This window comes from Photobacterium arenosum (genome assembly GCF_014841115.1).
GTDB classification, from domain to species: Bacteria; Pseudomonadota; Gammaproteobacteria; order Enterobacterales; family Vibrionaceae; genus Photobacterium; species Photobacterium arenosum.
The window spans coordinates 229,013-283,958 of the sequence record NZ_JACYTP010000005.1 but is presented as its reverse complement, the minus strand read 5'-3'; the positions used below and the strand labels follow the sequence as shown (position 1 = coordinate 283,958).

Here is a 54,946-nt window from a genome sequence, read left to right as displayed (position 1 = left end):
CCTGGCGACCATAGCGTTGCGGACCCACCTGATCCCATGCCGAACTCAGACGTGAAACGCAGCAGCGCCGATGGTAGTGTGGGGTCTCCCCATGTGAGAGTAGGTCATCGCCAGGCTTTAATTACTAATTTGTCTACGGTAGCTTGCCGCTTTTGAGTGCTGCGATGCTCATGTACTGAATGTACACTGCGCTTCTCGCATCAAAATCGTCATCGCACAGCGACAAATTAACCAAACAAAGCAGTGAAGCGTAAGACTTTGTTTAGATAAGAATTTGCTGGTATAGCTCAGTTGGTAGAGCGCACCCTTGGTAAGGGTGAGGCCCCCAGTTCAAATCTGGGTACTAGCACCAGAATTTGCTTAGTGACAATAGCGCTGTGGAACCACCTGATCCCATGCCGAACTCAGACGTGAAACGCAGCAGCGCCGATGGTAGTGTGGGGCCTCCCCATGTGAGAGTAGGACATTACTAAGCACCTCCTTCAAAACCCAGCCTTCGGCTGGGTTTTTTCATTTCTGTTATCTGCTATTTTCAGCGTCTCTTTCGCTAGCCTGCTGCTTTCATTAGAATTATTCATTATGTTCTTAACTATCTATAATTCTTTTAATGCGGTAAAGCTTGCAGTGTGAGTAGAAATTCTATAATTTTTGGGTATCTGGACGTCTGTACATCTTAGGGAGAGCAACACATGCCCATTAAAATTCCTGATCAGTTACCGGCAACTGATATTCTTCGTAGTGAGAATATCTTCGTCATGTCTGCAAAACGCGCTGCCAGTCAGGAAATTCGCCCGCTGAAGGTATTGTTGCTTAATCTGATGCCGAAAAAAATTGAAACTGAAACTCAGTTTCTTCGTCTGTTATCAAACAGTCCTCTGCAGGTTGATGTTGAGTTACTGCGGATTGATAACCGCCCGACGAAAAATACGCCAACGGAGCATTTGGATACGTTCTACCGGCAATTCGAAATGGTGAAGCACAGAAATTTCGATGGCTTGATTGTGACAGGTGCTCCGCTGGGCTTAGTGCAGTTTGAAGATGTGCTGTACTGGGAAGAAATCCAGGCCATTCTGACCTGGGCGAAAGGGCACGTGACTTCGACCATGTATGTGTGCTGGGCCGCTCAGGCTGGGCTTAAGCTGATGTACGATTTACCTAAGCGTACCCGCAAAGAGAAATTATCAGGTATCTACACCCATAGGGTCCACAATCCCCATCATCCTCTTCTGAGAGGTTTTGACGATACCTTTTGGGCTCCCCACTCGCGCTATGCCGACTTCTCGCCTGAGTTTTTATCGGAGCACACTGATCTGGACATTCTGGCCACCTCAGATCAGGCAGGAGTGTATTTAGCCGCCACCAAAGATAAGCGTAATGTCTTCGTGACAGGACATCCTGAATACGATGCCCATACATTACATAATGAATATATGCGTGATCTGGGAGAGGGGATGGAGCCCAAAATCCCAGTAAATTACTATCAGGATAATGATCCGGATAAACCGCCTGTTGCGAGTTGGCGCAGTCATGGCCATTTGTTATTTGCTAACTGGCTGAACTATTGCGTCTATCAGCAAACGCCTTATGATTTGGATCACTTCTCGGAAGATCAATTCACCAAGGACGACTGATTGACGTTGCCCTCACAAATAAAAAGACCTGCCAAAGCAGGTCTTTTTCATCGTCAGTATTCGGGTATTCAGGATTTGGGATCGGTTTCCGGTTGTTGGTGAGCATGAGCGGTTTGTTTGTTCTCTTTCGCTTTTTTCGCTTCCCAGGCTTTGGCTTTTTCGATCATAGGTGTGATGGTAGAGCCCTGGATCAGGATAGAGAACACCACGACTGAATAGGTCATCACCAGAATTATCTCTTTCACATCAATATTTTTCTCCGGAATAACGATAACACCGGCAGGGATCGCCATCGCCATCGCCAGAGCAAGACCACCGCGCAAGCCACCCCAAGTGAGGATCTTCACCGACTCGGGATTGTATTGGCGGAAACGTTTAAAGCCAAGGTACGACAGCTTCACACTCAGGTAGCGCGCCAGTAGCACCAGCGGCACAGCTATCACCATCAGTGTCCAGTCTTCCTCATGGAAGCTGAAAGACAGCATGCTCATACCAATCAGCAGGAAGAGTACACCGTTCAGGAATTCATCAACCAACTCCCAGAAGTGATCCAGATGGTCTTCACTCTCTTTAGAAAAGCCGATATAACGGGTCCAGTTGCCTATCATGATACCGGAGACCACCATAGCTAGCGGCCCGGACACATGAATAACATCGGCAAAAGCATAACCAGCCGTTGGGATTCCCAGAGTCAGCAGAAGTTCCATGGAGTGATCGTCTGTCGAACTGATCAGATAATGGAACAGCAGGCCGAGAACAAAACCATAGGTTATGCCACCAATGGCTTCCTGCAGGAAAAGATGGCCAACACCCAGCACAGTAGGTGCTTCATCACCAAAGGCGATGGTAAACAAAGTGACGAAGATGACCAGGCCAAATCCATCGTTAAACAGCGACTCACCTTCAATTTGTGTGGAGATGCGGCGCGGCGCGTGCAGTTTTTTTACTATCGCCAGCACGGCTATTGGGTCCGTCGGTGAAATTAATGCGCCGAACAGCAGGCAGTAAATCAGGTCTAACTGGATTCCCAGCATCTGGCATATCCACCAAAGGCTGCCACCGATGAAGAATGTGGAAAACAGTGTGGCCCCCAGTGCCAGAATGGTGATTTCCCATTTTTGATCTTCGAGATGTGGCAGCTTGATCCCTAAACCGCCAGCAAAAAGTAAGAAGCCTAAAATGCCTTTTAGCAGAAAGCTTTCGAAATCGATCTGACCCAGCTGTTCCGCAGCAATTTCTTCGAGGTGAAACCAGCCGTTGTGGCCTGCGATCACAATTCCGAGCGATAAAATAATAGCACCGGCTGTGATGGCGATAGTGGTTTGCATCTTGCCTATTTTGTGGTTAATAAAGGCAATAACCATCGCAGCGGCGGCGAGAAAACAGAGGGTACTGTATACCGACATCCTTGATCCTCATCTGTTGTTAAAGTGTTAAGCAAAAATTGTGACAAAATATAAATGCTCGGGCCTCTGATAGCCATAAAAACTTTAGGCTTACGCTTGGATAATAAGTTTCCGCAAACGATATATGGACGTCTAGATTTCCAATCAGGCTGTGATAGGATGTTAGCAGCTGATAGGTTTAAGTGTAAGGAAGTAAGCAGTGTCGAAGGATACGGATTTATTACAAAAGCGACTTAAGGAACAGATCCTCATCATAGATGGGGGCATGGGCACCATGATCCAGAGCTACAAGCTGGATGAAGAGGATTACCGTGGTGAACGTTTTTCTGATTGGCATTCGGATCTTAAAGGCAATAACGATCTGCTGGTACTCTCCCAGCCGCAACTGATCAAGGATATTCACTCCGCTTATCTTGAAGCCGGCGCTGATATTCTTGAGACCAACACTTTCAACTCAACGACTATTGCCATGGCTGACTATGACATGGAGAGTCTGAGTGCCGAGATTAATTTCGAAGCGGCAAAGCTGGCTCGTCAGGCGGCTGATGAGTGGACGGCGAAAACACCGGACAAACCACGATTTGTAGCTGGTGTTCTCGGTCCGACTAACCGTACCTGCTCAATATCACCGGATGTGAACGATCCCGGTTTCAGGAACGTGTCGTTTGATCTGCTGGTAGCAGCGTATTCCGAATCAACCCGCGCCCTGATAGCTGGCGGGTCCGATATCATCCTGATTGAAACTATTTTTGATACCCTGAATGCCAAAGCCTGTGCGTTTGCCGTGGATAAGGTCTTTGAAGAGCTGGGCGTGACTTTGCCTGTTATGATTTCAGGCACAATCACCGATGCCTCCGGCCGCACCTTATCAGGACAAACCACTGAAGCTTTTTACAATTCTCTGCGACACGTCAAACCTATTTCATTTGGCCTTAACTGTGCATTGGGTCCGGATGAGCTGCGTCAGTATGTGGAAGAATTATCACGTATTTCTGAGTGTGCGGTATCAGCGCACCCGAATGCCGGTCTGCCAAACGCATTCGGCGAGTATGACCTTGAAGCGACAGAAATGGCTGAGCATATCAAAGAATGGGCGGAGTCCGGCTTTCTGAACCTGGTGGGCGGTTGTTGTGGCACCACGCCAGAGCATATTCGTGAAATGGCCCGGGTGACGGAGAATGTAGCGCCACGTCCATTGCCTGAGATTCCTGTGGCCTGCCGTTTATCAGGGCTTGAGCCGCTAACCATTGAAAAAGACACTTTATTTGTCAATGTCGGTGAGCGGACCAATGTGACAGGTTCAGCCCGTTTCCGTAGGTTAATCAAAGAAGAGCTCTATGACGAAGCGCTGGAAGTGGCACGTCAGCAGGTGGAAGCCGGTGCTCAGATCATCGATATCAATATGGATGAAGGCATGCTGGATGCCGAAGCTGCCATGGTGCGCTTTCTGAACCTGTGTGCCTCTGAGCCTGAAATCTCCCGTGTCCCCATTATGATTGACTCATCCAAGTGGGAAATACTGGAAGCTGGCCTTAAGTGTGTGCAGGGTAAGCCAATTGTTAACTCAATATCTCTCAAAGAAGGTAAAGAGAAGTTTGTTGAACAGGCGAAACTGATTCGCCGCTATGGCGCAGCCGTGATTGTGATGGCGTTTGATGAAGTGGGTCAGGCCGATACTCGTGAGCGTAAGATAGAGATCTGTACCAATGCCTATCGCATTCTGGTTGATGAGGTGGGCTACCCGCCGGAAGATATCATTTTTGACCCGAACATTTTCGCAGTAGCTACCGGGATTGATGAGCACAATAACTACGCGGTTGATTTCATTGAAGCTGTAGGAGACATCAAGCGCACTCTGCCACATGCGATGGTGTCGGGTGGTGTTTCGAATGTGTCTTTCTCGTTCCGTGGTAATGATCCTGTGCGGGAAGCGATTCATGCCGTGTTCCTGTATCACTGTTTTAAAAATGGCATGGATATGGGCATTGTGAATGCCGGTCAGCTGGCCATTTACGATGACCTGGCAGACGAGTTACGCGAAGCCGTTGAAGACGTTGTATTGAATCGCCGGGATGACTCTACCGAGCGCTTGCTGGATCTTGCGGATAAGTACCGGGGCAGCGGCGAAGCGGTAGAAGATAAAACAGCCGCTGAATGGCGCGGCTGGCCGGTCGATAAACGCCTGTCCCATGCGCTGGTCAAAGGGATCACTGAGTTTATTGTTGAAGATACCGAAGAAGCCCGTCAGAACGCGGAAAAACCGTTAGAGGTGATTGAAGGGCCTTTGATGGCAGGTATGAACATAGTCGGTGATCTGTTCGGTGAAGGTAAAATGTTCTTGCCTCAGGTGGTGAAATCAGCTCGGGTGATGAAACAGGCCGTCGCTTATCTCGAACCTTACATCAATGCTGAGAAGCAAGTCGGACGCACTAATGGCAAAATACTGCTCGCCACGGTGAAAGGCGATGTGCACGATATCGGTAAAAATATTGTCGGAGTGGTGCTGCAGTGTAATAACTACGAGATCATCGATCTGGGCGTCATGGTGTCTTGCGACAAGATCCTGAAAGTGGCCAAAGAAGAGAAGGTCGATATTATCGGCCTCTCCGGGCTGATCACTCCTTCACTTGATGAAATGGTGCATGTCGCCAAAGAAATGGAGCGTCAGGGCTTTGATCTTCCTTTGCTGATTGGCGGGGCAACAACGTCCAAGGCCCACACGGCAGTCAAAATTGAGCAGAACTACCATGCCCCTGTCGTTTATGTCTCAAACGCCTCGCGTGCTGTAGGGGTATGTTCGGCACTCTTGTCGGATGCCCAGCGGCCAGCGTTTGTTGAGCGCCTTGACAAGGAATACGAGGTAGTGCGGGAGCAACACGCCCGTAAGCGTCCACGAAGTGCTCCTGTCAGCCTGGAAGCTGCCCGCGCCAATAAAGTGGCGATTGACTGGAATAGCTACACTCCTCCCGCGCCGCAAAAGCCGGGAATCCACGTCTTCAAGGATTTCGACATTGCGACACTGCGTCGTTATATCGACTGGACGCCCTTCTTTATGACCTGGTCGCTGAGTGGTAAATATCCCACCATTTTGCGCCACGAAGTAGTGGGTCAGGAAGCCCAGCGCCTATTTGATGATGCCAATCAGCTGCTGGATGAGATCGAAGCCAGCGGCATGATAAAGGCCAATGGTGTCTGTGGCATATTCCCGGCCAATAATATTGGTGATGATATCGAAGTCTACACCGATGAGACCCGAACCCAGGTACTGACAACCTTACGCGGACTGCGCCAGCAGACAGAGAAACCCAAAGGGCCGAATTACTGTCTGTCGGATTACATTGCCCCGAAAGAAAGCGGTAAAGCTGACTGGATTGGTGCCTTTGCGGTAACCGGCGGAATCGGTGAATATGAGATTGCCGATCAGTTCAAAGCCAAAGGCGATGATTACAACGCGATTATGATTCAAGCGGTGGCAGATCGTCTTGCTGAAGCCTTTGCGGAATTCATGCATGAGACTGTCCGTAAGGAGATCTGGGGCTATGCGCCGGACGAGAACCTGAGTAACGAAGATCTGATCCGTGAGAAATACCAGGGTATCCGGCCAGCACCAGGCTATCCGGCTTGTCCGGAACACACAGAGAAAGGCGAGATCTGGACATTGTTGGATGCAGAGGCTAATACCGGTATGATTCTGACAGAAAGCTACGCCATGTGGCCGGGAGCGGCCGTATCAGGCTGGTACTTCTCACATCCGGAATCGCGCTATTTTGCCGTTGCACAGATCCAGCGTGACCAGATGGAAAGCTACGCCGAGCGTAAAGGCTGGGATGAGATCGAAGCGGAGAAATGGCTGGGGCCTAATCTGTGATAGCTGTTCACTGAAGACAAAAAGGCGCTCAATGAGGGCCTTTTTTTATGGTTTAAGAAAGGTAACAAAATCATATGGTGTTGATTTTGAATGGTTTTTATGTAGTTTGTTGGTCATGTTAGTCTAAGAAAGGTAGTTAAAGTGGGCATAATGTGGACGCTCTATCTGCCATTTTACTCAGCGGATTGAACCTTACTGCATCTACCAGGTGATCAGGTGCGAGATGGGCGTATGCCATCGTTTGAGCAATGCTTGAATGACCAAGTATGTCTCGCAGTGTGAGGATGTTTCCTCCTGCCATGATAAAGTGACTGGCAAAGGTATGTCTCAATACATGCACCTTTTGCCCTTTAGGTAATCCAAAATCCAGTTTTTCCAAGATTTCATACAACTCCGCCTGAGGGTCAAATGAGAAAACATCGCTTCCTGATTGGGGATATATGCGGTGATACAGCTCCTCACTGATTGGAACTGTTCTTGGTTTGCCTGTTTTCGTGTTGGTAAACCGGATGCGGTATGGTGAGAGGTTGCTTGCTTTTAATGTGATTGTTTCTCTCCATCTTGAGCCTGTTGCTAAGCATATTTCAACGGCCATCATCAGTTCTTTATCATGCTTCACTGCATCCAATAACTGACTGATTTGGCTTTCGGTTAAAAATGTCATTTCTCTTCGGGTAATTTTGGGTAGCTTAAATCCTTTTATCGGATGAGTACCTGTGAAATCCCCTGTAGAGGTAAGCACTGTAAAAACATTACTTACAGTGCTTATCAAGCGGCTAATCGTTGCTGGCTTCTGTCCCTTCTCTTGTCTGTAGTGCACCCAATCAGAAAGCAATTTGTTATCAATCTTATTGACAGGCGGATCACCTAGCTCAGTACAGATCAATTCAAGTTTTTTCAGATAGTTACTCGCCGTCCTTTTAAATTGTCCTGACTTTTTCCACCATATTTCAATCAGTTCAGATAGTTTCCTGTTATCTACTGGAGGGCCTAACCACTCTTTGTTATGTGCCCTCGCAAGAATGTATTTTTCGTAAGCCAATGCTTCGGCTTTCTTGTCAAATTTCCGCCTAAAGCGTTTGCCATCCCTCCCGGCTGGCCTGATATCGACCAGCCATTTATCGCCATCTTTTTTTATGCTCATAGTGACCTCATCACCATTGCAGCACGACCGATTATTTTTAGACGCTTGAGATCTTCTCCTGCCATTTCAAAATCTTCATAGCTCGGATTATCTGAAACTACTCTGTAGGATTGATTTAAAATATTCCATTTCAATCGCTTAACATAAACCATTTCATCAATACGAATGACATAAACCCCATCTTTAACTGGCTCGGTCAGTTCTCTGGTATCGACAAGAATGCGATCACCGTCATCCATGGTCGGCAACATACTTTCACCTGAACAAAATACTATTGCTGAATATTCAGGGAGAAGGCCGAGGCTCCTTACCAGTGCAGTAGAGACTGTAAAAACGCTGGTTTGGTACTCAGTATTACTTAGGCAGCCAGCTCCTGCGGCTGCTTGTACATTAAATTCTGGAATGTCTATGGTATCCGCCTCATTCACAGGTAGTGCTTCAAAAATAGCTGAAGCATTGGGTTCCCTTGAATCAAACAGTAATGGCTTTGTGTATTCCAGGCTTCTGTACTTGTCGCCTGTTTTCTTTAGATTACTGATTGTTTCCATCATTTTACTTTTTTCATGCTCAGAGCCGTGTAAGGCTATTAAAGCCTTCTGTGCATTTTCATGAAAGTTTGATATGTGATATTCAACAGCGCTCCCCTTTCCCTGCGCCTTCCTCTTTAACCAATTGTTCCTATTGGCTTTTACGCTTACTCCCTGTCGACTGCTAGGCATTCCTTCTATCTCAACAAGCTCTGTTGACAAAAACCACTCACGCATAATTCACAATCCTTTTTTGTTGACTTCTGTTTTCCTTAAGAACTATTATGAATGGCAACTAAGGAAAACAAGGTGACTTTGTTAGCAATAAAGGTCAATGATAGGTGAAAAAATGAAAACAGAAAACAACATCCGTCAACATAACGCTCCATTTGTAACACCTCAGATGTATGCAGAGATAACGGGACAGACTCTTGATGCTGTTCGAGGCCAGATAAAACGGGGCATGTTGCCTGTGCTGAAACGTGAGCGAAACGAGCGAGGGTTGAATTTCATCAACATGAGGGCGCTTGAGCAATTGGCTATAGAACAGGCAGAACAGTATCAAGATTGGAAATCAGCGATTTAAGGGTGATGTATGGATCCGATTCACGCCCCTTGCCCGGACATGGCTGGCATGGTCAGCCCTGATCCCGAGAAACGCCAGCGCGCTGTGTTCCTGCTGGGCAAATTGCGGGAAAAGCACGGGATAAGAAAGCGCACCTACACACCCCGCCCGATGAACTACACATGCACGCCAACAGGCTGTTATGAGGTCAATGAGTAATGCGACACGGTACTATTTTTACTCGCCATTTCTTAAAACGTCTCCCGCAAGTCGTCCGTCAGGATATCCGCACCAAGATAGCCAGCCGCCAGCAGCGCGGCGCGGCTACCCGTGACAACCTTGACCGCTTCAGTGATGAGGCGGTCAAGTTCGGCTTAAAAGTCGCCCCCTTCATTGAAAACAAGTTTTCCTTTGTCGACAGCCGCAACAAGGTCAACGCCGAGCGTTTGAACCACAACATTCTGATGCGAGACGAGGCCGTGCGTAAGCTGGCCCGTCTGGTTGCTGATGAGAATATGCAGGCAATGAAAGACATTGACCCGCAAGTTTTTGACAGCTTTCTGGAGGCCATGAAGCATATCTATACCGTGTTGGCTGAGAATATCCGGGCTATTTCCATTAACCCGCCAGTCATGCCGGGCGACAAGATGGAAGAAGAACGGGCCGAGCAAGAACTCACGGCTTCAGTGCTGAAAATGCAGTCTGAAGAATGGATTGAGCGCCGCTTGTTACACCTTCGGGCGCAGTACATCGAGTACGCCCAGATTGCCCTTGAGCGCGTGGGCGACAAGGGGCACCAGTCGAAATACATTTCCTATCCGTCTTTCCAGAACTGGAAGAACAAGCAGCGTGAAGCGGAACGCTTTATTCAGGGCACAGTGGTTTACAACGAGGCCACCGGGGAGCACTTCGACCTTGCCGAAGTGATCAAACGCACCACGGCCAACCCGGAAAACCGCCGCATTGAAATGATGGTGCGTTCCCGCGGCTTTGAAGAGCTGGCGCAGGACTTGGGTTATACCGCGTTGTTTCTCACGTGGACACTGCCTAGTAAGTACCACCGCAATTCTAACAAGTGGAACGGGGCCACGGTCAAAGAAGGCCATAGCAATCTGATGCAGCAGTGGGCGCAGGCCCGTGCCCTGATTGCCAAAGAAGATATTCACTACTTCGGTTTTCGCGTGGCAGAGCCGCACAAAGACGGCACCAGCCATGGCCACTATTTTCTGTTCTGCGATCCGAAAGACAAAGACACTCTGATTAGAATCATATCCGGCGTGGCGACCAGTGAAGACAGAGCCGAGCTGGGAGACGACATTTCCCCGCGCTTTGACGTCAAGGAAGCTGACCCGGCCAAGGGCGGCGCTACGGCGTACATCGCGAAATACGTATCCAAAAACATCAACGGCAAACACATGCCGGACACCGAAGCCGAAGAAAGCGCCTTTCGCGTCCGTGCGTGGGCCTCGGTGCATCGTATCCGCCAGTTTCAGCAGTTCGGCGGTGAGCCTGTTTCCCTGTGGCGCCATCTGCGCCGGGCTACTGAAGAACAAACCCGTATTGATCCAAAACTCGAAGCGCTGCGACAGGCGGCGGATTCCTCTAAGTGGGCGCTGTTTTGCCAGCTCGCCGCTGATGCTCAGCTTGCCTATGAAGAAAAACAGAACCAGTACGGTGAGAGCGTGAAAAAAGCCATTGGCTTTCACTGGGTTTCTGAAGGGGTGAGCACCTTCATTTCGACATGCAACGAGACCTACCGATTAGTGAAAAAGTCTGAGTTGGGGGCGCTGTTAGAGTCGCGGAGCGGCTCCCCTTGGAGCACTGAAAATAACTGTAACCCCATGCTCGGAGAGCACTTAAAACAGGTGACCGGATGGAGCCATGCCGGGGTGCAGTGCTTGATTAAACCCATATTGGCCGGGGCTAAAGTGCCAATAGACAAAGATTGCCAGCTCAAACTGGTAAATAACCGCTTAATTGTGACCCGAGGATAATTTGATGATTGAAACCATGACCGCCGAGCAGCTACGCCACGCCGAGAAAGCCATTGATACGGCAGAAGCCTTATCTGTAGAGGTGAAAGCGGAGATTGAAAAGCTCAAAGCGCTGGATATGAAAGTGCTGGTGAAAAAGGTCTCTGCCGTGATGTTCAGCGGCGGCTCCCTGAGTCTGGAGGCTATCGGCCTGCCGGGTGATTTCTTTGACAAGCTGGAAATGCTCGACGGGATCAGCGCGAAAGCCCGCGCCGGTTACCGGGCTGAAGTACTGGCCCGCTTGGCAAAGCTGGAAGGGGGCGAGGATGAGTAAGAACCCGACCCGCGGCTATATACGCTGCACCGTGCCCGAGTGTGGCGAGGTCTGCACGGTGCACATGACCGGGGAGCACCGCCTGATGGAATCCGGCGAACCGCCAAAGAACCCCCGCAACATTGGCAAGCTCTACTACCGTTGCCCGCGTTGCGGCAACAGTACCAACAGCACGTCAATGCACGAACACATTGAAAAGCACAAGGTAGACACGGTTCAGGCGCTGGGTGACGCGCCTGTTCAAACCGTTAGCGAACCCGTTCGGGAACACGTTCAGGAAACGGTTCAAAGCGTTAGCCTGAGCGTTACCCAAACCAGTGAGGACGGGTTACCCGCGTTAACCGAACCTGAGCAAAAAACCCCGACAATCCACTGGAAAACCCTGTATCCGTGGTTAGTCGGGTTATTTGTGCTGGTAATGATTTTAATTGGTCTGTGTAAAGGAAAAAAAGATGACAGCAACAGCGGAAAACTTGCAGCAAATTGAGGCGTTTGATCTCGTCGAAGAACAACCCCAAGCGGATGACTGGGCGGATTGGGGCGCAGCGATTCAGCAACTTGAATCACAGGAAGTGCCTGAGCCGGATGAAGTGGCGCAGGACGCCGCCAACGATGAAGACGCGGCAGAAGCCGCGGTTGATTTACTCGATTTGGGCTTTGTCCTGTCAGAGCAGGCGATCACCTTCGCTATCGGTCTGGATTTTGAATACGACGAGAAAGCCAAGGCCAAGGTATTAAAAGCCGCCGGGCCACTGATGCAGAAACACGGCGCAACGTGGCTGAACTGGCTCGGCCAGTACAAAGAAGAAATTCTGTTCTTGGTGGCCGTCATTGGTTTGGGTGGCGTTACGGCCCGTCAGGTGAAAGGGCTTCGGGCGGAGAAGCGCGCCCAACTGGCCGAGGAGAAAGCACAGCAGGAGGTGGACAATGGCGAAAAAGCCAACCCTGAACCTGCCGCGGCCTAAGAACTCCAACACCCATTTAGACCCGTTGCACCGGGTGATTATCGGCGGCACGGGCAGCGGGAAAACCTCACTGGTCAAGCATGCAAAATTCATCACCGCCAAGGCACAGGCGGTGTTCTTTGACCCTTACGAAAACTACGCCGGGAAACCCTTTCAGGGCCAGCAGGTCAGAGGCTTCCACTCAAAGGCGGATTTCCTCAAAGCACTGGTCAAAGCCCGGCAGGGAAACAGCGCCTTTAAAATTGCTTATATCCCGTCTGACTTGGTGTTTGAGGAGCTGGAATTCTTCTCGGCGGCGGCATGGTCGGTACTCGATGGCCGCAAAGCCCCGCTGGAAATCTGCATTGAAGAGCTGGCGTCCTGCTCGCCCACGTCCGGCACCCTGAAAGGGAAAACCGGGGAGTTGCTGCGCGGTGCCCGCCAGTATGGCGGCATAGTGACGACCGTGTTCCAGCGCGGGCAGGAGGTGCCGAAAACCATCACCACCCAGTCCCCGACGTGGTATCTGTGTGCGGTCAATTCAATGAACGATGCCAAGTACCTGTCTGACGCGAAATCCGTTCCCGTGGCAGATATTGCCGCCTTGCGTTCGGCCAAGATGAACAAGCTGGAAATCAACAAGCCGATCGCGGATTTTATCCACGTCGAGGACGGCGTGGGGAACTATCAGAAAGGGGCGCTGAACTGCCAGACAGGCCGCAAAGTGGCCCTGAGCTACCGGAAAAACAGTAAAAAATCAGCGTGACGCCCGTCACGTTTAAACCTATAGGTTACCCGCCTAACCTATAGGTTTCTCCTCATTTCCAACCTGCCTAAAAGTCGTTTTCATAGCACCACCTCAACGGTTCAACCAACAACACAAAGGAACGCTATGAAGAAAGAGCACAAAGTCATGCTGATCACTGTGGTGGTCACTTTGCTGATCATTGCAGTGATTAACAATGTGTCTTCACTGAAGACGCTGAAAGAAACAATTTACGGCGACGGGTGGTTTTAATCATGAATGTAGTAGCAGTTACCCCAGAAGCGCAGGCGCAAGCCTTAGCCAATTACAAATACGAAGGCGTTAAGCAGCTCAAACTGTCGAGCTTTAGCGGTGTGACTTATAACGGTCGTTCAACGCTGACGATCCCGACAGGCCAGACGTTTGACTCGTTCATGTTTAACACCAACCTGCCGTTAGAGCGGCTGGAAATCACGTTCCGCCTGAACAGTAACGCGTTTATCAGCGGTATTCCGGCGACCTTCTTCCGTACGCTGGAGCAGTACAAACAGCTGGATGTACCCGCGGCGCTCGCCCCGCAGGGTGAACAGGTCTTTATCGTGTCCTTTGCCGATCTGTCCTTGAAGCTCAAAGACGGCCAGCAGCTGACTTCACTGGTCACCATGCTGGGCGAGTCACTGCAGATTCAAGTTGATATTGCGGCCAAGCAGGACGGCGACCCGGACAGCCCGACTCTTGAAGTCATTGCTGAGACCAACAAGCCGCAGGCGGTGCGTATGTATCTGCCGCGTCTGGAGCGTTTGCAGATTGATATGCCCGCACAGGGCACTAACACCTTCAACACCCTGCCGAACGACATGAAGCGCAGCATTCGCCGCATGCACTTTATGACGGATGCGATTGAAGAGCTGGAAATCAAGCGTGATGACAACGTGGCCTATGAAACCACCGCCTGGCGTGAACGTTACATGGCGAACCGTAACGATCTGATGTGGCAGGACGGCATGTTCCATCTGGACTTTCTGATGCGCGGTTTTATCCGCAATGAAATGTTCCCGACGGCCCGTGCCAAAGAGCTGCTGTTTACCTTCAAGACGAAAAAGCCCGCGGGCAGCGTCACCGTGATTACGGAATATCTGGACGTTGAGCGCACGGCGGCACAGGTCAAGGGCTAAGGGGGCAACATGCTGGATTGGCTTAATGATGCGGTGGACAAAGGCAGTGAAATGCTGGGCGGGGCGTGGGAAGACACGACGGAGTTTGCGGGCAGTTGGTGGAATGATTACCTCGACAGCAAGCCGACCCCGAACAGCACCCAAGACCCGAACGCCAACGAGACGGGCAACACGGCGACAGTCACCCAGCAGCACCCCCAGTCTTTTCATTATGGCTGGATCATCGGCGGGGCGGTTGTCCTGCTGTTGGTCATCGTTTTGATAATGCGGAGGTAATCAATGCCTTTAGTACCTCTATTAATCGGCGGTGGTGTGTTGTGGGGCAGCGGCGCACTTGTGGGCAGCTCCCTCGGCTATACCGCTGCAGATGGCACTAAGTACCTGAGTGCGGGCGTGGTGGCCGTGGGCGTCATCGTGCTGGTGCTGGCCTTTCTCTATTTTCGTAAAAAGGGGGCGCTGTGAGCGGATCATCTTCTGGCGGTTTAGCCAGTCTGGCCGGAACCGCCGCCGGGGCAAGCATGGGCTTTCCCGGCATGGATATGTCCGGGGCATTGGGTGCACTGGAGTCAGTGAGTGACAGCGGGCCGATGACCACCACCAACGGCCCGGTCGAGATGAACTTCGAGGCGGGCGGTGTGACCTTCGGGGCGAAAACCCCGAACTACACGCTAATCGTGGTGGCAATCGCGGCCATGGTGCTGCTGTTTTTCTACCTGAGGGGGCGCTGATATGGGCTTATTCAGTACGAAAAAGAGTGCGAACAGCAACATCAACAACAGCGTTAACACCTCCAACAGCATGGGCGTCAGCGGTGCGAACAACGGCATGATGTTCAGTGGCATTGATGGCAGCGTCACCATGACTGACCACGGTGCCATGGAAGCCGCGGGGGAAATGGCCAGTGATGCCATGACCCTTGGCTCGAATGCGTTAGCGTCAAATAACAACGCCTTGACGGATGCGTTTAGTTTTGGACTGGAAACCTTCAACGGGGCGCTGAGTTCCCTTGGTGGCATGGCCTCAAACCAGAGCAATCTGGCCTCGCAGTCCATGCAGTTGGCGAACAGCATTAATGCCAGCGCCAACACAGGCGGGGCCAGTGACATAGGACGACAGAACACACAGGTCATGATGGCCTTTGCGGCGGTCATCGGCTTGGTGCTGCTGGTTGTGGTGCTTAAGAGGTAGCGGAATGTATCAGACACAGAAAATCATTGAAGTACAGCTACAGGCCGGAGAAAAGATTATCTCGGCTGTCAGTCAGTACCTGTTAATCCGTGACTGCTCCCATACCGTCACCTTGCTGGCAAAAACCCAGAACCGGGAGCTGGGGACAGAGCTGAAGAAAAACGACGTGGTGCCTTTGAGTGGTTTCGCGACCATCGAGCTGTACAACCATCACAGCACGGCAGTCACCCTCAAATACCAGTTAACCGATATTCCGGTGAACACTCAGTCTGACGCGGTGGCTATCAGTGGCGCGGTGGAGGTGCACAGCATCCGTGAACCCGTGACCATTGATGCGATTCAGCAGACGGTGCCCGTGTCATTTTCGGCCCCGGTGTCCATTGATAACTGGCCTGCCGTCCAGCCTGTGAGCGGAAAGATCACCGTAGGCAATTTGCCCGAGGTGCAGGCAGTGCGCGGGGAAATGGCGATCACCAACCTGCCCGCGGTGCAGGCCGTTAACGGTCAGGTCACTGTCGGTAATTTGCCGCAGGTGCAGCAAGTCAGCGGTCAGGTTGCGGTGGCGCGCAGTGATGCGCTCGCCAGTGCGGTGATCCCATTAGAGCAGGCAATGACAACGCAACTGCTCGCCGCCGACAGTCAGCGCCAGTCTGTTCTGGTGCAGACAGATAAAGCCCTGTTTATCGGGGGTGAAGGCGTGGATAACCAGACGGGTATTTATATCGCGGCGGGGGAATCCATGACGCTGGATACTGCAGCGGCGGTGTATGGCTATGCGCTGGAAGGTGCCACGGTGCGGACACTGGCAGAGGTGCGCCATGGCTAGATTACACGGTAGCGGCGGCGGTAGCTGGAAAAGCGGCGATATCAAGATCCACAACGGCCCCCTTGAAACTATCCCGCTGGGCTGGGTGCTGTGTGACGGTCAGAACGGCACGCCGGACTTGTGCGACCGGGCAATCGTCGGCGCGGGCCGGGCATACAGTCCGAATCAGACATTCGGGACGGACAGCCGGGCGACAGGCAATCACACCCTGTCATCTAATCAGCTTCCCAGCTCGTCCATGACCTATCAGCGCACCAGTAACTTTCAAATCTCCAGCATTAGTAATGCCGGGGTGGCGAATCGCTCGGTGCCTAATAACGGATGGAGTGCGTACGCCGAAACGGGGCGCTCTTCACCGCGGACACTGGGTTTACGGCTGCATAACGCCAGCACCTATGTCAGCACGCCGGGCAGCGGGCAATCACACAACCATGGTCACGTCGATGTGCGTCAAAAGTCGGTGGCCGTCATTTGGATTATGAAGTTATGAGAATTACAGCAGTCACACAGGATCAGCTCATCGTCATTGATGGTGTGCCGGCCTTTTTGGGACACATCGGCGGCTATGCCATGCGGCAAGGTGAATGGGCGGTTGATTTCAACACCCTGACCGGGCTGGGGCATATCGAATACACGGATAACCGCCCGAATCAAATCATCGACAGCACCGTGTTTAACGCCGCCTATGCATGGCTGATTGACGAACACAAACGCTATGTCACCGCCATGGCCGAGCAACACGCAGCAGAGGAAGCGGCACGCAATGAGCAGCAACAAGATCTTATTGATACTGAGTCTGATGGTGATGGGGTTAGCAGCAATGACGATGTATAAGCCGCGAGGCATCCGAAACAACAATCCGGGCAATATCGAAGACAACGGCACCGCATGGCGTGGCCGCGTCGGTAACGATGGCCGCTTTGTCATCTTCGACAGACCGGAAAACGGCATCCGTGCGTTGGCGCGAACGCTGAAAACGTACCGCAACCTGCACGGCCTGACCACAGTGCGCGGCATCATCAACCGCTGGGCGCCACCTGTGGAGAATGACACCAGCGCTTATGTGAACCACGTCGCCGGGGCGCTGGGCGTCTCCCCTGACACCTCGCTGTCAGAAGCGGAAACCATGGACATCGTGCCCCTGATTATCCGCCATGAGAACGGCATGCAGCCTTACAGCGCCAAGATGCTCAATGCGGGCATTCAGGCGGCATAAGGGGGACTGATGCTCGGTGCATTATTGAATCTGATCACGGGCGGGGTGACGGCATGGCAGCAGCACAGCCGCAACAAGGCCGAAGCCCTGAAACGTAAAGACGAACTGGAACAGGCCAAGCACGCCGCCAGGTTAAAACGGCTGGAATACGGCGACGAGAAAGCGGCCAATCTGGACGAGCTGAGCATCAAGGGCCGGGGCTGGAAAGATGAATTTATCTTACTGGTTGTGTTTACGCCCTTGGTGCTGTGCTTCTGGCCTGATTATGCTGTGTATGTCGATGCAGGTTTTCAGGCGCTCAGCAGCATTCCTGAGCCTTACTGGTACGTGGTCGGGGCTATCGTCGTCGACGTGCTGGGGATGCGCTCTATGGTGCGCTACCTGCTGGAATTCTTCTCACACAAATTCAGAGGGAAACCGACTTGATAGAAATACTGCAACAACTGACCGCAATGGGCCTGCCGCCCACCATGATCGCGCTGCTCATCGTGCTGTATAAGCAGGACAAGCGGCTAACAATACTGGAAACGAACGTACAACTGGGGAAAAAGCATGGCTAAGACAGGACTGAAAAGTAACGGCACACTGAAGAAAGGCTACCGCTTCGCCAAAGGTGGCCGGGTGGTAAAAGCTAAGAATGCAACGGTGAAGATAAAACGTTTCTGATATCTAAATATGCCCGCCTGTTATTGGTGGGCACTATTTATGCTGCAATCAATTTCTGCCCCAACTTCTTGATATCTCATCTCTCAACTTTTCTTGCAATATCGTATTGTGTTTATGTAAGTCATCGATAGCTTTGAAAAAAAATCTTTCGAATGATGCTTCTTTATTGGTTTTTGCAGCAGTAATATAACCTTTAATATCTTGAAGTTTTTTGGTTATACTTTCAATGGATAAATCCTCAGGTAAGCTGTTGCAGAAAGATGATTGGTAATTTTCATGCTCGAACTTATATGATTGATTTAATTCAACCAAATCACCCTTGAAATCTTCTGATTCTTCTATATGTTCAAACAAAAGTTTTTTTTGGTATTCCAATATTATGCGATTAAGCTTGAATCTGAGAGCTTCTAAAGCTTCTATACGTTTAGATAATTCCAATTGAGCTTTCCAAGCTCTTAAAGCTAACAAGGCAATAACCAGCATTCCAGAATTTATAAACACGCCCGCAATATCAGTCCACTTTACTTCAAAACTAAAAGGGATGTGCATTCCAACCAAACAGCCAAATGTGAATAGAACCACTACAGCTACATAAATGACGGTAAAGCTGGTTTTATTGAACACTGAAAATCCCTCTAATTTTTAAAGTGTGAATACCAACCAGAGCATGGCTAAGGTGCTGTTTCGCTAGCCTAAAATCAATATCAATCCGATTGTAAAACAATACTTTACTTTAAAGCTAATTAACTTGCGATTATATCTATTGTTGTAGTTGATTAAAGTTCATTTCCCCAACCAAAAGCCAAGTTGTGGTCATAATATGGACACAAGCAAAAACAAAAAACCATAAAAACAACAACTTAAGAAACAAAAAAAGGCCCTCAATGAGCGCCTTTTTTACCGGAACGGGACGTGAAATTACTCAAAAATCTTACGGTGCAGATTCTGAGCAATAGGCATGGCATGTTCGGTTTTAACCAGGAAGCACAGGTTGTGCGGGCTGGCACCGTAGCAAATCATACGCAGCTTGTACTCGTCCAGCGAATCGAACACGGTACTCACTGAACCGGCAGTCTGACTCATGCGGTTACCAATCAGCGAAATCAGGCACAGATCCTGTTCAATCTCAACGCGACACAGCTCACTGAGCGCGGCATGCGCCCCCGGAGGCAGCGTGGGTGCGCCGCCGCCTGTATCGGTCTGATCCATGGTCAAAGACACGCTGACTTCAGAGGTAGAAATCAGATCAACAGAGACCTTATGCTCAGCCAGAATCCGGAAGACTTCGGCCAGGAAACCATAAGCATGAAACATGTTCAGGCTGGTCAGGGTGATCAGGGTCTGGTTCGAGCGCAGTGCCAGCGCACGGAACAGCGGTGCTTCAGTAACGGATTTACGGATCCAGGTGCCGCCTTGCTCTGGTGCCCTGGACGATCCAACAAACACAGGGATCTGACGGCGAACGGCCGGGATCAATGTCGATGGATGCAAGATCTTGGCGCCAAAATTGGCCATCTCAGAGGCTTCGCTGAAGCTGATTTCTTTGATTGGCGTGGCTTTGGGCGCAATACGCGGATCTGTGGTGTACATGCCTGGGACATCAGTCCAGATTTCCAATGTGCCGGCACTCACCGCCTCAGCCATAAGGGCGGCACTGTAATCACTGCCACCGCGGCCAAGTGTTGTTGTGCGACCTTGCTCATCACTACCGATGAAACCCTGAGAAACGATAATCTTATCCTGCAGCAGAGGTAATAGCTTTTCCTCTGTCAGTTGACGAATCATTTCCTGTTCAGGGCTGGCTTTACCAAAGCGGCTGTCAGTACGCAGCACTTCCCGGATATCGTAACGCAATGCGTCAGCACCCATCTCACACATGATTTGCGTAAACAGATGGGTAGACAGCAATTCACCGTTGGCAACCAGTTGATCTGTCAGCTCAGCCGATTTATGTTCTGCGGCTTTTATGGCAAGTTCGGCGACCTGATCGAGCAGTTCATCAATGTTACCCGCAACCTGTTCAGGCTGCTGTAAATCCGCCAGCACGCTGTGGTGAATGGCGCGAAGGCGCTCCATCAGGTTATGTCGGTGCCCGGCATCGGCCACGCCGTTGGCCAGTTCGACTAAAATATTAGTCACACCGGAACACGCACTGATCAACACCAGTTTGGTTGTCGGATTATTGATAACTATCTTAGCACTACGGCTCATTGCAACGAAATCAGCCACACTAGTGCCGCCAAATTTTGCGACTGTGATTTCAGCGTTCAACGCTGAAGAAGAAATTACAGGGCTCAATGTGATCTCCCACTTAACAAAGCGTAAACATGGGGCAAAATTTGGGGAATCTTTCCGACTTGAGTGTCAGAAGAGCCATTAGGCGAGACGTACTAAGACTGCTGCTACCAGAAGCTCTCCACCTGCACTGGATGATGCAGGTGACAGCCAGAAGGATTCAACCTTCAAAGCCGATACGGCAAGCCCCCTGTCTCACCGTATCTCGGCGTTGCTCCCCCTCTCTATGGTGCTTTGGGGTGGGGCCCCGCCGCATAGATACCTGGATAACGCGCCTCTTCCGTTTTCACCTGAAAAATGAGCTTTCTCAGGGTGAACAAAAATTGCCCTTATTGAATATGAGAGGGGGGGCTTTGTCAATGCTTGAATGCATTTTTCTGTGTCAAGATTGTTACTGACTTTGCATAAATTTGCCTGCCTGGTTTCAGGTACGGGTGGTTCTGTTATGCTCGCTAGGAATGCCCTGTAAAAGCGACTGTTGCCAACAATAACTAATGCACTGAATTATAAGTAACTTATGTGTCTGTGCAGATGGAGAAGCCTTATGACAATTCACAGTTTTTACCCACCTCAACGCATACTGATGGGACCCGGTCCGTCGGACATTTATCCGCAGGTGTTGCAGGCGCTCAGCCGCCCGACTGTCGGTCATCTTGACCCACTGTTCATTGGAATGATGGATGAGCTTAAGCAATTGCTTCAGTATGCATTTCAGACTACCAACCCATTTACTATAGCGGTATCTGCGCCGGGCAGTGCAGGAATGGAAGCCTGTTTTGTCAATCTGGTTGAGCCGGGCGAGAAGGTGATCGTCTGCCGTAACGGGGTATTTGGCGAGCGGATGCGGGAAAATGTTGTGCGCTGCGGCGGTGAAGCTGTGCTGGTGGATAATGAATGGGGAGAGCCGGTTGATCCGCAAGCCGTTGAAGCCGCACTCAAAGCCCATCCGGATGCGAAAATACTGGCTTTTGTGCATGCGGAAACCTCAACCGGTGCACTGAGCGATGCTGAAACCTTATCCCGTTTAGCCCGTGACCATGACTGCCTGACCATTGTTGATGCGGTAACCTCATTGGGCGGGGTGCCGCTGAAGGTTGATGAGTGGCAACTGGATGCCGTGTACTCAGGCAGTCAGAAGTGTTTGTCCTGTGTACCGGGCCTGTCTCCGCTGACCTTTTCGCCGCGGGCCGTGGAGAAAATTCAGCAACGTAAGACACCGGTTCAGAGCTGGTTTCTGGATCAAAGTCTGGTGCTGGCCTACTGGAGTGGTGAAGGTAAGCGCAGCTATCACCATACAGCCCCTGTCAATAGCTTGTATGCGCTGCACGAAGCACTGGTTCGTTTACAACATGAAGGGCTGGAAAATGCGTGGCAGCGCCATGCCGAGATGCACGAGTTACTGCGCGATGGCCTGGAAGCTATGGGGATCCGCTTTGTGGTGGATGAGAAAAGCCGCTTGCCGCAACTCAATGCTGTTTTTATCCCTGACGGGGCCGATGATGCGAAAGTGCGTCAGACTCTGCTGGAAGAGTATAACCTGGAAATCGGTGCCGGCCTGGGGGCTCTGGCCGGAAAAGCATGGCGCATTGGACTGATGGGATACGGTGCACGTAAAGAGAATATCGCTCTGTGCCTGAAGGCGCTGGAAGAGGTGCTGAAATAATTATCAGCAATGAAAAGATGCGGCTGCCCGGGCAGCCGCTTTTTTTTGGGGAAGTCTTCAGTTCTTGTTTTCAGTCTTTGTCTGCTTGCCCTTCAGCCTGTGCTATCTGCGGCGAGGGGGTTACGGTTTTTGGCTTGGAAAACTGCGGTAACGCTTCATCGCTGAAATCCATACCCGGGAAAAGATACCGGGCCTCTTCGCGAACCTGTTCAGCTTGATAAGTGTTTGCCAATGCCTGATGAGCTTTGATCAGAAACTGATACAGAATGGGCCTTGGCAGCTCTTTGGCTTTATGGTCAGCCCAATGGATAAAGCTTGTCAGCAACGCAGGATTATCCTGCTGAATGCCCATTTTCAACTGGGTCTGATAAAGATCCCATTCAAACCGGTTGCGCCAGGCCCAGGTGTTATTGACCTTATCCAGGGCGGTTAAATCGGGTGGCGTGGATGATTCAAAGCGGGTCAGCATGGCGCCTGAATATAAGGTGGTGGCCATAAAGAGGCTGACGACAACAGGCAAAAGCATGGCGCTGATTCTGAAGGGCTTATAAAATCGCAGTGTTTGTTTGAAGTATTTCGCACTCAGGGCATCAACCCAATAGATCAGAAACACAAAAATAATCCAGTGGATCAGGGAGTGGTAAAAGGGGTATTCAAGCTGGGTATGCAGTGTTATTGGAAACAGGAGCGCGACCAGAGCCAGCTGAGTGTTGGCCGGTGCGCGGCGAATTTTAGCCAGCACCGCCGCTGCCGCAATCAGCAGTGCCAGTACAGGTAAAATACCCCCTTCACTGGCCCAGAAAAGTAACTCGTTATGGGGATGATCCAGCCCGGGTAACCCATGGGGCGTTTCAGGATCGGCCTGATGCGCTTGCGCTGTCTGCATCAGATAAGCGGGTTCAAAATTACCATAGCCGACGCCCGTGGCCGGTGAGTGCAGGAACATGTCCAGCGCTTGCGGGTAGATGACTGAGCGGGCACTTTCCAGCGACACTCTGCCCGGTTGCGGGCTCCAGTTCAGGCTGCTGGTCAGGTTCCAGGTCACGCTTAATCCCATGACCACCATCATCAGCCACATTCGCCACTGTATTCTGGCTGCAAACTGCATCAGGTAAGGCAGGATAAGTAACATCCCCACCACACTGGCAATCCAGCCGGTTCGCGAGCTGAGCACATACAGCATGGGGATCACAGCGACAGGTGTTAATTGGAGGCCGAGATGGGAGAGGGTCCAGCGGCCCTGAACCATAGGCTGCCGTGCCAGCAGGTAAGCTGAGAGGATCAGCCCGGTGGCCAGGAAGCTGGCCATCACGTTAGGTTGCTGAAAAATACCGTAGGGTCGGTTGAGATCTGTGTTATAGCCAATGCTATTTTCCGGTGAGATCCACAGAAACTGATACCAGGCCAGCGCGGCTTGCAGCCAGACCGCTTTTAAGATCAGCCAGAGTATTTGCTGACGCTGTTTCTGGCTGAAAGCAAACTGCTGCAGTGCCACGAAGAACAACCAGCCAGCCCAAAGGGTAATGACTCGGTTGACGGCGACTTCTGGTCGCGCTTCCGGGAAGAACATGGGGACAGACAGCGTGACGCAGCAACATAAGAGAACCAGCGTCAGGCGTGAATAACGCAATACTTTCTGTCGGCTGATCTCCAGCAGGCCAATAGCAATGGCAAAGCTGAAGGGAATCCAGCTACTGACATTAAAGGGTAGTTCCAGTCCGGCTCCTCCCTGATTATGCTGAAAATAATGCATCGACAGCAGAAACAGAAAAGTCAGCGCCAGAATAAAAGGTCGCGTCAGTGGTTTACTGATGGTGGCAGCGGCCAGTCTGGTGCCCCTTAATTGAATGACGGTCACGGTGTCCGGTCCCTCGGCAAATAGACAAAAAGTCAGGCTGAATTCAGCCTGACAGAGAGCATGAGTGTAATTATGCCTGCTGCTTTGCCGTTAATGCGGGCAGCAGGGGTTTTAGGAAGCGGGCCGTATGCGAACCGGCGACTTCGGCAACCTGTTCCGGTGTGCCTGTCGCAATGATCTCACCGCCACCGCTGCCGCCCTCCGGCCCCAGATCAATGATCCAATCTGCGGTTTTAATGACGTCCAGGTTATGCTCAATCACCACTATGGTATTGCCGTGATCACGCAATCGGTGCAGTACACTCAGCAACTGCTGGATATCATGGAAGTGCAAGCCCGTTGTCGGTTCATCGAGAATATACAGGGTTTTACCTGTATCGCGTTTGGACAACTCGCGTGCCAGTTTCACCCGCTGCGCTTCGCCGCCAGACAGCGTGGTCGCTGCTTGTCCCAGGCGGATATAGGATAGTCCGACATCCATCAGGGTTTGCAGTTTTCGGGCAATGGCTGGTACAGGATCAAAAAATACCCGCGCATCTTCCACTGTCATTTCCAGCACTTCATCAATTGACTGGCCTTTGTATTTCACTTCCAGAGTCTCACGATTGTAGCGTTTACCCTTACAGTTATCACAGGGCACGTAAACATCGGGCAGGAAGTGCATTTCAACTTTAATCACCCCATCGCCCTGACAGGCTTCACAGCGGCCGCCTTTGACGTTGAAGCTGAAGCGGCCTGGTTTATAGCCCCGTGAGCGAGACTCCTGAGTGCCCGAGAACAGCTCCCTGATGGGGGTGAAAATGCCTGTGTACGTCGCCGGGTTGGAACGCGGCGTTCGGCCTATCGGGCTCTGATCGATGTCGATGACTTTATCGAAGTGCTCCAGCCCCTGAATATCGTCATAAGGGGACGGCTCGCCTGTAGTGGCCCCATTGAGTCTATGGTGAGCAATCTTGAAGAAAGTATCGTTGATCAGGGTTGACTTGCCTGAGCCGGATACCCCGGTCACACAGGTCAGCAAACCAACCGGAATCGACACATCGACTGTTTTCAGGTTATTGCCCGTGGCGCCTGTTAGCTGAACCGTTTTTGCCGGATCGACAGGAACACGTTCAACAGGCACTTCAATTTGTTTTTTGCCGCTCAGGTATTGGCCGGTCAGGGAATCTTCCGAATTCAGAATATCTTCCATGGTGCCTTCGGCGATGATCTGCCCGCCGTGAACACCGGCGCCCGGGCCGATATCTATGATGTAATCTGCACTGCGGATCGCATCTTCGTCGTGTTCGACCACCAGTACGGTGTTACCCAGATCGCGCAGCCGGGTCAGGGTGCTCAGCAGGCGTTCGTTATCACGCTGGTGGAGGCCGATGGAAGGCTCATCGAGCACATACATAACGCCGACCAGTCCAGCGCCAATCTGGCTGGCCAGGCGGATGCGCTGAGCTTCACCGCCCGACAATGTTTCTGCACTGCGGGACAGGTTGAGATAGTTGAGGCCCACATTGACCAGGAAGGTCAGCCTGTCATTGATTTCTTTGAGGATTTTATCGGCAATCTGCGCACGCTGTCCTTCCAGTGTCAGCTCGGAAAAGAAGGTCAGCGCCTGGCTGATGCTCATTTCACTGATGGCCGGCAGGTTGGTACTGTCGATAAAGACATGACGTGCTTCTTCACGCAGACGCGAACCGTGACAGCTGGCACAAGGCTTGGTGGAGATATACTTCACCAGATCTTCGCGTACAGCATTGGACTCGGTTTCCCGGTAGCGGCGTTCCATGTTATTCAGAATGCCTTCAAACGGGTGACGGCGAACTGTCACATCGCCGCGATCATTAATGTATTTAAACTCAATATTTGTGGTGCCTGAGCCCTGCAGCAATACGTTTTGTACTTTCTTCGGCAGACTGCTGAACGGTGATTCAACATCAAAATCGTAATGTTCAGCCAGTGAAGTCAGCATCTGAAAGTAGTAGTAATTGCGTTTGTCCCAGCCCCGGATGGCACCGCCGGACAAGCTGAGTTCACTGTTCTGAATCACGCGGGACGGATCGAAATACTGTTGTACCCCCAGTCCGTCGCATGTGCCGCAGGCACCGGCCGGGTTATTGAAGGAAAACAGGCGCGGTTCAAGCTCACGCATGCTGTAGCCGCAATGCGGGCAGGCGAAGTTGGCCGAGAAAATCAGTTCGGCCATGTTATCGTCATCCATGGCGCTGACGACCACTGTGCCGCCTGACAGATCCAGCGCGGTTTCAAACGATTCAGCCAGCCGCTGCTGAAGATCATCACGCACTTTAAAGCGATCCACCACCACTTCTATGGTGTGCTTTTTGTGTAATTCCAGCGTCGGCGGATCGGACAGATCGCAGACTTCACCGTCGATCCGGGCCCGGATATAGCCTTGCGCCGACAGGTTGGCTAAGGTTTTCAGGTGCTCGCCCTTACGCTCCTTGACGATAGGAGCCAGCAACATCAGCTTGCTGCCTTCCGGCAGTGTCAGCACTTTGTCGACCATCTGGCTGACGGTTTGCGCGGCGAGGGGCACATCGTGAGTCGGGCAGCGTGGTTCGCCGACACGGGCATACAGCAAGCGCAGGTAGTCATAGATTTCGGTAATAGTACCGACCGTCGAACGCGGGTTGTGTGAGGTCGATTTTTGTTCAATCGAGATGGCAGGCGACAGGCCTTCAATATGGTCGACGTCCGGTTTTTCCATCAGCGACAGAAACTGGCGGGCGTAGGCCGACAGTGATTCGACGTAACGGCGCTGACCCTCGGCATACAGGGTGTCGAATGCCAGAGAAGACTTACCGGAACCTGATAAACCTGTGATAACAATCAGCTTATCCCGGGGGATAGTCAGGTTAATGTTTTTAAGGTTGTGGGTGCGTGCACCCCTGACTTCGATCTTATCCATAGTTGCAGTCATCAGCGCTTGAATAAATAGGATTGACATTATTGCATAGCCCTGAGGGGCTTAAAAGACTTGACTGTACAAAAACACAGTGCTTTGATCGTCTTTTATGCGTCCGATCAAGACATGGGAAGCATGACGTAGCCCTATGACTCGGAGGGCAGCCCATGTTAAACTCGGCGATTAAGTATAAACTTTGAATGAGCGAAGGGTGTCAGGATTGGCAGCCTCAACAGCGAAAACCTGGAGTGAACTATGGCCAGTCGTGGCGTAAATAAAGTGATCCTGGTGGGTAACTTAGGACAAGATCCTGAAATCCGTTATATGCCGAACGGCGGTGCAGTCGCAAATATCACCATCGCGACTTCTGAAAGCTGGCGTGATAAAGCCACCGGTGAACAGCGTGAAAAAACAGAATGGCACCGTGTTGCGTTGTTCGGCAAGCTGGCTGAAGTGGCTGGTGAGTACTTGCGTAAAGGGTCTCAGGTTTACATTGAAGGTCAGTTGCAAACCCGTAAGTGGCAGGATCAAAGCGGTCAGGACCGCTTCACGACCGAAGTGGTTGTTCAAGGCTTCAACGGTGTGATGCAAATGCTGGGTGGTCGTCAGGGGGGCGGTCAGGGCGCGCCAATGGGCGGCCAGCAGCAGCAGGGCGGTTGGGGACAACCTCAGCAACCGGCTCAACAGCAACAGCAACAGCAACAGCAAAACTATGCGCCTCAGCAGCAGCCTGCGTCTAAGCAACCGCAGCCTCAGTACAATGAGCCGCCAATGGATTTTGACGACGATATTCCGTTCTGATCCTTTCCAGACGGTTGTTAAAAAAGCAGCGTTCAACGCTGCTTTTTTATTGCCTGATACCCAGTCACCGCACGATGCTGATCACAGAGAGTGGGGATTGGCTGACTGATGCGTGTGTCCGGGTGAGGCTTTTTGTTTAATAAAATCAATAAACAGCTTGGTTTTGGTATGGTTGTAGTTGAGCTTAGGGTAGTAGGCGTAGGCAGCATTTAACGGCTGTTTCAGATCAGGTAAGACAGGGATCAGCAAACCATTGCTGAGCTCGCGTTTTACCGTATTCTCACCTACCAGAATTAACCCCATTCCAGCTACCGCAGCGGCGACCAGGGCTTCCGGGTTCTGGGTGGTAAAATTGCCCCGCAAACGCAGGCGACGGTTACTTTCAAAGACATGCTCTTGCTCATGGCCATGACTGCCGAATAACAGGCAGTTATGCAGCGCCAGTTGCTCCGGGGTTTCGATGGCGGGCCTGTCTTCCAGGTAACTGGGTGAGGCATAGAAGCCAGCCTGAAAACTAAAGAGTTTGGTGGCAATATAACTGGTGGAATTAAAATCAGTCAGTTCGCGGCTGATAAAAACATCCAGGTTGAGATCCGGCAACTGGCCCGGAGTCACAGTGTGCAGCTCTACCTGAATATTGGGATAGGTCTGTAAAAACTCGGCCAGATAATGAACCAGTACCCGGCTGCCTGTCGCCAGCGGGGCGCCGATGCGCAGCACACCCTGAACTTCGCCGTAGGTGGAGGTGGTTTCAGCCAGTATCTGGTGCCAGTCATCAAGTAAATGGACACTGCGCCGATAAAACACCTTGCCGGCGTCTGTGACTGTCAGGTTACGTGTCGTGCGTTTAAGAAGCTGAACACCAAGCTGTTTTTCTAACCATGACAGCCGCTTGGACAAGGCTGAACTTGAGGTGTTGAGAGCGCTTGCGGCCTGAGCCAGTGAGCCCTGCTCAACCACGGCGACAAAACTTTTGGTGCAGGTGATCCAGTCCATATCTCTCCGCTTTGTGGGGTGCATGCTGCCTGGGCGGTGAGCCAAGTAAGGAAAGTGTCGGTCTGAGCACTGCAGTGTTTGAGAGCCGATGGTATTTTCCAGTATAAACAGGCGTTTTGGTTTGTATTGTTGTCTGTATCAGAGTTGACCACAGAGCCAGGCGGTTTGGAATTGTTTTTCAGATAAAGTTGGACCTTGCATGAGAAAAGCCTCAGGGATGAAGCTGACCAATAGACTGGTTGCTTTCGTGACCCTAATTGTCATTTGCGCCATGTTTGTCATTTTCATTGGCGGTGCTGTCAGTTTTCGTCAACTCGGGCAGGATTATCTGCATCATTATCTGGGCGGCGTGGTAGAAGCGATCGACCAGGAAATGGCCGATCCTCAGGGTTCACAGTCTCTGGCCCGCTGGCTGCCGAGGTTACTCAAAGCCAGTAACGTGGTGGCGCTGGACGTCAGCAACGATACCGGCTCTGTCTACCAATTTCAGGGATTACAGAAAATCGATGATCCCAATATTCTTTATCATACTGAATATCCGCTGACCCTGAACCCCGGTTACTCTGTCAGTATCCAGTCAGTGCCGCCTTATACCGAATTAACCTATTCGCTGGGGGCGATGTCTTCTATCAGCCTGGCGATCATGATCATTATTGCCGGCCTGATATGGGGCGTAAACTGGCTCAAGCGGCAGTTGCAGGGCTCAGAGCTTCTCGAAGAGCGGGGGAGAATGCTGCTGGCCGGTAAGCTGGATGCTTTTGCCAAAGGCGCCGATCTGGAATGGCCGGAAACGGCAAGTCTGGCATTGGACAAGCTAATCTCTGAGCTGAAAGATGCCAGACAGGAGCGCAGCCGCTTTGATACCTTCATTCGTACCCACACCTTCCTGGATCAACTGACGGGCTCGGCCAATCGGGTATTGTTCGACAGCCGTCTGCAATCTGTGGTTCAGGATCAGGATAACCATGGTGCTGTTATTTTGATTCGTATCGCTGACTGGGAAGAATTGCTGCTGGCAAAGGGCAAGATTGTGGCCGATGAATTGATTCAGGATGTCGGCATGGTGCTGTCGAATATGGTCCAGCGCTATCCGGACAGCGTGCTGTCTCGCTATTTTGACGCCGAATTTGCCATCATGCTGCTGCAACAGCCCAGCAAGGAGGTCAATCAGTTTGTGAATCAGCTGCTGAAAGGGCTGGAGCGGCTGACACCTTCCGTGCCATTACAGCGCGAGAACTGGTGCCATATTGGTATGACCTATTTTGCCAGTGGCGAGCGGCGTGGCCGCATCATGGATGAGGCTGACATGGCGCTGCGCAGTGCGCAATTACAGGGCACGAACAGCTGGTATGCCTTCCAGAAAGATGTACTGGGAGAGGATACCCGGGGCAGTGTGCGCTGGCGGACGCTGCTGGATGCTGTCTTGAGTCAGGGCGGCCCGGCTCTGTATCAGCAGCCCGCCTATCTCTCCGGGGAGAAAATACCGCTGCACCGTGAATTATTGGCGAGGATCAATGACGAAAACGGTGTGATGATCAAAGCTTCCCGTTTTCTGCCTGCGGTTGAGCAGGTGGGATTCAATGTGCGTATGGATAAACAGGTCATCAGTCAGGCGCTGGATCTGCTCAAAAATGGCCCGACGCTGGATAATTTTGCGATTAACGTCAGTGTCGAATCTCTGCTGGATAAAGGGTTTATCCGCTGGTTCCGGGATGAACTGCTGCAAACACCCAGGCCGGTACTGAAACGGCTGAGTATTGAAGTCCCGGAGCGGAACCTGTCACGCCATATTGATGCTGTGCGCACCTTTCTCAAAATGGTAACGGGCCTCGGCTGCCGGCTGGGTGTGGATCAGGCCGGGAGAACCATAGTCAGCACCCACTATATCAAGGATGTCAACGTCCAGTATATCAAGCTGCACAGAAGCCTGATTCGTGAAATAGATCAGCGGCAGGAAAATCAGTTATTTGTCCGGAGTATGCTGGGCGCCTGTGCCAATTCCGGTGTCGAGGTGATTGCTGTTGGCGTCGAAAATGACAGGGAGTGGCAGGTGCTGCAGCAATTGGGTATTAATGGCGGGCAGGGGCGCTTTTTTGCCCCGGAGATGAGTGTGAGTCAAATTAGTACCAAAAATCGCAGATAATGTTATCTAAGTGGAAACCTTACATTTTTTACAGGATTTTCTCTATACACCATAAATTCCTGTCAGTATCATGGGTCAAATTATTGACAATAATAGTCAATAGCATGTTTTTAAAGAATGTAGCCGCGGGTTAAAAACGAACGAAAAGTAAAACGGGTTATTACCATGCTGATGAAAAAGCTCCTAAGTCGGAAAACTGTCAGTAAAGTGGCCAGTTTTGCTGTGTTCGAAGGGAAACTGACACTCGTCTGTCTTACAGAAGACGGGAATGACTGGATCAGTGACAGTGTGGAAGTGGCTTCACGTGAAAGCTGGACGTCTTCCATCACGCAATTGATCAATACACACCATTTAAACGGCTGCAGAATTCGCTTCGTACTTGGCCATGGCTTATATCAAAGCCTGATCATTGATAAACCTGCCTTACCCCGCCATGAACTGGCCAGTGCCTTACCGTTTCTGGTCAAAGATCTGGTGACTGAACCTCCCGCTAACCTGGTGGCGGATGGGTTTGAAGAGCCAATAAAAGACAGACTGCAAGTGCTGGTGGCGCAACGTTCCCTGGTTCAGCAACTGGTGCTGGCGTGCCTGGCGAATGGCTGTGAGCCTGAACTGATTACTGTGGATGAAGTGGTGCTGGGTCAGATGACGGCTGAAAAACAGAGCCAGCTGTTCCTTCATTCCCGTCAGCATTCCGGTCTGCACCTGACCGCTTTCAAACAGCAGGTGATGTGTTTTCAGCGCCAGCTGCGCGGTTTTTCTCAGCCTCTGATGGGGCTGGATCAGGCTAATCTGCAGATAGACGGGCTGGCGCTTGAACTGCAGCGCTCCCTTGACTTCCTGAGTGCCCAGCTGCGTGATGCACCTATTGCCCAGGTGCTGGTCAGCTGTGACAGCGATGATAATGAGCAGTTGGCTGACGCATTGCGGCAGCGGCTCAATGTGCCGGTCGCGACAGTCAGTGGGGCACCCGCCGAGCTGATTGATTTTGATGCCCGTGTCGCCTGGGCCGTTCAGCTGCAGCAGCCGTTGCTCAATCTGTACAGCGACAGTCTGAAACCACAATCTAACTGGCTCACCTTGCCTAACTTAGTGGCTGGCTGGGCGGCGGGTGCAGTGGTGATCGGATCGCTGGCGGGATGGCAAAGCTGGCAGGAGCACAGGGCCACACAATTACTGTCACAGCAGCAAACCCAGCTGACGCAAAAACAGACTGAACTGGATAACGCCAAAGCCGCGCTGGCCCGTCATCTGCCGAGTGAATTAAAAGTCAAACTGAGCGGCGAGCTGGAACAGCATCTCGCGGCCAAACAAGCCACGCTCAGGGCAATTGCCATGCACGATAACAGCCTGCAAGCTGGCTATGCCACTATGTTGCAGCAGCTGGCGCAGGCTGCCAGCCAGGATATCTCAGTGAGCCGCATTCACGTACAGGGCCAGCAACTGGATCTGGAAGGCGTGGCCAGGCACCCCAATGCAGTACCCGGCTGGCTGCAGAGTTTTGCGCAATTTCCCCAGTTGGCCGATCGCCGCTTTGAAGTCATGTCTCTAGGCAGAAATGAAGAAAACAGAGTGACCTTTATGTTGCATGCGCAACGCAAAACAGAGGCAAAACAATGAGCGCCTGGGCATCTCTTGTTACCCGGTTTGAGCAGCTTAATCGGCGCGAGCAGTGGCTGGTGGCGGTAACGGGCTGGTTGATGCTGATTCTGGCCGGTTATCAGTTTTTACTGGAACCCATCCAGCAATCCCTGACATCGGTGGTAAGGCAACAGCAATCGGTACAGGCCAGCATTATCAAAAACGACGGTGATCTGATTCGGATTCAGCGGCAGCTGAACAGTGATCCCGATAAGGTGTTGGATGAACAAATCCGCCAGTTGCAAGACAGTAACGCCCGGCTGGACACAGAGCTCAAAGAACGTGTTGCCAGTCTGGTAACCCCGGTCCAGATGGCGGCTTTGATGGACCAGGTGCTGCAGCGCTCCCAGCGTCTGACGCTGGTGTCGCTGGAATCTCTGCCGCCAGCTCAGCTGATAAACGGTGAGGATGCCGGTTATTACATTCACCCTGTCCGGCTGACTCTGCGTGGCCGTTACTTTGATTTGGTGAATTATTTGCAGCAGCTGGAAGCGCTGCCGGTGAAATATTATTGGCGAAGCCTGGATTACCAGGTAGATAAATACCCGTTCTCCGATATACAGCTGGATGTATACACGCTGGGCGAAAGTAAGGACTTTATCGGTGGTTAGACAATGTATTTCTCTGCTGTTACTTGCCTTGTTCAGCACAGCAACCCTGGCTGAAAGCGATCCGACCGCCCCGCTGGGGTGGCAGGCGCCATCGGTAAAGAAAACAGCGACACAGCGCTTACCTTCACTGGAAGGCATCGTTTGTCCGGAACAGGACCAGTGCAGCGTTATTTTAAATAGCCAGGTGGTTTTGCCGGGTGAGGCGATAAGTGGTTATACCCTGAAAGCCGTCGACGGAGAGATTGTTATTCTCCAGCGCGGTAGCCGGCAATGGCGTCTGGCTTTGTATAGCGAAGAAATAACAATCAATGAATAATAAAAGTGAATTCTGACATGCGCTTATTGTTAATTGTGATGGCAACAACCTTGCTGGCGGCCTGCTCTACAAATATGGGGCACAATAAACCGGTTGAGGTGCAGGAAGCCTTAAATCAGGCTAAAAATGAGGCTCAGAGCCGGCCTCTGACGGACTTGCCATCGGCAGTCAGCGCTGATCTGATGCCCAGCCTGAGCCGTTCCGGCTATGGCAGCAGCCGTGCGTACGAGCGGCGCTTTCGTGTCAATGCCCGGGCTGTGGACGCCCGCGCCTTTTTCTCCAGCCTGGTTCGGGGCACGGCATTTAATATGGTGATCCACCCTGAGGTCAGCGGCCGGGTTACGCTGAGCCTGCAGGATGTGACTTTAGATGAAGTACTGAACGTTGCGTCGGATATTTACGGCTATGATATCCAGCGCAAGGGCAACATTATTCAGGTGTTCCCTGCCACATTGCGCACGGAAGTGATTCCGGTGGACTACCTGCAACTGCAGCGGCGTGGCCTCTCTCTGACATCCTTGACCACAGGCTCAATCAGCAGCCCGGATAACAGTATCGACAATCAGTCGGATAACCGCCGCAATACCAGTAATGACGACTATGACGACAACCGCCGCCGCGACAGCAATAACGGTGACCGCTCATCTTACTCCACGGGCGGCACCCGGATTGAAACGCGTTCCGACAGTGATTTCTGGGGCCAGCTGCAAAAGGCGGTTCAGGCCATGATTGGTACGGGGCAAGGGCGCAGTATTGTGGTGTCGCCGCAGGCCAGCCTGTTGACAGTGAAAGCATTTCCGAATGAATTGCGCGAAGTGCGTGAATTTCTCGGCGTATCGAAAAAGCGTCTTCAGCGTCAGGTGGTGCTGGAGGCCAAGATCATGGAAGTGACCCTCAACGACAGTTACCAGCAGGGCATTAACTGGAGCAACATTACCAAAACCATAGGTGGTACCGGCATTATTTTCGGCCGTACCGGGCCAGATAATTTGCCCGGTGGCAGCGAGATTGCCAATTTGCTGGGCGGACAAACCAATATCACCATCTCAGATGGTAACTTCTCGGCAGTACTGAGTTTTCTGCAGACGCAGGGCGATCTGAATGTGCTGTCCAGCCCGCGCGTGACTGCTGCCAATAACCAGAAAGCTGTCATCAAAGTCGGCGGCGATCAGTATTTCGTTACCGAGGTGGATGGCGGGGAAGCAGTGACAGATGGCGGCGTGGCCTCGCCGGAAGTGGTGCTGACACCTTTCTTCTCGGGCATCTCTCTTGATGTGACACCCCAGATTGATGATGACGGCGGCGTCCTGCTCCACGTTCACCCCACTGTGGTCGAAGTCACGGAGGAAGTGAAGGAAATTGCCCTGGGTGACACCTTTGGCACATACAGCCTGCCGCTGGCACGAAGCTCAGTGCGTGAGTCTGATTCTGTGATTCATGCCAGCAGCGGTGATGTGGTGGTGATTGGCGGTCTGATGAAATCGTCGCTGAAAGATCAGCAGACAAAAGTCCCTCTGCTTGGCGATATTCCCGGCCTTGGCTACTTGTTCCGCAACATCAATAAAGTCCAGACCAAAACTGAGCTGGTGATTTTGCTTAAACCCACAGTGGTGGGCGATCAGACCTGGCAGCAGGAAATTGAACGCTCACGCGCGTTGGTTGAGAAATGGTTCCCGGACCAAGGATAACCCATGTATCTGTCACACTTCGGATTTGAGCAGCTCCCTTTCCGGTTAACGCCGGATACCGGGCTGTTTCATGCACTGCCGTCACATTTGGAAGCGATCAAAATGACCCTGTCTGCGCTGGCGATGGGGGAAGGATTTATCCAGATTTCGGGGGAAGTCGGGACAGGTAAAACTCTGGTTTGCCGGATGCTGGTCCGACAGTTGCCTGCCCGGTATGACCTGGCTTATCTGCCGACGCCGGCCATGAGCGGGCGGGAACTACGGGTGGCGCTGGCAAAGGAACTGGGATTGCAGCCGGACAGTGACGGCCTGACACTGACTGAATTACTGCACCAGTCATTGATCGAACGCAAGCGCGGCGGACGCACAGTCGTGGTGTTGTTAGATGAAGCCCAGGCGCTGCCTGATGAGGCGCTGGAAGCCTTGCGGCTGCTGGGCAACCTGGAAACTGAACAGGAAAAACTCTTGCATATTGTGCTGCTTGGCCAGCCTGAGCTGGATGAGCGACTGGCTTCCCCGCAGCTGCGCCAGTTCCGTCAGCGCATTACCTTTCGTGCCGTGTTGCGGCCGTTGGATATGGCAGAGACTGCGTCCTATATCGAGCATCGCCTGAGTAAAGCGGGCGGAGAGCCAGGGTTAATGTCGTTGGCGCGGCAGAAAGAGATCTGGCACGCCAGTGGTGGCATCCCCAGACTGGTGAACCAGTTGTGCCATAAAGCCTTGATCGTTGCCTGCAGTGCGGGTCATGACATTGTCAGCCGTAAAGCGGTGCAGGCAGCGATCACAGATACGCAAACCGCGCGCCAGCCGCGCTGGCAGTACCCTGTGTTGTGGGGATGGAGCTGAGCATGAGTGAAGTCAATAAAATGCTCAATAGTTTGAGCCAGAATCAGGCACCGCAAGAGGCGCCAGAGCTGAAGCCTGTCCGGGTCAAACCTTTGCCTAAGGTGTTGTGGCCACGCTGGCTTCTCGCCGGATTGCTGATCACAGGCACAGCTGGCGCCACAGGCTGGTGGTTCGGGCACAGTCACGAGGAGAGCCGTTCAGCGGCTGAGATTACGCAGGTAAAAGCAGAACAGTTATCTCCTTCTGCGGTTTTGAAACAGGGGCCGGATCCGGTCGGGGATCTTCTGCACACCAAGGCCAGGCCTGCTGGCGAGACAGCACCTGTTACCCAGCAGCCTGACAGCCAACCCGCAACGCTCAGCCCAGCCAAAGCCACTGTGCTGCCCGTTGTGAAAAAAGTGCCCGTTGCGCCGGTCGCCAGCCAGCCTGAACTCGCCCCGGCGGTTAAACCGGCTGCCGTACCGGTTGTACCTCGCGCTGTCGCCCCTGTGCGTGCTGCGCAAACGGCCCCGGTGGCGGTTATGGCGATCACTGGCGACACTGAGAGCGAAACAACTGGCACGGCCACGGCAATGACTGAACCATTGCAAGAAGGGGAATCCGGCTTGTCTATCGAAAGTATTGCCCTGTCGCCAGAGCAGCTTGCTCAGACTGATTACGATAAGGCCATGAAAGCCTTAGCGGAAGGGGACACACTCAAGGCCACGAATTACCTGAAATCGGCATTGGAATATCAGCCCGCCTGGATTGATGCCCGCCAGCGTTTGTCAGCGCTGTACTACGGTCGCGGAGATGTCAGACGTGCGATGCTGACACTGCAACGGGGACTGGCCAAACAGCCCAACCAGCAGGACTTGCGTCTGACGATGGCCAAGCTGCTGACCCAGGAGTCACAACCGGAAGTGGCGCTGGATGTGCTCAGCGAACTGCCGTCGCAGCCTGCCAGTGAGTTCCTGGCCTTGCGCGGTGCGCTGGCCCAGCAACTTAATAATCAGCCACTGGCACTGAGCAGCTATCAGCAACTGGTGGATACCGAACCTTTCGACGGCCGCTGGTGGCTGGGGCTGGGGATTGCCCTTGACCGCAGTCAGGATAATGCCAAGGCGGTCGCGGCCTACACGCAGGCGCTGAAACTGGGACAGGTTTCCGGTCAGTCACAACAGTTTATTCGCCAGCGTCTTGCCGCACTAAAGACACAGGAGGGCTGAACAGATGCAGCTGAGGTTACGCAAACGTCTGGGCGATCTGCTGGTTGAAGAAGGCATAGTCCGCCAGGAGCAGCTTGATCTGGCACTGGATCAGCAACGCAGTACTGGCCGTAAACTGGGTGATACCCTTATCAGCATGGGCTTTTTGGGCGAGCAGCAACTGCTGGCCTTCCTGTCCCGCCAGCTGGATATCCCACTGATAGATTTGAACCGGGTGCCGGTCGACAGCGAAGCTGTTGGCCTGTTGCCGGAAGTCCATGCCCGTCGTCTGAGAGCGCTGGTGATCAGCCACCGGGGTGACACAGTACGTGTGGCCATGAGCGATCCGGCCGATCTGGCGGCCCAGGAAGCGGTGCTGAACCAGTTGCATCAGTTCAGGGTGGAACTGGTGATTGCCCCGGAACACCAGCTGATAGCCTCGTTTGACCGCTATTATCGCCGTACCAAGGAAATTGCCTCTTTTGCCGAGCAGCTGCATGCCGAGCATCAGGCGAACAGCGATTTCAGCTTCAGCGTCGATAATTACGACAACGAGGAAGTGACAGTCGTCAAGCTGATCAATTCCCTGTTCGAAGATGCTATTCAGGTGGGTGCCTCGGATATCCATATCGAACCGGATGCCAGCGTACTGCGTATTCGTCAGCGTATTGATGGTGTACTCCATGAAACCCTGCTGAATGAATCGGCCATCGCTTCGGCTTTGGTGCTTCGCCTTAAATTGATGAGCGGACTGGATATTTCTGAAAAGCGTTTGCCGCAGGATGGCCGCTTTAATGTGACGGTGCGCGGCCACTCTGTGGATGTGCGTGTCTCTACCATGCCGGTTCAGTACGGTGAATCTGTCGTCATGCGTCTGCTGGATCAGTCTGCCGGTATTTTGAGTCTGGATGAGATTGGCATGCCGGCCGATATTCTTGCCCGCTTCCGCCGTCAGCTAAAACGCCCTCACGGCATGATTTTGGTCACCGGGCCGACCGGCTCGGGTAAAACGACCACCCTTTATGGCGCACTGAGCGAGCTGAACAAACCCGGCAAAAAGCTGATCACCGCCGAAGATCCGGTGGAATACCGGCTGCCGCGGGTGAATCAGGTGCAGGTGAATACCAAAATTGGCCTGACGTTTTCCGGCATACTACGCACTTTTCTGCGTCAGGATCCGGATATTATTCTGGTCGGGGAAATGCGGGATCAGGAAACCGTGGAAATTGGTCTGCGTTCTGCGCTCACCGGCCATCTGGTGCTGTCGACACTGCATACCAATGATGCGGTAGACAGCGCCCTGAGGATGATGGACATGGCAGCGCCCGGCTATCTGGTGGCCAGTGCGGTCCGGGCTGTGCTGGCTCAGCGCCTGGTACGCCGGATCTGTCGGGACTGCAGCCATGAGGTGACGCCGGATGCTGCAGAACTGCAGTGGCTGAAGGCCTGTTTTCCGTCCTCGGCCGACCAGACATTCAGGCAGGGCAGAGGCTGTCAGAGCTGTAACCTGACCGGCTATAAAGGCCGGATTGGTGTGTTTGAATTACTGGAAATGACCCCGGCAATGATGGATGCACTGCGCGCCAATGATGCAATGGGGTTTGCACAGCTGGCACGCGCTTCCGAGGGCTACCAGCCGCTGATTGAGTCCGCTATGGCGCTGGCTCTGGCCGGGCGCACCAGCCTGGAAGAAGTGCTGCAACTGAGCGAAGGAGATTACCTGATGCCGGAATTTAACGCCGTACCGGCGTCCACGGAATCCCGCTGATGCCGACATTTGATTACCGGGGACGGGGCAGTCAGGGACAACTGAAGAAAGGCAAGCTCGACGCGCCAACAGCGGAGGCAGCCGCTGATCAGTTGATGCGCCAGGGAATTATTCCTGTGGATATCCGCCGTGGCCGAAGCGACAGTCCGTTGACTCTCAGCGGCCTGTTGCAGCGCAATGTGCCGCTGGAATCTATGGTGATTCTGTGTCGCCAGTTGTACAGCCTGACCAAAGCCGGTGTGCCGCTGTTGCGGGCCATGAAAGGGCTGGAGCAGAGTACCAGTCACCCGTTGCTGCAATCGACGATTGATGCCGTGACGGTAGAGCTGACCAACGGCCGTGCACTGTCGCAGGCAATGAAAATGCATCCCAAGGTGTTTTCCGAGCTGTTCGTGTCGATGATCCATGTGGGGGAGAATACCGGTCGTCTGGAAGATGCCCTGCTGCAACTGGCGCAGTATTACGAGCAGGAATTGGAAACCCGGCGCCGGATAAAATCGGCTATGCGATACCCGTCTTTTGTGCTCAGTGCGATTTTGCTGGCAATGATAGTGCTCAATACCAAAGTGATTCCGCAATTTGCCTCCATGTTCAGCCGGTTTGGCGTCGAACTGCCTTTGCCTACCCGTATCTTAATCGGCACCTCTGATTTTATGCTGAGCTACTGGCCTTTGTTACTCGGCGGCTCAGTCGTAACCTGGATCGGCCTGAAAGCCTGGCGGCGCACTCCTGAAGGGCAGGAAAAATGGGACTACTGGCGCCTGAAAGTGCCGGTCGTGGGCGATATCATCAATCGGGCCCAGCTGTCGCGCTTTGCCCGGACTTTTGCGCTGATGATTCGCGCCGGTGTGCCCCTGAACCAGGCGATCCAGTTATCGGCCGAAGCGCTTGAAAACCGTTTTCTGGAAAATCGTCTGATCGACATGAAAAACGGCATTGAAGGCGGCAGCAGTATTACGCAAACAGCCAGACAAAGCGGCATTTTTACCCCACTGGTGCTGCAGATGATTGCGGTCGGTGAAGAAACTGGTCAGGTCGATGAACTGTTACACGAAGTCTCGGATTTTTATGACCGCGAAGTGGATTACGATCTGAAAACACTGACTGCCAGAATCGAGCCGTTTTTATTGGCGGTTGTTGCTGGCATGGTGCTGATTCTGGCGCTGGGGATATTCCTGCCGATGTGGAATTTACTTGATGTCGCGCGCGGGGCTTAATGCAGGCTGATGATATTAGCACTCAGTGCGAGAATAAAGTTTTGTTAGTGATATTTTTATCACTTAATTGCTTTGTAAGCTAAGCCTAAACCACAGTTAATATTAGGAAAATGTGCAATAACCCGATTATTTCCACTGGTATTTTTTTATGATAATGCGAGAATGACTACTTACATCATTTTGACGCCCGTTCGTCATGTTTTTGGCAGATTATGACTCAGTATCCGAACAGGCAAACCGGCTTATCGCTGATCGAACTGGTCATTGTGGTGGTGGTGGTCAGTATTCTGGCTGTTGTGGTGGTTCCCCGTTATATCGATATTGCCGAAGAGGCCAAAGTGGCTGCCCTTCAGGGCATGGCGGGGAGCTTTTCGACCGCAGTACTGTCTGCCCGTGCGCAGTGGGAAGCCGATGGCAAGCCAGGCACCCAGAGCCGGAACTGGGTCAATTACGACGGCACTCTGTTTAACCTGACCGCAGCAAAAACAGGCGGCAGAGAGGGATATCCTTTCGCGCTGCAGGGGCAGGGAAGTTCGCAACTGGGGCAACTGTCGGAGCAGGATTGCCTGACATTAATGGACAATCTGTTACAAAACCCACCGCCGTCAACCACTGATGCGAGTGAGGCGGGCTCTGGGCAATATCAGTATTTCGTCGAAGTCGGTGCAATCAGTGATAACCGGTTTTGTCGTTATTACCAGCTGGCTTCGGCCAGTGATTTTTGGACCGGTAAGAAAGCAATAACAGCCGGCCATTATTTTACTTATATACCGGCTTTGGGTCGGGTTGATATTAAAATTGATCGCAATATTTAGGAGTTAGCTATGAAACGTCAAGGTGGTTTTACCCTGATTGAATTGGTAGTGGTAATCGTGATTCTCGGCATTCTGGCCGTGACTGCTGCGCCGCGTTTTTTGAACCTGCAGGATGATGCACGTAACTCTGCGCTGCAGGGGCTGCGAGGCGCAATTGTGGGCGCTTCAGGCATTGTTTACGGCAAGGCTGCAGTGCGTGGTAATGAAACCAGTGATGAAGCAGTAGATGTCGATGGTGTTCAGGCTATTTTCGGTTATCCGACAGCAGCAGCAAATGGCATTGGTGCCGCGTTTGAAAATGGTGATTGGCTAGCGATTACTTCGGCAGATACCAGCGATGTACCGGAAGATACTTTGACGGATACTCAGATTATCTATACGTTTGCAGACCGTACTACAGAAGGTTGTTACGTACTATATACCCAAGCAGCAGGTGCTGACACACCAGCGACAGCTGAAGTGGTGCTAGGTGATGGCTGTAGACAGTAAACACTGAGAGAGTAGGTCGATTATTTACCTACTGATTGTGTGTAAATTGGGGCGGACTCCTGCCCCTTTTCTCACTTTGACAGGGCGTTTTGGGTGAATGCATGGCTCGCCATTTGAGCGCTGGCCGACAACGCGGCTTTACGTTAATTGAACTGATTTTGGTGATCATACTGCTGGGAATCCTCAGTGTGACGGCCGCGTCACGTTTGATTGGCCGCAGTAGTTTTGATGCTTACCTGGCCCGCGATCAGGCCATCAGTCTGGCCCGTCAGATTCAGCTGCGAGCGATGAGCAATATCAATGAGCTGGGCGATCTGAATTCCTGCCTGTCTTTACAGGTGGCATCGGATCATTTTGGCCCGCCTGCCTGCGCTGATATCACGTTATCTGGCCGCGCAATCACGGCATCAGCCGACGATATTACTGTAACTGGCGATTTGTTAGGCGAAGTGCGGTTCGATTTACTGGGACGACCTTATCAGCAGGATGGCCGCGGGAGCAAGACAGCGCTTTGTACCACAGAGTGCCAGATAACCTTTGTCTCGCGTAACGCCCAGAGCGCCTCAATCTGTATTAACCGGGAGGGTTATATCCATGCCTGCCCGTAACCCCTGCCGTTCGACAAATTGCAGCCAGAAAACCTACCGCCATCAGCAGGGTTTTACCCTGATTGAAGGCATTATCGCCATTGTCATTATGGCAATCGCCATGGTCACACTGACCAGCTTTTTATTTCCTCAGACCGAACAGTCCGCCGTACCGCATTATCAGGCCAGAGCCGCCGCCATCGGCCAGGGCGTGCTGAATGAGGTGTTATCGCGTAAATTCGATGAAGCCTCGGATCCCTTTAACGACAGCGTGATCCGTTGCGGAGAAGAGGTGCATGTGTGCAGCGCGCCGGGCAACCTGGGTGCGGATGCCGGTGAAGTTAACAGCGGCTTACTGAATGTCGGCGCTGCCGACGACGTGGATGACTTTATCGGCTGCTGGGGCAGTGTGACACAGTGCAACGACAGCAGCCTGCACCGTCGCGGGGCATTGCAGGATCTCGTTACAGTGTCTGCCGCCGAGCAAAGTGATTACCGCAATATTTACCTCGAAATCAGTGTGCGCTATGAAAACAACGCTTTCAATGGTGCCGCAACGGCTGTCAGCACCCAGAAGCGCATTGATGTTCTGGTCAGGACCAGCCGCTACGGTGAATACCTGTTCACTGCGTTCAGGAGTAACTACTGATGCGGCTGTCCCGGGGATTCACTCTGATAGAAATGATCATGGCGCTGGTGATTCTGGCATTTATTTCGCTGGGCATCGGTACTTACCTGCAGCTGGGCGCCGGGGGCTACTCCGACACCATAGATAGAGAGCGCTTACAGTCGGAGGCGCGTTTTGTTATCGAACGTATTACCCGTGAAATTCGCCATGCTGCGCCAAACAGCGTCAGTTTCAGCAGCGGGTGTCTGTCGTTTTATCCTGTGTATTTAACGGCGACCTATTATAGCCGACTTGAACCTCAGGAATCAGAAACAGAACTTAGCGGACTTGTACCGCCTGACTCACAGCACATTGCCTTATGGAACACGGGTATCAAAGATAAGCGCGCGGCTGTGGGATTTGTCAGTGCCAGTGATTATCAAGCCGATGAAGACGCAAGTATGGAGTTTTTTGAGCTGACGAAAACCCCGACTGCGGCAGATCCTACGGTCAGTCTGAAATTGTCCCGGTGGCTGGGCGATCGTTCGCCGGGTCAGCGCTTGTATCTGTTTTCCGACCAAGTGGCTTTTTGTCAGGTTGGCGATAGCCTGGTACGGCGAGTAAAGAATGGTACCGGCTATACGCTGACCAATACGCTCAGCCATTTCAATGTCGCTGTGTCAGGGGCCGGCCTGAACAGCAATGGTCTGATTCATCTTGCGCTGACATTTCGCGATCCTGTCAGCCAAGAATCGTCGGACTACAGCCAGAGCGTGCAGGTGATCAATGTCTTATAGCCGACGGCATTCAAAGCAACAGCAACAGGGCAGCGCGCTGATCGTCGCCATTTTCGTGATTGTCGTCATGGCCGCCATGGCAGCCGCCATGTTGCGGGTGGCGGGTTCTGGTCAGGACATTACCACCCGCGAAGTACTGTCGACCCGCGCCTGGTTTACCGCCCATTCCGCCAATGAAGACATGATGAGGCAGCTTTTTCCGCTGGCCGGCACAGTGAGTGAACCCGCGGTCGATATCTGTCTGCGTCACCATCCTGACACCGGCACTGCTTACACTTTCGCACCAGCCGGGGTAACGGGCTGCCGCGCAACGACGACCTGCCAATCTTCAAATACCGGGTCAGTAAACACTTACTTTTTAATCAGCACTTCACAGTGCGGCAGCGGCCCTCATGCTGTTACCCGGATTCAGGAGCTTTGGGCAAAGGATTTGGATAATGAGTAAACGATTACAGGCTTTCGGGTGTCTTTGCTTCCTGCTGTATTTATTTCTTTCAGGACAGGCTGTGGCAGCAGAGTGCAGTAATAAGCTGAATAGTAATAAAGACTTTTATATTGATTTTGAAATACCGAGCGCGAATTTAGATGAGCAGGTCATTGCATCTCAGGCTAATTCCGGAACAAGAACTCAAGTCATTTGGACAGATAATCGAAATGCGAGTGAAGCCAACACAATTGTCGAGAAGAACTTTTTAGCTGGTGGACGCTATTATGTTCGGTTGTTATACAGCTCAGATAAAGGGAAGCAAGGAACGCTGCAGTATCTTAATAAGACGACGGTTTCCGGTACATGGCAGCTTGTCAGTGAAAAAGTGATCGACCTTTCGGAAATAAAGTCTGCTGATTTTCGTGTTGTTGGGAATGGCGAAGTTTCAACTATGGAGTGTGCAAAAGGAGAACCGCCGCCCTCGCCACCACCAGTTAATCCTGATGTTTGCGAATTATTTCCCGGCCCGGTACAAACCTGGATTGGAAATGAAAATAACTTATTTACATCTGATGTAGGCACCAAAATATCAAATACCTCAGCGCATAGCGTTGGGTTTAGTAATGCTATTGTCGATATGGGGTATCCTGACGCATACACTCCAGAGGACAATGTGAAAGCGTTATGCGATGGCGTTACTTGCTCCCTAAATGGCGGCATGGCGAATAAGCGAGATCTGCTTTGGGATGTTTCGGACAGTACTGAAATTAAAGATAAAGTTGTGACAGATAATGAAACGGCTTTACCGGGAAGTTATTTCATCTCGTCGTTCGGTGCGCCATATTCGGGACTCACGATAGAGCCTTCAGGGAACCTAATTTTCCCAACAGGGGAATACTGGTTAGACAGGGCCGATATTCGAGGCACGATGACAGTCGAAGGAGACGTTGTGCTTCACGTTTGGGATAAAATGACGGTTGCTGGCTTGGTTAATACAACAAGCCCATCAGATAATTTAACTATCTATGCTTACAATAAAGGTGATGAATGTCCTCGTCCGGGCTTTTATCCTAGTGGGCCACCTGCAGTAAATACGAATTTCTCAGTCGATATCAACTCATCAGGCTTGTTTAACGGCCGTATTTACTCCCAGGGCCCTGTTGCTTTATCTAACAATACTGGATTAAGAGGTGCGGTTACAGCCTGTCAGTTACAAATGAGCAACACCGCGCAAATAGTCGGTAACAGCCAATGTTTCAATCCGCCGGATAATAATTATCAACTTGTTGTCAGCCCAGAGCGAGCCTTGAGCTTGCTGTGCGAACGTCAACCCGTAGAATTCCAAGTGTTGGATAGTAGTGGTGCGCTGGCGTCCCAATTTAATGGTGAGATAGATGTCACGACGAATCTGACTGGCAGCGGACAGGCGTTCTGGTATGAGCAGCCGGACGGTGGAACAGGTACAGATGCCAAGCAAAGCCAGCGTTTTTCTGTTTTTAACGGGAAAACGCAATTGTGGCTGAAAAGTGAAGTGATTGAAACAATCTTTGTTACCGGACAGCTAGTCTCAGACGGCAACCCAAGCGCAGAAGGCCAGTACAGTTTTGTCCCGTTTAAACTGCAGATTCAGGAGCAGGCATTGAAAGTCGTTGCCGGAAAACCTGAACAAATTACTGTCTCTGCCAGGAGTTGCGATACCAGTGCTGCAACACCGGCAGAAGCCCGAGACTACAGCGGTATCCGGACACTACAGTTGAGTACTCGCTATACCTTGCCAGATTCAGGTGGCAACTCTGTCGAGTTACGCGATAAAAATGGTAACTGGCAGTCCACCAGCGTTGCATTGAACTTTCAGGAGGGCAGTGTTGAATCAGAGTTGCGTTATTTGGATGCGGGTCAGACGCAACTTAGTCTTGTCGATCCAAATTGCACTAAAGCCGGTGGATGCAGTATCAGTGGTAATGGCTCGTCGCTGGACGGTATGGATTTAGTCGATTGGACCCGATTAGAAGGTACGCAAACCGTCTGGTCCCGACCTTATACGTTCGCGCTCTGCGATGTGACCGCTGACAATGGAAAGACAGATTTCTCCGGCACCGCCAGCGGCGGACCGGGCTTTGCGGCAGCGGGTGAGTCGTTTTCAGTCACCTTTAAACCTGTGATCTGGACGGAAGATGCCGTGGTGGCGGATCAAAGCAGTGATGATATCAATGATATCCGGACCACCACCTCAGCCTGGTGCAATCAATTAACAACACCGAATTATTATTCGGTTTCAGGGGGGGCGGCACCAGTTCAACTTTCTATCCCCGATAAACCGGCTTCGCCAACGGGCGATGGCGTATCTGCGGGTAAGCTGGAAGGCACGCTGTATCACGAATTTACACGCTCTGAAGCAACTGCGGGCTGGACCATAAACGATCTGAGCTGGATCGAAGTCGGCAGTCTGTGGCTGCAGGCCGATGCCGATTATCTTGGCATGACAGTGGAGCAGGGTGTCGGACAACTGGGGCGCTTCTACCCAGCACATTTCGTCATCAAGGAGAGTGTGAGTGTGGTCAGCGACGCCTACGGTAGTTTCACCTATATGAATCAGCCGTTTTCTTTGTCAGCGACTGTTGAGGCGCAAAATACGCAGAACCAGCCAACCCAAAACTACGGCTATTTTGCCGACGATTATAAAGAATCGCTGCAGTTACGCGCCGTGAATGCGGGGGCGACTGGGAGCGATGCCAATAACTTGACCAGCCGGTTGTCTGAGCGTCTGAGCTATCAGCAATGGGACAAAGCTCTCCAAACGATCACGACCGATACGCTGGCATTGCTACGGGTGGTGAGCAGCACAAACCCAAATGTGACTGAACCGGACGGGCCGTACCCGGTCGATTTTGGTCTGGTTGTCGAATCTCGGAATGATTGCGCTACCCGGGGTTGCAGCGACTTTTCAGCTAAACCGCTGAGTGTCTATGAGCAGGACGGCGCCACGCAGGAAACCGCCGCCGCGCTGGTTGGTGATATTCATGCCCGCTACGGCCGGATGCGGTTGGAAGAAGCGGTGGGCCGGGAAGGTGAAAAAATCAATATTCCTGTGCTGTTGGAGTACTGGAATGCAGGCCAGTTCGTCACCAATGGCGACGATAACGACTCGGTATTCAATGGCCAGCTGTATTTCAGACAGGGCATCACTCACCCGACCACGAATGCAATCACCGCATCCGTTGGTGATATACAGGTGCAAGAAGGCCGTTCAGCGTCGGGCGATCTTTATGCCACTGAGGGCGAATCTGGCGAGCAGGTGCGCTTCTGGCAAAAACTGATAGCCGATACGCCTGCTGCCATCACAGGCGAGAATCCTGTCACTGACTCAGGATCCGGCACCCATGCCGGCAGCGAATCCCAGCCCTGGTTGCTGTACAACTGGCGGGGGCAGGGTGATGAAAACCCCTCAGCCGTGGTGACTTTTGGTGTTTACCGTGGCAATGACCGGGTGATTTACCGGGGTGAAAGGAATATGAACCAGTTCATCGATATCAATTAGCCGGTGTCAATTCGTCGAGACCAGTGCGTCGAAAGCTGGCGTTGCTATGCGGAACCGGAAAGGTGACGGCAAAGTCAGTCTGAATGGATAAAGCATGGCTTTATATTCCACTTGCTTTATATTTGTCTGGTATGTCTCAGGGGCATGCTAATGAGCGGGCAGCCCACAATTCGAAGCAAAAGCACACACGAAAGCGTAACAATCCCTAAAAATGAGGATCTGTGGCAGGTTTGACAAAGCTTATCTTGTCTCGCTACCTGCCACTTGATACATTTAGGCGCAATTTTTACGAAATTTGAGCTTGCAGGATTAGCCGAAAACTATGTTTAAAAAACTTCGTGGCATGTTTTCCAATGACCTGTCCATTGACCTGGGTACTGCCAATACCCTGATTTATGTCAAAGGGCAGGGTATCGTACTTGATGAACCTTCAGTGGTCGCCATTCGCCAGGATCGTGCGGGTGCCACTAAAAGTGTCGCGGCCGTTGGCCACGAAGCAAAACAAATGCTGGGGCGTACGCCTGGTAATATCGCTGCTATCCGCCCGATGAAAGACGGTGTGATTGCAGATTTTTATGTCACAGAGAAAATGCTGCAGCATTTTATCAAGCAAGTGCACGACAACAGTGTACTGCGTCCAAGCCCACGTGTGCTGGTAGCTGTGCCTTGTGGTTCTACTCAGGTTGAGCGTCGTGCTATCCGTGAATCGGCACAAGGTGCCGGTGCCCGTGAAGTGTACCTGATTGATGAACCTATGGCGGCGGCTATTGGTGCCGGTCTGCCGGTGTCTGAAGCGACAGGCTCCATGGTGATCGATATTGGTGGTGGTACCACTGAAGTTGCCGTTATCTCTCTCAATGGTGTGGTGTATTCCTCTTCCGTGCGTATCGGTGGTGACCGTTTTGATGAAGCGATCATCAATTATGTCCGTCGTAACTACGGCAGCCTGATTGGTGAAGCAACCGCTGAGCGCATCAAACACGAGATAGGTTCTGCTTATCCGGGTGATGAAGTGCGTGAAATCGAAGTGCGCGGCCGTAACCTGGCTGAAGGTGTGCCACGCAGCTTTACTCTGAATTCCAATGAGATTCTTGAAGCCCTGCAAGAGCCGCTGACAGGTATTGTGTCTGCTGTGATGGTGGCGCTGGAACAGTGTCCGCCGGAACTGGCTTCGGATATCTCAGAGCGCGGTATGGTACTGACAGGTGGTGGTGCATTGCTGCGTGATCTGGACCGTTTACTGACCGAAGAAACCGGTATCCCTGTGGTTGTTGCTGAAGATCCGCTGACCTGTGTGGCTCGCGGTGGCGGTAAAGCGCTGGAAATGATCGATATGCACGGTGGCGATTTATTCAGCGAAGAGTAATGTCTACCCCGGCAAACATCCAAACAGGTCATAGTGTTACATGAAACCTATCTTTGGCAGAGGCCCTTCTCTGCAATTGCGCCTGTTTCTTGCCATGTTACTGTCGGCCGGCCTTATGCTGGCCGACAGCCGTCTTGATGCTTTCGCCCAGGTCCGGTATGTCCTTAACTCTGCGGTTGCCCCTTTGCAATACGCAGCGAACCTTCCGCGTGAAATTCTGGATGGTCTTTTCAGTCAGCTGAGTTCTCATCAGCGATTACTGGCAGAAAACAAAGCGCTTAAGCGCGACCTTCTGGTACTGCAAAGCGATGTGCTGCTACTTGACCAGTTGCAGCAGGAGAACCAGCGCCTTCGTGAGCTGCTGGGCTCACCTTTTGTGCGTGACGAACGTAAAATGGTGGCTGAAGTGATGGCTGTCGACTCCGACCCATACAGTCATCAGGTCATGATAGATAAAGGCCGGGTAGACGGTGTGTATGAAGGTCAGCCGGTGATCAATGACAAAGGTATCGTCGGTCAGATCTCCTATGTCGGCGCACACAACAGCCGGGTGCTGCTGCTGATTGATCCCACCCATGCGATTCCGGTGCAAGTGGTGCGCAACGACATCCGGGTAATTGCCTCAGGCAGTGGCGAGCAGGATCAGATTCAGCTCGAACACGTCCCCAGCAGTACCGATATCAAAGTGGGCGATTTACTGGTGACATCCGGTCTGGGTGGCCGCTATCCGGAAGGATACCCGGTCGGTAGGGTGACAGAGTTTTCGTTCGATAATAAGCGCCCGTTTGCGCAAATCAAAGCCTTGCCAACGGTGCAGTTTGACCGCTTGCGTTATTTACTGCTGGTCTGGCCGACAGACAGAGAAAGGCATACCGTCACCACAGGAGATCCGGTCAATGGTTGATAGTCGAGCCAATGGCATTGTGCTGATCTGGTTGTCGTTTGTGGTTGCACTGATGCTGCAGGCCGCTCCCTGGCCCGGACAGCTGGAAGCTTTCCGTCCGTCCTGGGTTATGTTGGTGGCATTTTATTGGGTGCTGGCGTTGCCACACCGGGTGAATGTCGGCACGGCATTGGTACTGGGACTGATCTGGGATCTGTTACTGGGTTCCACTCTGGGTATTCGCGGTCTGACCATGTCAGTGCTGTGCTATATAGTGGCCCTGAACTTTCAGGTGATGCGCAATTTATCCTTATGGCAGCAGGCCATGATAGTCGCCTTGCTGTCGCTGGCCGGCAAGCTGGTGGAGTTCTGGGCAGAATACCTGGTGGTCGAGATTGAATTTGATCCCACCCGGTTGTGGGCCGTATTACTCAACTTCCTCCTCTGGCCTTGGTTGTTCCTGTTTTTGCGGCGCATTCGCCGTAAGTTCTCAATACGTTAGGGGACATCAGTCCCCTTCGATAGCACTGTGTGATACGGTTCGCATGACAAGCCCCCAGTGCTATCGTCTTTCTAGGTAAGATCAAGATGACAACACTGTATCTGGCATCCGGTTCACCCCGTCGTAAAGAACTGCTCTCTCAACTCGGTTACACTTTCGATATCCTGTCGCTCGACGTCGAAGAACAGCATCAGGCACGAGAAACCCCGGAAGCCTATGTTCAGCGTCTGTCGCTGGACAAAGCCATGGCAGGGGTGAGGGTAACTGACGGACAGACGCCGGTACTCGGTTCAGACACTATAGTGGTAGTAGACGGACAGATTCTTGAAAAGCCGAGGGATTTCGCGCACAGCCGTGAGATGCTCATGTTATTATCCGGACGAAGCCATCAGGTCATGACGGCTGTCACTGTTGCCACGCAAGCGCGTCAGCGGACAGAGCTGGTTGTAACGGATGTCTGGTTCCGGTCTCTGACCGGTCAGGATATTCAGGACTACTGGCAAAGCGGTGAACCCAAAGACAAAGCCGGCAGTTATGCCATTCAGGGGATTGGCGGGAAATTCATTGCCCGTATTGAAGGGAGTTACCATGCAGTTGTCGGCTTGCCGCTGCTGGAAACCGATGCGCTGATCCGAGAATTTATAGCCAATTAAATTAACAGAGGCATCCATGAGTACCGAGCTGCTTATCAATGTGACACCCAGTGAAACCCGCGTGGCGATGATTGAAGGGGGCAACCTCCAGGAAATCCATATTGAGCGTGAATCCAAGCGTGGCATTGTTGGCAATATTTATAAAGGGAAAGTGAGCCGTGTACTGCCTGGCATGCAGGCAGCTTTTGTGGATATCGGGCTGGATAAAGCGGCCTTTCTTCATGCCTCCGATATTGTTCCCCATACCGAGTGCGTGGCCGAAAATGAGAAACAGCAGTTTCAGGTAAGGGATATTTCAGAACTGGTGCGCCAGGGGCAGGATCTGGTGGTGCAGGTGGTGAAAGATCCGCTGGGAACCAAAGGCGCCCGCCTGACGACGGATGTTACCCTGCCATCCCGCTACCTGGTTTTCATGCCCGGTGCCAGCCATGTTGGCGTATCGCAGCGGATTGAAAGTGAACGCGAGCGTGAACGCCTGAAAAACCTGGTAACCAAGCATTGTGATGAATTGGGCGGATTTATTATCCGCACCGCTGCGGAAGGGGCGTCATCGGCCGAAGTAGCGCAGGATGCTGCATTTCTAAAGCATTTATGGCGAAAAGTGCTGGAACGTCGTGGAAAATACAAGAGTAAGTCGATGCTGTACGGAGAGCTTGGTCTGGCGCAGCGTATTCTGCGCGATTTCGTCGGCACTGAATTGGATTCTATTTACGTCGATTCCCGCCTAGCTTTCGAGAATTTAAAAGAATTTACCGACGAGTTCGTGCCAGAACTGAGCAATAAGCTGGTTCGCTACACAGGCGATCAGCCGATTTTCGATCTGTACGATACGGAAAATGAAATTCAGCGTTCGCTGGATCGCAAAGTGGAGCTGAAATCCGGCGGTTATCTGATTATCGATCAGACTGAAGCCATGACAACGGTCGATATCAATACCGGTGCTTTTGTTGGCCGCCGTAATCTGGAAGAGACCATCTTCAATACCAATATTGAAGCCACCAAAGCGATTGCCCGCCAGTTACGCCTGCGCAACCTTGGCGGGATTATCATTATTGATTTTATCGATATGGCCTCTGAAGAGCACAGGCGCCGGGTGCTGACGGCACTGGAGCAGGCGTTGTCTTACGACAGGGTGAAAACCAATATCAACGGCTTTACCCAGCTTGGGCTGGTGGAAATGACCCGTAAACGGACCCGTGAAAGTATTGAACATGTACTGTGCGGGACTTGTCCAACCTGTGAAGGGCGCGGGACGGTGAAAACGGTCGACAGTGTCTGCTATGAAATTCTGCGTGAGATTACCCGTGTCAACCGGGCTTATGATGCCGATCGCTTTGTCGCTTATGTTTCCCCTGCGGTGGCTGAGACACTGGCCGGCGAGGAATACCATGCGCTGGCTGAACTGGAAGTCTTCATCGGTAAGCAGGTTGAAGTCAAAATCGAACCTTTGTATAACCAAGAACAGTTTGACGTCGTAATGATGTAAACCCTGAGGCAATGGCGTGTTATCTGTGCTGATAAATCTGACCCGCGTTCTGAAATGGACGTTGCTCACTCTGCTGGTCATCGGCGCAGTGTTAATTACCTCGTTGCGCTTACTGCTGCCGCAATTGAATGATTACCGCGCTTCGATTACGCAATGGCTCTCGGCGCAAGCCAATATGCAGATCAGCGTCGAGCTGGTTGAGGGGCGCTGGCATAATCTTGGCCCGGTTATGGCGCTGCACGGTGTCAGTATCGGTCAGAGCAGTAAGGATATGGTGCAGGTCGGCGAGATCGACTTTGACGTTGATTTGTGGCGTTCTGTACTTAACCTCAAGCCGGTTTTTCGTGATATCAGACTGACCGGACTCACGCTGGATCTCACCCAGTTTCCGGCCAGTAACCGTCCTGCTGAGGCAGATAACCCCCTGGATGTTAACCGACTGGAACAGCTGTTGTTTGTTCAGCTGGGAACATTCTCCCTTCATGATGCGACCCTAGTAGTGAGCTCGCCTGCAGGTCACCGTCAGCCGGTGGCGGTGACAGAACTGAAATGGGATCGTCAGGGTGACATGCACCTGGCTGAAGGTATTGTCAGTATTCCCGGTACCGATCTCAATCAGCTCAATGTGATGGCGAATCTGTCTGCCACACGCGGATTGCCGCATTTATCCGGCACTATTTATGCGCGGGCGAAAAACCTGTCAATGACCCCCTGGCTCAACCAGTCTGTGCTGGGCGGGGAAAAAATCACCGACAGCCAGCTGAATGCGGAAGCTTGGCTGACTCTCGACAATGGTCAGCTCAGTAACAGTAAAGTCCGTTTTCTGGACTCCTATGTACGCTGGCAGGAAAACGGGCGCAAACACGAGCTGGCATTGCTGCGTGGCATGCTGTCCCTGATCCCTGAGCAGCGAGAAGCCAGCAGCGGATGGCGACTGGATAGCCATAAACTTGTACTGGCGACAGATCAGAAAGCCTGGCCGCGTCTTGATTTCTCCGCTAACTGGCAGGCACCGCAGCAAAAGGATCAGGCTGTGCCTGAGCCGGTATCACCGCAAGACACTGTGTCCCAGGGTCATTGGCAGCTGGCTGTCAGCAGTGTTGATCTGGCCAGACTGGCACCGTTAGCCAGTTTGCTGCCGGAAGACAACACAGGCCGACAAGCCATTGAATCACTTCAGCCAGCCGGTTTGGTACGCGATCTCCGTTTGGCCGGTCAGGGACTGGCGCTCCCTCGTTTTTCATTTGAACTGGATGGGGTCTCGAACAGGCAGTGGATGTATCTGCCAGCCTTTGCATCTTTGCATGCCAATATTGCCGGTGACGGGCAGCAGGGTGAGATAACGCTCAATGTCGGCAAGCAAACCCTGGACTATGACAAGGTCTTCCAGGCACCGATGGAGATTGAGCAGGCCGATGTCCGTGGCTATTGGAAATTGGACCGCCAGGGATGGCGTGTGTGGAGCGATGAGCTGTCGCTAATCACACCGCACCTGAGTGCGAACGGACAGTTCCGGCTTGATTTCCCGAAAGCGGCTCCTTCCTGGCTGTCTTTTTACGGCGAAACCAAAGTCAAAGATGCTGGCGCAGCCTGGCGTTATTTGCCTCGCCCGGCGCTGGGGCAGGAGCTGACGGATTATCTTTCCTCCGCCATTCGTGGCGGGCAGTCTGATCATGCTCAGTTACTGTGGTTTGGCGATCTGCCTGCATTTCCTTATGCCAGCCATGACGGAAATTTTGAAATCAGCGTACCGCTGAAGCATGGACGTTTCAGTTTCGATACCGCCTGGCCTGAGCTGACCGAGATTGATTTGAACCTGGGTTTTCGCAATGATCGCATGCTGATCAATGCCAGCCATGCCAAGACCAAAGACGCTGTGGCTGATCGGGTCGTCGGCGATGCCTGGCTGCACCCGGATGGCCACCTGAAACTGGCCATTGATGTCAGTGCAGAAGGCGAGCAGGTCCGCGACTATATGATGGCAACGCCACTGGTGGACTCGGTCGGGGCGGCGCTGTCGGCGGTGAATGTTGACGGACCTGTGACCGCGAAGCTGCAGTTGGACATTCCCTTTAGTGGCGGCGAGGTGAAAGCGCAGGGAGAGGCCAGTCTTGACAGTAACCGGGTGACTATCGAAAGCCTGTCGCTGCCTCTTACCCAGGTAAAAGGCACCATTCATTTTGATAATGACCAGATAACGGCGGACGGCGTAACCGGCTACTGGCTCGGCCAGCCCCTGACCGTCAGCTTTGACGGCGAGAACGGCGAAGCCGGTTACCGGGTCAATGTGGATCTGGCCGGGTTCTGGCAGGTTGCCTCGCTGCAGCAGCGCTTGCAGGATCCGCTGCTGGCCAGACTGCACGGCAGTGCCAAGTGGCAGGGTAATGTCGGGGTGGTAATGCATGATACCGGACTGAAATATCAGGTCTTTATTCAAGCGCCGTTAGCTGCTATCCGCAGTGAGCTGCCTTATCCGTTGGTTTTTACACCACAAAGTCCCACCAGTGCGGTGCTGACGGCTTCCGGCAATACTTCCCGGCTGGAAGCCAGCCTCACGGTGCCGGATGCTCAGTACCGGGCTGAGATTGCCTTGCAGTCACAACCGCGGATTGTACGCAGCGAACTGACAGTCGGCCTGGCC

The 54,946-nt window shown here is 52.4% G+C and carries 53 protein-coding genes, 1 tRNA gene, 2 rRNA genes and 1 riboswitch (1 of these 57 only partly in view); of the genes, 48 read left to right on the top strand and 8 right to left on the bottom strand.

Going from position 1 to position 54,946, the window contains the following annotated elements:
* The 4 genes from rrf (IFO68_RS10870) to metA all read left to right on the top strand — a co-directional run bounded on the left by rrf (IFO68_RS10870) (position 1) and on the right by metA (position 1,631).
* Positions 1-116, top strand: a 5S ribosomal RNA gene (gene rrf / locus IFO68_RS10870).
* Between the two features lie 160 nt (positions 117-276).
* Positions 277-352: transfer RNA gene (locus IFO68_RS10865), tRNA-Thr, on the top strand.
* Positions 353-359: 7 nt separating this feature from the next.
* Positions 360-475 (top strand): 5S ribosomal RNA (gene rrf, locus IFO68_RS10860).
* A 214-nt stretch (positions 476-689) separates the two neighbouring features.
* Positions 690-1,631, top strand: a complete 942-nt coding sequence (gene metA, locus IFO68_RS10855; RefSeq protein WP_192015898.1) for a homoserine O-acetyltransferase MetA — start codon at positions 690-692, stop codon at positions 1,629-1,631.
* Positions 1,632-1,699: 68 nt separating this feature from the next.
* On the opposite strand, the gene IFO68_RS10850 is transcribed toward metA, so the two are convergent.
* Complete coding sequence (locus IFO68_RS10850) at positions 1,700-3,037, bottom strand: cation:proton antiporter (RefSeq protein ID WP_192015897.1); 1,338 nt, start codon at positions 3,035-3,037, stop codon at positions 1,700-1,702.
* Between the two features lie 199 nt (positions 3,038-3,236).
* Here IFO68_RS10850 and metH point away from each other — a divergent pair, with 199 nt between their 5' ends.
* Positions 3,237-6,905, top strand: a complete 3,669-nt coding sequence (metH, locus tag IFO68_RS10845) for a methionine synthase (RefSeq protein WP_192015896.1) — start codon at positions 3,237-3,239, stop codon at positions 6,903-6,905.
* Positions 6,906-7,041: 136 nt separating this feature from the next.
* On the opposite strand, the gene IFO68_RS10840 is transcribed toward metH, so the two are convergent.
* Positions 7,042-8,049 carry a phage integrase gene (locus IFO68_RS10840; protein WP_120513477.1) on the bottom strand — a complete coding sequence of 336 codons (1,008 nt, stop codon included), beginning with the start codon at positions 8,047-8,049 and terminating at the stop codon, positions 7,042-7,044.
* Complete coding sequence (locus tag IFO68_RS10835; protein ID WP_120513479.1) at positions 8,046-8,813, bottom strand: helix-turn-helix domain-containing protein; 768 nt, start codon at positions 8,811-8,813, stop codon at positions 8,046-8,048. The genes IFO68_RS10840 and IFO68_RS10835 overlap by 4 nt, the downstream gene beginning before the upstream one ends.
* Before the next feature lie 112 nt (positions 8,814-8,925).
* Here IFO68_RS10835 and IFO68_RS10830 point away from each other — a divergent pair, with 112 nt between their 5' ends.
* From IFO68_RS10830 to IFO68_RS10745, 19 genes are all read left to right on the top strand, one after another.
* Complete coding sequence (locus IFO68_RS10830) at positions 8,926-9,162, top strand: hypothetical protein (RefSeq protein ID WP_036760011.1); 237 nt, start codon at positions 8,926-8,928, stop codon at positions 9,160-9,162.
* Positions 9,163-9,171: 9 nt separating this feature from the next.
* A complete protein-coding gene (locus IFO68_RS10825; RefSeq protein WP_192015895.1) occupies positions 9,172-9,360 on the top strand; it encodes a hypothetical protein in 189 nt (62 codons plus the stop codon).
* Positions 9,360-11,135: a replication endonuclease gene (locus IFO68_RS10820; protein ID WP_192015894.1), complete on the top strand. Its 1,776-nt coding sequence runs from the start codon at positions 9,360-9,362 to the stop codon at positions 11,133-11,135. Before IFO68_RS10825 ends, IFO68_RS10820 begins: the two co-directional genes overlap by 1 nt.
* 4 nt (positions 11,136-11,139) lie before the next feature.
* Positions 11,140-11,448, top strand: coding sequence for a hypothetical protein (locus IFO68_RS10815; RefSeq protein WP_192015893.1), 309 nt, complete (start codon positions 11,140-11,142; stop codon positions 11,446-11,448).
* Positions 11,441-11,935, top strand: a complete 495-nt coding sequence (locus tag IFO68_RS10810) for a hypothetical protein (protein WP_192015892.1) — start codon at positions 11,441-11,443, stop codon at positions 11,933-11,935. Before IFO68_RS10815 ends, IFO68_RS10810 begins: the two co-directional genes overlap by 8 nt.
* The gene (locus IFO68_RS10805; RefSeq protein WP_192015891.1) at positions 11,901-12,413 is read left to right on the top strand and encodes a hypothetical protein; all 513 of its coding nucleotides are present in this window, start codon (positions 11,901-11,903) and stop codon (positions 12,411-12,413) included. The genes IFO68_RS10810 and IFO68_RS10805 overlap by 35 nt, the downstream gene beginning before the upstream one ends.
* Positions 12,376-13,158, top strand: coding sequence for a hypothetical protein (locus IFO68_RS10800; RefSeq protein WP_192015890.1), 783 nt, complete (start codon positions 12,376-12,378; stop codon positions 13,156-13,158). The genes IFO68_RS10805 and IFO68_RS10800 overlap by 38 nt, the downstream gene beginning before the upstream one ends.
* 126 nt (positions 13,159-13,284) lie before the next feature.
* Positions 13,285-13,410: a hypothetical protein gene (locus tag IFO68_RS22000; protein WP_255558100.1), complete on the top strand. Its 126-nt coding sequence runs from the start codon at positions 13,285-13,287 to the stop codon at positions 13,408-13,410.
* A gap of 2 nt (positions 13,411-13,412) precedes the next feature.
* Positions 13,413-14,312 (top strand): major capsid protein P2, encoded by a 900-nt coding sequence (locus IFO68_RS10795; protein ID WP_192015889.1) that lies wholly within the window; start codon positions 13,413-13,415, stop codon positions 14,310-14,312.
* A 9-nt stretch (positions 14,313-14,321) separates the two neighbouring features.
* The gene (locus IFO68_RS10790; protein ID WP_192015888.1) at positions 14,322-14,588 is read left to right on the top strand and encodes a hypothetical protein; all 267 of its coding nucleotides are present in this window, start codon (positions 14,322-14,324) and stop codon (positions 14,586-14,588) included.
* Between the two features lie 3 nt (positions 14,589-14,591).
* Complete coding sequence (locus tag IFO68_RS10785) at positions 14,592-14,774, top strand: hypothetical protein (protein WP_192015887.1); 183 nt, start codon at positions 14,592-14,594, stop codon at positions 14,772-14,774.
* Positions 14,771-15,040 (top strand): hypothetical protein, encoded by a 270-nt coding sequence (locus tag IFO68_RS10780; RefSeq protein WP_120513245.1) that lies wholly within the window; start codon positions 14,771-14,773, stop codon positions 15,038-15,040. The genes IFO68_RS10785 and IFO68_RS10780 overlap by 4 nt, the downstream gene beginning before the upstream one ends.
* A gap of 1 nt (position 15,041) precedes the next feature.
* Positions 15,042-15,500 (top strand): hypothetical protein, encoded by a 459-nt coding sequence (locus IFO68_RS10775; RefSeq protein WP_192015886.1) that lies wholly within the window; start codon positions 15,042-15,044, stop codon positions 15,498-15,500.
* Positions 15,501-15,504: 4 nt separating this feature from the next.
* Positions 15,505-16,326, top strand: a complete 822-nt coding sequence (locus IFO68_RS10770; RefSeq protein ID WP_192015885.1) for a hypothetical protein — start codon at positions 15,505-15,507, stop codon at positions 16,324-16,326.
* Positions 16,319-16,816: a hypothetical protein gene (locus tag IFO68_RS10765; protein WP_192015884.1), complete on the top strand. Its 498-nt coding sequence runs from the start codon at positions 16,319-16,321 to the stop codon at positions 16,814-16,816. Before IFO68_RS10770 ends, IFO68_RS10765 begins: the two co-directional genes overlap by 8 nt.
* On the top strand, positions 16,813-17,160 hold the full coding sequence (locus IFO68_RS10760; RefSeq protein WP_192015883.1) for a hypothetical protein: 348 nt from the start codon (positions 16,813-16,815) through the stop codon (positions 17,158-17,160). Before IFO68_RS10765 ends, IFO68_RS10760 begins: the two co-directional genes overlap by 4 nt.
* Positions 17,090-17,542 (top strand): structural protein, encoded by a 453-nt coding sequence (locus tag IFO68_RS10755; protein ID WP_225445172.1) that lies wholly within the window; start codon positions 17,090-17,092, stop codon positions 17,540-17,542. The genes IFO68_RS10760 and IFO68_RS10755 overlap by 71 nt, the downstream gene beginning before the upstream one ends.
* A gap of 9 nt (positions 17,543-17,551) precedes the next feature.
* On the top strand, positions 17,552-17,968 hold the full coding sequence (locus tag IFO68_RS10750; RefSeq protein WP_027253765.1) for a hypothetical protein: 417 nt from the start codon (positions 17,552-17,554) through the stop codon (positions 17,966-17,968).
* A complete protein-coding gene (locus IFO68_RS10745; RefSeq protein ID WP_155804952.1) occupies positions 17,965-18,102 on the top strand; it encodes a hypothetical protein in 138 nt (45 codons plus the stop codon). Before IFO68_RS10750 ends, IFO68_RS10745 begins: the two co-directional genes overlap by 4 nt.
* 154 nt (positions 18,103-18,256) lie before the next feature.
* On the opposite strand, the gene IFO68_RS10740 is transcribed toward IFO68_RS10745, so the two are convergent.
* Together IFO68_RS10740 and lysC are read right to left on the bottom strand one after the other, a co-directional pair.
* The gene (locus IFO68_RS10740) at positions 18,257-18,832 is read right to left on the bottom strand and encodes a hypothetical protein (RefSeq protein ID WP_192015882.1); all 576 of its coding nucleotides are present in this window, start codon (positions 18,830-18,832) and stop codon (positions 18,257-18,259) included.
* A gap of 294 nt (positions 18,833-19,126) precedes the next feature.
* Positions 19,127-20,506 carry a lysine-sensitive aspartokinase 3 gene (gene lysC, locus IFO68_RS10735; RefSeq protein WP_225445171.1) on the bottom strand — a complete coding sequence of 460 codons (1,380 nt, stop codon included), beginning with the start codon at positions 20,504-20,506 and terminating at the stop codon, positions 19,127-19,129.
* Positions 20,507-20,609: 103 nt separating this feature from the next.
* Positions 20,610-20,791: riboswitch (Lysine riboswitch) on the bottom strand.
* Between the two features lie 256 nt (positions 20,792-21,047).
* Between lysC and IFO68_RS10730 the strand changes: the two genes are divergently transcribed.
* Positions 21,048-22,166 carry a pyridoxal-phosphate-dependent aminotransferase family protein gene (locus IFO68_RS10730; protein WP_192015881.1) on the top strand — a complete coding sequence of 373 codons (1,119 nt, stop codon included), beginning with the start codon at positions 21,048-21,050 and terminating at the stop codon, positions 22,164-22,166.
* Between the two features lie 70 nt (positions 22,167-22,236).
* Here the strand turns inward: IFO68_RS10730 and IFO68_RS10725 are convergent, their stop codons facing one another.
* Together IFO68_RS10725 and uvrA are read right to left on the bottom strand one after the other, a co-directional pair.
* Positions 22,237-24,024, bottom strand: coding sequence for a Wzy polymerase domain-containing protein (locus tag IFO68_RS10725; protein ID WP_192015880.1), 1,788 nt, complete (start codon positions 24,022-24,024; stop codon positions 22,237-22,239).
* 70 nt (positions 24,025-24,094) lie between these two features.
* On the bottom strand, positions 24,095-26,944 hold the full coding sequence (uvrA, locus tag IFO68_RS10720) for an excinuclease ABC subunit UvrA (protein WP_192015879.1): 2,850 nt from the start codon (positions 26,942-26,944) through the stop codon (positions 24,095-24,097).
* 252 nt (positions 26,945-27,196) lie between these two features.
* Here uvrA and IFO68_RS10715 point away from each other — a divergent pair, with 252 nt between their 5' ends.
* On the top strand, positions 27,197-27,742 hold the full coding sequence (locus IFO68_RS10715) for a single-stranded DNA-binding protein (RefSeq protein ID WP_192015878.1): 546 nt from the start codon (positions 27,197-27,199) through the stop codon (positions 27,740-27,742).
* Positions 27,743-27,823: 81 nt separating this feature from the next.
* Here IFO68_RS10715 and IFO68_RS10710 read toward each other — a convergent pair whose 3' ends face one another.
* A complete protein-coding gene (locus tag IFO68_RS10710; protein ID WP_192015877.1) occupies positions 27,824-28,738 on the bottom strand; it encodes a LysR family transcriptional regulator in 915 nt (304 codons plus the stop codon).
* 199 nt (positions 28,739-28,937) lie between these two features.
* Here IFO68_RS10710 and csrD point away from each other — a divergent pair, with 199 nt between their 5' ends.
* The 22 genes from csrD to IFO68_RS10600 form a co-directional block, all read left to right on the top strand.
* Positions 28,938-30,881: an RNase E specificity factor CsrD gene (gene csrD, locus IFO68_RS10705; protein ID WP_192015876.1), complete on the top strand. Its 1,944-nt coding sequence runs from the start codon at positions 28,938-28,940 to the stop codon at positions 30,879-30,881.
* Between the two features lie 171 nt (positions 30,882-31,052).
* Positions 31,053-32,501 (top strand): PilN domain-containing protein, encoded by a 1,449-nt coding sequence (locus tag IFO68_RS10700; protein ID WP_225445170.1) that lies wholly within the window; start codon positions 31,053-31,055, stop codon positions 32,499-32,501.
* Entirely contained in the window at positions 32,498-33,133 is a 636-nt protein-coding gene (gene gspM / locus IFO68_RS10695; protein WP_192015874.1) for a type II secretion system protein GspM, read from the top strand. Before IFO68_RS10700 ends, gspM begins: the two co-directional genes overlap by 4 nt.
* Entirely contained in the window at positions 33,126-33,449 is a 324-nt protein-coding gene (locus IFO68_RS10690) for an MSHA biogenesis protein MshK (RefSeq protein ID WP_192015873.1), read from the top strand. Before gspM ends, IFO68_RS10690 begins: the two co-directional genes overlap by 8 nt.
* Before the next feature lie 17 nt (positions 33,450-33,466).
* Positions 33,467-35,137, top strand: a complete 1,671-nt coding sequence (gene mshL / locus IFO68_RS10685) for a pilus (MSHA type) biogenesis protein MshL (RefSeq protein ID WP_192015872.1) — start codon at positions 33,467-33,469, stop codon at positions 35,135-35,137.
* Between the two features lie 3 nt (positions 35,138-35,140).
* Positions 35,141-35,983, top strand: a complete 843-nt coding sequence (locus tag IFO68_RS10680; RefSeq protein WP_192015871.1) for an ExeA family protein — start codon at positions 35,141-35,143, stop codon at positions 35,981-35,983.
* 2 nt (positions 35,984-35,985) lie between these two features.
* Positions 35,986-37,191, top strand: coding sequence for a tetratricopeptide repeat protein (locus tag IFO68_RS10675; RefSeq protein WP_192015870.1), 1,206 nt, complete (start codon positions 35,986-35,988; stop codon positions 37,189-37,191).
* A gap of 4 nt (positions 37,192-37,195) precedes the next feature.
* Complete coding sequence (locus IFO68_RS10670; RefSeq protein WP_192015869.1) at positions 37,196-38,938, top strand: GspE/PulE family protein; 1,743 nt, start codon at positions 37,196-37,198, stop codon at positions 38,936-38,938.
* Entirely contained in the window at positions 38,938-40,155 is a 1,218-nt protein-coding gene (locus IFO68_RS10665) for a type II secretion system F family protein (protein WP_192015868.1), read from the top strand. The genes IFO68_RS10670 and IFO68_RS10665 overlap by 1 nt, the downstream gene beginning before the upstream one ends.
* Before the next feature lie 212 nt (positions 40,156-40,367).
* A complete protein-coding gene (locus IFO68_RS10660) occupies positions 40,368-40,970 on the top strand; it encodes a prepilin-type N-terminal cleavage/methylation domain-containing protein (protein ID WP_192015867.1) in 603 nt (200 codons plus the stop codon).
* 9 nt (positions 40,971-40,979) lie between these two features.
* The gene (locus IFO68_RS10655) at positions 40,980-41,459 is read left to right on the top strand and encodes a type II secretion system protein (protein ID WP_192015866.1); all 480 of its coding nucleotides are present in this window, start codon (positions 40,980-40,982) and stop codon (positions 41,457-41,459) included.
* A 101-nt stretch (positions 41,460-41,560) separates the two neighbouring features.
* Entirely contained in the window at positions 41,561-42,067 is a 507-nt protein-coding gene (locus tag IFO68_RS10650; protein ID WP_192015865.1) for a prepilin-type N-terminal cleavage/methylation domain-containing protein, read from the top strand.
* Entirely contained in the window at positions 42,054-42,695 is a 642-nt protein-coding gene (locus tag IFO68_RS10645; RefSeq protein WP_192015864.1) for a prepilin-type N-terminal cleavage/methylation domain-containing protein, read from the top strand. The genes IFO68_RS10650 and IFO68_RS10645 overlap by 14 nt, the downstream gene beginning before the upstream one ends.
* Complete coding sequence (locus tag IFO68_RS10640) at positions 42,695-43,450, top strand: PilW family protein (RefSeq protein WP_192015863.1); 756 nt, start codon at positions 42,695-42,697, stop codon at positions 43,448-43,450. Before IFO68_RS10645 ends, IFO68_RS10640 begins: the two co-directional genes overlap by 1 nt.
* On the top strand, positions 43,440-43,895 hold the full coding sequence (locus IFO68_RS10635) for an MSHA biogenesis protein MshP (RefSeq protein ID WP_192015862.1): 456 nt from the start codon (positions 43,440-43,442) through the stop codon (positions 43,893-43,895). Before IFO68_RS10640 ends, IFO68_RS10635 begins: the two co-directional genes overlap by 11 nt.
* Entirely contained in the window at positions 43,888-47,415 is a 3,528-nt protein-coding gene (locus IFO68_RS10630) for a DUF6701 domain-containing protein (RefSeq protein ID WP_192015861.1), read from the top strand. Before IFO68_RS10635 ends, IFO68_RS10630 begins: the two co-directional genes overlap by 8 nt.
* A gap of 322 nt (positions 47,416-47,737) precedes the next feature.
* Positions 47,738-48,781, top strand: coding sequence for a rod shape-determining protein MreB (mreB, locus tag IFO68_RS10625; protein WP_027253728.1), 1,044 nt, complete (start codon positions 47,738-47,740; stop codon positions 48,779-48,781).
* A gap of 40 nt (positions 48,782-48,821) precedes the next feature.
* Positions 48,822-49,685: a rod shape-determining protein MreC gene (gene mreC, locus IFO68_RS10620; RefSeq protein ID WP_027253727.1), complete on the top strand. Its 864-nt coding sequence runs from the start codon at positions 48,822-48,824 to the stop codon at positions 49,683-49,685.
* Complete coding sequence (gene mreD / locus IFO68_RS10615) at positions 49,678-50,166, top strand: rod shape-determining protein MreD (RefSeq protein ID WP_192015860.1); 489 nt, start codon at positions 49,678-49,680, stop codon at positions 50,164-50,166. The genes mreC and mreD overlap by 8 nt, the downstream gene beginning before the upstream one ends.
* 86 nt (positions 50,167-50,252) lie before the next feature.
* A complete protein-coding gene (locus IFO68_RS10610) occupies positions 50,253-50,819 on the top strand; it encodes a Maf family protein (RefSeq protein ID WP_192015859.1) in 567 nt (188 codons plus the stop codon).
* A gap of 16 nt (positions 50,820-50,835) precedes the next feature.
* Complete coding sequence (gene rng / locus IFO68_RS10605) at positions 50,836-52,305, top strand: ribonuclease G (RefSeq protein ID WP_192015858.1); 1,470 nt, start codon at positions 50,836-50,838, stop codon at positions 52,303-52,305.
* A 25-nt stretch (positions 52,306-52,330) separates the two neighbouring features.
* Positions 52,331-54,946 carry the 5' portion of a YhdP family protein gene (locus IFO68_RS10600; protein WP_336510270.1) on the top strand. 1,293 nt of this gene lie beyond the right edge of the window, so 2,616 of the gene's 3,909 nt are visible here — the first part of the coding sequence; it begins with the start codon at positions 52,331-52,333; the stop codon falls past the right edge of the window.

Bases quoted from the DNA above. Each gene is read 5' to 3' on its own strand.
- metA (WP_192015898.1), top strand. From the start codon at position 690: ATGCCCATTAAAATTCCTGATCAGTTACCGGCAACTGATATTCTTCGT.
- IFO68_RS10850 (WP_192015897.1), bottom strand. From the start codon at position 3,037: ATGTCGGTATACAGTACCCTCTGTTTTCTCGCCGCCGCTGCGATGGTT.
- IFO68_RS10840 (WP_120513477.1), bottom strand. From the start codon at position 8,049: ATGAGCATAAAAAAAGATGGCGATAAATGGCTGGTCGATATCAGGCCA.
- IFO68_RS10835 (WP_120513479.1), bottom strand. From the start codon at position 8,813: ATGCGTGAGTGGTTTTTGTCAACAGAGCTTGTTGAGATAGAAGGAATG.
- IFO68_RS10830 (WP_036760011.1), top strand. From the start codon at position 8,926: ATGAAAACAGAAAACAACATCCGTCAACATAACGCTCCATTTGTAACA.
- IFO68_RS10825 (WP_192015895.1), top strand. From the start codon at position 9,172: ATGGATCCGATTCACGCCCCTTGCCCGGACATGGCTGGCATGGTCAGC.
- IFO68_RS10820 (WP_192015894.1), top strand. From the start codon at position 9,360: ATGCGACACGGTACTATTTTTACTCGCCATTTCTTAAAACGTCTCCCG.
- IFO68_RS10815 (WP_192015893.1), top strand. From the start codon at position 11,140: ATGATTGAAACCATGACCGCCGAGCAGCTACGCCACGCCGAGAAAGCC.
- IFO68_RS10810 (WP_192015892.1), top strand. From the start codon at position 11,441: ATGAGTAAGAACCCGACCCGCGGCTATATACGCTGCACCGTGCCCGAG.
- IFO68_RS10805 (WP_192015891.1), top strand. From the start codon at position 11,901: ATGACAGCAACAGCGGAAAACTTGCAGCAAATTGAGGCGTTTGATCTC.
- IFO68_RS10800 (WP_192015890.1), top strand. From the start codon at position 12,376: ATGGCGAAAAAGCCAACCCTGAACCTGCCGCGGCCTAAGAACTCCAAC.
- IFO68_RS22000 (WP_255558100.1), top strand. From the start codon at position 13,285: ATGAAGAAAGAGCACAAAGTCATGCTGATCACTGTGGTGGTCACTTTG.
- IFO68_RS10795 (WP_192015889.1), top strand. From the start codon at position 13,413: ATGAATGTAGTAGCAGTTACCCCAGAAGCGCAGGCGCAAGCCTTAGCC.
- IFO68_RS10790 (WP_192015888.1), top strand. From the start codon at position 14,322: ATGCTGGATTGGCTTAATGATGCGGTGGACAAAGGCAGTGAAATGCTG.
- IFO68_RS10785 (WP_192015887.1), top strand. From the start codon at position 14,592: ATGCCTTTAGTACCTCTATTAATCGGCGGTGGTGTGTTGTGGGGCAGC.
- IFO68_RS10775 (WP_192015886.1), top strand. From the start codon at position 15,042: ATGGGCTTATTCAGTACGAAAAAGAGTGCGAACAGCAACATCAACAAC.
- IFO68_RS10770 (WP_192015885.1), top strand. From the start codon at position 15,505: ATGTATCAGACACAGAAAATCATTGAAGTACAGCTACAGGCCGGAGAA.
- IFO68_RS10765 (WP_192015884.1), top strand. From the start codon at position 16,319: ATGGCTAGATTACACGGTAGCGGCGGCGGTAGCTGGAAAAGCGGCGAT.
- IFO68_RS10760 (WP_192015883.1), top strand. From the start codon at position 16,813: ATGAGAATTACAGCAGTCACACAGGATCAGCTCATCGTCATTGATGGT.
- IFO68_RS10755 (WP_225445172.1), top strand. From the start codon at position 17,090: ATGAGCAGCAACAAGATCTTATTGATACTGAGTCTGATGGTGATGGGG.
- IFO68_RS10750 (WP_027253765.1), top strand. From the start codon at position 17,552: ATGCTCGGTGCATTATTGAATCTGATCACGGGCGGGGTGACGGCATGG.
- IFO68_RS10730 (WP_192015881.1), top strand. From the start codon at position 21,048: ATGACAATTCACAGTTTTTACCCACCTCAACGCATACTGATGGGACCC.
- uvrA (WP_192015879.1), bottom strand. From the start codon at position 26,944: ATGGATAAGATCGAAGTCAGGGGTGCACGCACCCACAACCTTAAAAAC.
- IFO68_RS10715 (WP_192015878.1), top strand. From the start codon at position 27,197: ATGGCCAGTCGTGGCGTAAATAAAGTGATCCTGGTGGGTAACTTAGGA.
- IFO68_RS10710 (WP_192015877.1), bottom strand. From the start codon at position 28,738: ATGGACTGGATCACCTGCACCAAAAGTTTTGTCGCCGTGGTTGAGCAG.
- csrD (WP_192015876.1), top strand. From the start codon at position 28,938: ATGAGAAAAGCCTCAGGGATGAAGCTGACCAATAGACTGGTTGCTTTC.
- IFO68_RS10700 (WP_225445170.1), top strand. From the start codon at position 31,053: ATGAAAAAGCTCCTAAGTCGGAAAACTGTCAGTAAAGTGGCCAGTTTT.
- gspM (WP_192015874.1), top strand. From the start codon at position 32,498: ATGAGCGCCTGGGCATCTCTTGTTACCCGGTTTGAGCAGCTTAATCGG.
- mshL (WP_192015872.1), top strand. From the start codon at position 33,467: ATGCGCTTATTGTTAATTGTGATGGCAACAACCTTGCTGGCGGCCTGC.
- IFO68_RS10680 (WP_192015871.1), top strand. From the start codon at position 35,141: ATGTATCTGTCACACTTCGGATTTGAGCAGCTCCCTTTCCGGTTAACG.
- IFO68_RS10675 (WP_192015870.1), top strand. From the start codon at position 35,986: ATGAGTGAAGTCAATAAAATGCTCAATAGTTTGAGCCAGAATCAGGCA.
- IFO68_RS10670 (WP_192015869.1), top strand. From the start codon at position 37,196: ATGCAGCTGAGGTTACGCAAACGTCTGGGCGATCTGCTGGTTGAAGAA.
- IFO68_RS10665 (WP_192015868.1), top strand. From the start codon at position 38,938: ATGCCGACATTTGATTACCGGGGACGGGGCAGTCAGGGACAACTGAAG.
- IFO68_RS10660 (WP_192015867.1), top strand. From the start codon at position 40,368: ATGACTCAGTATCCGAACAGGCAAACCGGCTTATCGCTGATCGAACTG.
- IFO68_RS10655 (WP_192015866.1), top strand. From the start codon at position 40,980: ATGAAACGTCAAGGTGGTTTTACCCTGATTGAATTGGTAGTGGTAATC.
- IFO68_RS10650 (WP_192015865.1), top strand. From the start codon at position 41,561: ATGGCTCGCCATTTGAGCGCTGGCCGACAACGCGGCTTTACGTTAATT.
- IFO68_RS10645 (WP_192015864.1), top strand. From the start codon at position 42,054: ATGCCTGCCCGTAACCCCTGCCGTTCGACAAATTGCAGCCAGAAAACC.
- IFO68_RS10640 (WP_192015863.1), top strand. From the start codon at position 42,695: ATGCGGCTGTCCCGGGGATTCACTCTGATAGAAATGATCATGGCGCTG.
- IFO68_RS10635 (WP_192015862.1), top strand. From the start codon at position 43,440: ATGTCTTATAGCCGACGGCATTCAAAGCAACAGCAACAGGGCAGCGCG.
- IFO68_RS10630 (WP_192015861.1), top strand. From the start codon at position 43,888: ATGAGTAAACGATTACAGGCTTTCGGGTGTCTTTGCTTCCTGCTGTAT.
- mreB (WP_027253728.1), top strand. From the start codon at position 47,738: ATGTTTAAAAAACTTCGTGGCATGTTTTCCAATGACCTGTCCATTGAC.
- mreC (WP_027253727.1), top strand. From the start codon at position 48,822: ATGAAACCTATCTTTGGCAGAGGCCCTTCTCTGCAATTGCGCCTGTTT.
- mreD (WP_192015860.1), top strand. From the start codon at position 49,678: ATGGTTGATAGTCGAGCCAATGGCATTGTGCTGATCTGGTTGTCGTTT.
- IFO68_RS10610 (WP_192015859.1), top strand. From the start codon at position 50,253: ATGACAACACTGTATCTGGCATCCGGTTCACCCCGTCGTAAAGAACTG.
- rng (WP_192015858.1), top strand. From the start codon at position 50,836: ATGAGTACCGAGCTGCTTATCAATGTGACACCCAGTGAAACCCGCGTG.